Genomic DNA, 57,671 nt, shown 5'->3' on the forward strand with positions numbered 1-57,671 from the left:
CATCTGTAATGACGTATTTATGAAGGCACTCTCCAAATAGTTCTGTTGTGGTGCGTTTTCCTAATTCGTTCTTAACGGCATTATCTGCAAATATTGGTGTACCTGTAAAACCAAATAGTTGATGATTATTGAAAAAGGCTTTGATGCGGTTATGTGTTTCACCAAACTGACTGCGATGGCACTCATCAAAAATAAAGACGATACGCTCATCTTTAAGTTGTTCCATCTTCGCTAAATAGTTCTTTTTACTAATGGCTGTATTTAGCTTCTGTATGGTAGTTACAATAATCTTAGTATCATCGCTAAACTGCTTGACTAAAGCTTTTGTATTGTCTGTGCCATCTATACTGCCTTTTGAGAAACTATTGAACTCTTTGGTAGTTTGGTAATCTAAATCTTTTCTATCTACTACAAATACCACTTTTTTTACCTGTGGCATCTTCATTATGATTTGACTTGCCTTAAAAGATGTTAGTGTTTTACCAGAGCCTGTAGTATGCCATATATAGCCGTTTTTGGTTGAGTTCTTTACTCTATCAATTAAGGATTCTACCGCATAAAACTGATACGGTCTCAGTACCATTAATATCTTATGCGTTTCGTTTAATACGATGTATTTACATATCATTTTAGAGATATGGCAAGGCTCTAAAAACTCTGATGTGAACCCATTAAGAATATTGGTTTGGCGTTTGTTTTCTTTGTTTGTCCAGTAAAAAGTTTGTTTATAGGATTGATGCCTGTTATTAGCATAGTATTTGGTATTGACACCGTTACTAATGACGAATATTTGCACGTATTGAAATAAGGCAGATTTAGCACCAAAAGAATGTCTTTGATAGCGGTTTATTTGATTAAAGGCTTCTTTCATTTCTAAGCCTCTGCGCTTTAGTTCTATTTGTACTAATGGTAAACCATTAACTAACAAGGTAACATCATAGCGGTTTTTATATGAACCTTCAATAGTTACTTGATGAGTCACTTGGTATTGATTTTGACACCAATGCTCGGTATTTAAAAACTCGAAATAGAGGTTATCGCCATTGTCTCTAACAATATGTTGTTTTTCACGTAAGGTTTTTGCTTTTTCAAAAACTGAACCTTTGCTTAGAATATTAAGTACACGTTCAAATTCTTTAGCGGTAAATGTAATGTTGTTATGCTTTTCTAACTGTGTCTTTAGATTAACTAATAAAGCCGCTTCATCTAGAATACTTACTTTAGTATAGCCAATAGTTGAAAGTTGTTCTACTAACTGATTCTCTAATACTTGTTCTGGTTGTGTACTCATTAATATTGTTGATAATTTCTAATAACTGGTATAAAATTTGTTTGTATTTATATAAATATCATATATTTGCATCGAGTTCATTTCTCATTCGAGAAAAGGAAATCGAGAAACGCAAGCCACAGAAGCTCTGCGTTTTTTGCTTTTAAATGGTTTCTGCCAATCTTCTTTTATACTTTTTTAATATCTTATTTCTCTTTGCATCTTTACCACGTAAATGATAAGCTGTAAGTAAATAATATATGGTATTGTTATGCTTTGGCTCTAAAACAATCACATACTTTTCATCTTTATCATAAATATAGGTTCTTATACCTTCTGGTTCTTTCACTGAAAAATATAGCATATTATCTACTTTCTTTTCGGTAATATGATACTTTACCCAATGTAATCTTTGAGAACGATATATATCAAACTCTCTCTTTTTTGTTTTATAATCTACCACGACTGTTGTTAAATGAGCAAACAAGGTTTCCATAGGTATTTGCCCATCTTTTGGTGTAGGTGTAATTTGTTTTGCTCTAAACTTAAAATTCTGATTAGTGGTAATATCTCTATCGAATACACCTTTTAAAGATGTGTTGCGTTGCTGTGGTGACATTCCATTAATATCTAACAGAGCGTTGTATGTTTTTAATAAATTTAACGGCATACTATCGTAGTTCTATGAAAAAAAGGTTCATCTTTTTTGAATAATTGGTTTTAGATAAATCTTCTTGACAATGTTGCTGAATTTTTTTAATGATTTGAACTTTAGCTTTATTTTGCTGATGCTCGTCATTGTGTAAATAGGATATTGCACCCATTAAAAAATCTGCCATTTGCATTATTACACTTTCGTGTGAACGTATGTTTTGCACATTTCTAAATACACCAAACTTGGTATTTAAAATATCTTTTAACTTATTGACTTTATATGCACTTAGGGTATCCTTTATATCTAAATATACATTATAGGCGTATAAACTGTTTAAATTATGATTTAGTAGATAGTAATACATTTTATAGTAGAAATCGTCGTAATCTTGATTAAAGGCTTCGTTGTTTATTTTAGACTTTTCTACACCCACGGTTCTAAATTGTAAATCGGTAGCAAAAAAATAATCGACTAAATCTAAGTAGAAACGTAGTTTAGATTTTGAAACTTTACTCCATTTAATTTCTGCATAAAAATGATGCTTCTTTTTCAGCTCGTTAATATGCTCAGTATGTAACTTTACTTGATTATATGCCGAACTTACCGAACCTAAAAACATAAACTTTTTATGGTCGTGTTCTATATGGCAACTTTCGTCACAGTATATATTGAATGTTTTACTCATACTTTATTTTTTATGTTCTGGTGGTGTGCTCATTTATTTATATTTTCTAAAGGCTTGAATTGTTTGATAAATACCATAACCAATAAATATTCTTCCTAAGACATCCCAAATGTAAAAGCCAGATTCTAAAGTATGGCCTTTCATAATATCATTTAAATATGTAAACCTGTGAGTAGGAATTAAAAACTGAACATAGCCCGATATATTTTCTTTAACGATTGCCCAATCAAAAGCATAAGTTATTTCGTATTTAGAAGTGCTTGTTACTGAAAGACAATAGAACAAAGCCCCAACTATTAAAGTAAAAATTATACCAAAAACGTAAGATGTACCATGTCTATTTGATAACCTATTAAGTGATAATAAAATGTAATTTGCGATTGCTGATAACCAATTATATATAGCTTTTAAGATATGTATTGTACCATTTTTTAATACTCCTGTAAATTTTGATTTGTTTTTCGTTTCTTGATACCACTCACCAATTCTATTAAAGCTCTTTTTATTTGGAAAACTGAAAATTTTTGAGAAAACCTCTTTTCTTAATGTACTGCTCTCTAAATAAGAAAATTTAGTTGCATCAATTGTATTTTTTTGTGAAATAAGTTGATTCTTAATTATTCGATAAGTTTCTCTTTTATTTTTAATTGGGATTTTACCAATGGTAGAAACATCATTATCATAATCTTGCTGACTTACGTAGCTTTTTGTATCACTCTTAAAGTTAGATAAGTTAAAGTCAAATAGTAATAGTTCCCCTGCGATAATTGCTAAAGACAAATCGAACCCCTTTAATGGTTTAGTTCCCTTTAAAATTAAATTTTTATCAATTAATGAGTACGTAAATAGAACATTTTCATTAAAAGTAACACCTGAAAAAACAGTTGTGCCATAAAAGTCAGTTTTAAAGAAGATAGTTCTTTTGTTAAACGTTGAGCACCAAAAATCTGCTAATTCTTTAAATTTGGTGTTTCGAAAGTCTGTTTTTTCTGTGAAATAACAATTATGTAAACGAATTTTGTTGTCGAAGGTTACATCTTTTGCCTTCAACTCCTTTTCAAAAGTACATTCTTTAAAATATAGTTTTGCATTGTTTGATTTAAAAACAACTTTTTCTTTAAAAACAGTATCGTTTTTAAATTCATAAAGCCCGTTAACTTTTAAATATTGAAAGGTGATTTCACTATCAAAAGTGCAGTTTAAAAATGAAAACTCTATACTTTTTTTAAACGACAATCCACTTTTAAATACGCAATTTTCAAAGTAGATTCTGTTTAAAGGAATCTTGGGTTCTTTCGATTCAATAAATAATTTTAAAAAATGAAAAATATCTTGGTCAATAATTTGAGAAAAGTCACCTACGAAGCCTTTATAATCAAACTCTAAATCATAAATGATAACTCCATTTTTATTTGGTTGATCATAGTTCAAAAGAGTACCTAATATATGACGTCCATAATTTTTGTTTTCCGAAATTGGATTAGTTTCAATTATTGTTCTAAAACTTTCCTTATTTGAAACAATTATTCTTTCCATAGCTACACAAACATTTGACGTTAGAAGTTTTTTTTAGGTTTTGATAACTTCTGTATTGACTCTAATTCTTTTTCAAACATCATATTTGTTTTCATAGTTTTTTCTTTAGATCTATTGCTTCTAGTTCTGCTTCTAATAGCCTTTGCTTTTTGACGTAGCTTTCAATAACATTTTTTCTATGGTTTTCTTCTAAATCATGAAACTCAAATTTATATGCCCATATAGTATTTATTACACCATCTAGCTCCTTTAGGATCTTCTTTTTATCTGCTATTTCTTGAAGTGCCTTGTTATATAAATCTTCTTTCTCCGAAAGTTCTTTTAATTGTTCTTGAATCTTGAATGAGTCTAACGCCATCTTTATAATATTAATTTAAACAAACATTTGCTGTAACGAGCCTTTTTTACGGATTTTTGAGTATCTAATTATTTCTTGATTGTAACCAAACCTTGATTTGTTTCTTTAATTCTTTAATACTGTATTCAATATTTTTATAAATCTCTATTATTTCAGGTTCAGAACCTCTTATTTTAGAATACTCATATATCATTGAACCATCTTTATTTCTTGGATATTTTAAAGCTATATAAAAGTCATTTACCGTAATATTATTTTTTTTGAAGAAAGGATGAAAACCATTTGAATTGCAAATAAGATTTTTCAATAACAACAATAAATTTGGTTGAAATTGTTTCTCATTGGCTTTCATTAATTTATATAAATCTTGTAAGTTATGATTGCTATTAAATGTAATTTCAGCGATTTGAAATATCCCTTTCATATACAACTCTACACCGTGATAAAAATTAAACATGATGGGGATGCCTATACTATCTGCGTTTCTTTCAAAAATCTCTTGAAGATGTTTTTCTTCTTCCTCTTCGCTTTTGAAATTATCAGCTTTTGAAATCACCATATTTTTGTTGCCAGTTTTCACCATCTCGTTAATCAAGATACTTGCAGCACTCCAAAAGTTGTAAGCATGATTTATGAATGGTATTTCATATATTATTTTTGTGTTTTCTTCATTACGTTTCATAACTAAACAAACATTTGCTGTAACAAGCCTGTTTTATAGGTTTTGGTGGCTTCGAGAGTCTCAGCCACCGTGTTTATTTGCGTATCTATTGCCATTAAAAATTGGGCGATTTTTTGTTGTTCTTCTATACAAGGAAATGGAATTGGCATATTCTCAAAATCTGTCGTTGTAACATTCATTCTATCGTGTCTCGCGCCATAATTGGCTATTGACTTCATATACCTGTGCCAATGAGAAGACTTAAAATATATTTCAAGAAAATCAATATTACCTCTTAAATGGTTCAAAACTGTATATAGAGGGGACATTACACCAGTTGATAGTTTGTTCCGATTTAATGGTCCTACAGGTGCAGATTGCGAGATGCGAGGATTGTAGATAAAATCATCCGTTTTTACTATGTAATATCCACTTAAATTTGAAGAATTTGCTATATCCTTATCAAAATAAGCATTTTGACTTACTATACCTTGGGTGGCAGAATTGGTAAGAACTAAACTAATTTTGTCATTTTTATTTTTGTCCTTACTTCTGCTAAACACCTTTTTTAGCGGTAACGTTTCCCACTCAGGAAAGGCATTCCCATCTTCATCTTTAAATCTTATTTCTTGTTTAAAGATTTGTTGCATTACCCCTTTTTTGTATTGCTCTAAAAGGGCTTTCTTTTTGTCTAAGGTTTGTGTTCGGGTGTCTATTGCTGAGAGGAAATTGGCTATTTTTTGTTGCTCCTCTAATGAAGGAAGAATAATCCTATATTTTCTCAAACTACCAACTAAAACATTTGGTTGTGCACCAGAAGCATTAAAACGATAAACTTCTTTCAATCCATAATCACTAATAAGGAATTGTACTAAATAATACGGATATACATTTTCTCTACAGGTAATCTTAGCTATGTTTTGTTGGATATGATATTTGTCGTTTTCCTCTATAACAACAGCGTTACCGATACTCCCTACACAAGGATACACAATGTCTCCGATTGATAATCTAGAACGCTTTAGTTGTAAGGAAAGTGAATTTGAAATATAACTAAGTTTATTTAGTTCCAATTTCCCTTTACCTATATTATAACCTCTTAAAGCGATGATTTCTTTTTTGTCATCTTCAACCCAATATTTTGAATATTCATAGCCAGCTAGTCTTGTTATATCGGATATTTCATCGAATAATTTCAATTCAAACTCTTCATTAAAATCAGAAAATCTTAATTTAGGCACTAATAGTTTTTCTTTCTGCATCCTAAAACGGTGTTTTAATGTTTAGTTCGTTACAGAAAGATGCTATTAGCGTTTCATTGGCTTCGAGAGCAACATTTAAATCTTCAATTTCTGTGGCAACGGCATCAATATCTATTGGTGCTTCTTCTTCAAAGGTATCTACATAGCGTGGTATGTTAAGGTTGTAATCGTTTTCGGCAACTTCGCTTAATGGTGCTACATAGCTATATTTGTCTAAGGTGTTGCGTTCTCGGTACGTGCTTACAATTTTATCAATGTGTTTCTGAGTTAGGATATTTTGTGTTTTTACTTTCTCGTAATGTTGGCTGGCATCAATAAATAAAATATCGTTGGGGTGTTCCTTACATTTTTTAAATACCATAATACAAGTAGGGATGCTTGTGCCATAAAATATATTGGCGGGCAAACCAATTACAGCATCGAGATAGTTTTTTTCTTTTATGATGTACTCTCTAATATGTCCTTCCGCAGAACCTCTAAATAATGCACCGTGAGGTAAAACCACAGCCATTTGTCCATTTTCGGCTAAATGGTGTATCATATGCTGTACAAAGGCAAAATCGGCTTTACTGCCTGGGGCCAACTTGCCATATTGGCTAAACCTATCATCACTCATAAAAAGTTGGTTGGCACTCCACTTTGCAGAAAATGGTGGATTGGCTACAATAGCTTCAAAGCGGTGTTCTAGGTGTTGAGGATGCTCTAAGGTATCTTCTTGTTTAATATCAAACTTACGGTAATGCACACCATGCAATATCATATTCATTCGTGCTAAGTTGTACGTCGTACGGTTTAATTCTTGTCCGTAAAAATTGTTTACTTCGTCTACTTCTTTTGCCACACGTAATAACAATGAGCCACTACCACAGGTTGGGTCGTAAACCGATTTTAGTTTATTTTTACCTGTAGTTACTAACTTAGCCAATACCATACTTACCTCTTGCGGTGTGTAAAACTCACCTGCTTTTTTACCTGCTCCACTTGCAAACTTTCCAATTAAATATTCGTAGGCATCACCTAATACATCCAATTCGGTTTGATCTAACTGAAAGTCGATTTTATTAAGGTGTGCAAGTACTTTTGCGATTACTTCATTACGTGATTCTGGTGATTTACCTAATTTGGTAGAGTTCAAATCCATATCCTCAAAGAGGTTATCAAAGTCTTCTTCGCTCTCTGTGCCCATTGTACTGTTCTGTACGTTGTTTAGGATTTTTTGAAGGTCTTCTAATATAAAGTTGGTTTTGGTATTGTATGCCGTTTCTTCTTCCTTTACTAAGGGTTCGCCATCATCATTAAAATTACCTCGTTTAGCCAATGATGTAAATAGTTCAGATGGCTTTAAGAAGTAGCCTAATTCCATTAATGCTTCTTCTCTTATGGCTTCTATGTATTCTTTTCCTTCTTGTGTATTTTCATCTATATCTGTAAATAGGATGCCATCGGGTTGCAGAATGGTATTGGCATAGATTTCCATTTTCTCTGCGAGGTACTTATAGAAAATAAAGCCTAAGATATAGTCTCTAAATTCATCTGCATTCATTTTACCTCTCAAGGTGTTGGCTATATTCCAGAGTTGTTGTTCAAGTTGTTTTTTATGGTCTTCTGACATTAAGTATAGATTAATATTTAGAGCCTTAAAAATATAAAATAGAAAAGGTTTTTACCTTATGGTTTCCCATAATTTCTATTAAATTTTCTCTTAAGGAATTGTAGAAAAGTCTGAGGTTGCAACTTTTAATTTAGTTTGAATGTGGTGCGTAAGACTTTTGTGGTTAAAATAGTAGATAAAGCAAGTTTTAAAAATTATTTAAAAAAGTAATAATTATTTAAGCTAAAGTATGTTTTGCTACGCTTTGCAATCTCTTGCGACTATTTGCGCCTGTTTGTGACCGTTAGCGACTCTTTACGATCTTTTGCGACCGTCGGCGACTTTTGTATAGCTTTGTGTCGCTATGCGAGATTTTGCGACTTTTTGCGATCAGTTAGGACCGTTAGCGACTCTTTGCGATCTTTTGCGACCGTCGGCGACTTTTGTATAGCTTTGTGTCGCTATGCGAGATTTAGCGACTTTTTGTGATTGTTCGCGACTTTTTATAGAACATATTTTATAACTAATACCAAAAAATCTATTGAAAAGGCGTTGCTAAAACTCAATTTCCGTTTCAACAACCGTTGCTTCTATATATTTTCCGTTGCAAAAGTCGTTGCTACTATTTTTTTTCGTTGCAAAAGCCGTTGTTTGTATATATTTTCCGTTGCAACAACCGTTGCAACAACCGTTGCAAAACTCGTTGCTAATATTCGCTTTTCGTTGCTTATGTCAGCTAATAACAGACGGCAAGGCAATTTTGAAATCGATTTTGCTACAAATTAAAGCAACAACAAAGACGATTGGTTTCTATTTTTACTCCATGGAATTTAGTAAGTACTACAGAACCGTTTTAGAAGTCAATGGTGTACCCAATTTAAGTACAGAACAGCACAAAAGATTGTTTAATATTATTCATATTGAAGGGCAATTAAAACGTATTGAAGAAGAACTTAGTCAATTTGGTTATAACAGTGCCACATTTAAAGCTAAGGAAAAACTAGAATCCAAAAAGTCTGAACTTTATCATGGATTATCCCATCCTGCAAGTGTATTTGGCGATATGCTAGATCGGTCTAAATAGATTATTTATTTAATAGCAATGGTGTATAATAGAACTATGACTACTAACAGTAAAAATAAAATAAATTCGTACTTGTCATTGTTATGGTTATTTGAATGGTACATGGTTTTATAATTGAATGTTATTTTAAGTGTTGAATTGTTGAATGTGTAATTTGAAGTTCAACAATTCAACGATTCAACACTATATCAGTTTATAATATCTTTTGTAAATGTGTAATATCTGCCTTTGCAATTATCGAAAGCTACATTCTGTTTACCCGTCAAAGGATCGGTAGATAAATAGTATTTCTTATAGCAAGAGTTAACTGCACTAAGCTTTAAGTAATGTTGCAAAAGAAAGCTTATTCTACTTGAAGTAACTCTTAGGTTTGTTTCCTTTAGCATATTCACCAATTCAGAGTTTGTATAGTATAGCTCATCTACATCATATTTCTCGAAGTTTTCTTCAAGAAGCTGCATTAACTCCCTTATGATGACATTTTCATTTCCTTTACGTAAATTTTCTAGTGCTTGGGTATGAATCTCTTCTGGACAAAACCACATACGAGTTTTTTTCTGTGTTTTGATTTTTCTGTTTTTAAGGAAAAACATAAAATGAGGCAGTTCTTCCTTCATTTTACCAATGAGATTTGGTATTTCCTCTTTAAACGTAGGGACTTTAACCACCCAATATCTTATCTCCTTTTCATCAATGTAAACAAAAGAGCTCTCATTATTTGTGCAAAGTATGAATTTGCCATAAAAAGGTACTTCCACTTTATCGACGCCTTTAGCTTCTGCCTTATATGTTTTGGCAGTAGACAAATGTTTTAACCTTTCACTATCCTCTTTTCTTTGAAGTAAGACTTCGTCAATACAAATTAAAGTTTTGTACGCCCAGTCAGAATTAAATCGACCTCTAAAGTCATCATTTGTATTAATGGTAAGGTTGTCTTGAAAGATGAGATGTAGAAATTCTAGAAAAGTTGACTTACCAGTATTCCTTTCGTTACTAACCAAACATAATATAGGCAGTACTTGTGTTGGGTATTTCCAAAGAATGGATAAATAATCTAATCCAAGATCATATTGATCACCAAAAATATGTCTTAAAAACGATGTAATCACTGGGTATTCACCAGGTTTAAACTGATGAAAAACTTTAGCATACCTATTATAAAACTCACCAATAGATTCTTGATAGTTGTTATGGGAAGGAAGGTTTGTGAACCCATCATACTTTTTAATAGCATTTAAGTAATCTTTGCCTTCGTCGGTTATGATCTCCGATTTCTTCCATTTGATTAACGCCTCTTTGGTTAGTGCATCATCTACTGGTTTCCGTACAATTTTGTAATATTCTGTAGCTACTCTTAAATACTTCATAATTATATCGCTTTTTTTAAGTTGAGAACTTCTACTTTTATGGGATCTGGATTCGTGGTGCTTTTTATGAATAGATAAAAGCCCTCGATTTTATTGGTAGTTTTTACCAGTTCGTTTATACTTTTAAAAAGTTCATTACAGGACTCGGTTATTTTAGATAATTTTTTATTCATCTTCACTATGATTTAAAGGTTTTAAACTCTCTAATAGCTCAGATTTTTTGTAGTATCTTCTAGATCCAACGGCATAAGCCTTCACTTTACCTTTATTTGTCCAATGATAAAGTGTGCTAAGGTCAATTTTTAAAAATTTACTGGTTTCCTCTCTGGTCAGAATTTCATCTTCAGTAAGGGCAGTTGAAGTTTTTAATTTGAAGTTTGAAAATGCTCTCTTAATAGATTCAGAGATTAATTTGTCAATTTCCTCTTCTGTTGCTGTGATAATCTTTAATTCACTCATATTTTTTGTTTTTAATTAATGAGTGCAATTAAGACTTAAGATTGTATCATTTTATAACATTAATGGTATCATAAAATGATACTATTGGTTTCATAGATTGATATTCATTGACCTAACTGATATCATTATTTTTTTTAAGATTTCTGAATACATCGTATGCTGTTTCAAAAATTTCTAGCCTAAGTTTATTTTTTCCGATACTTGAAGTTCTACCAACTTCAATTTTGTAGGTTTCCAATATCCATTCCAACAGTCTACTGTAGCTAATCTTTTTATGGATTAAGCCATGTATTTTGAATTTATCAAACAAAAATTTTACGTCTGCTCTTGAATTGGCAACAACTTTTAGATCCTGAAGTAGTTGGTCAAATAAATGAAAATAATTTTCTACAAAGATCTCATTATATAGTTTTGGCGACTGTTCTTTATCTTTAATTAATCCTCCAACGCCATCAACTTGACTACTGCATTTAGTGTTGTTATTTAGTTTTTTTGACGAAAACCCCTGTTTAGCTTGGAATATAAGTGATGATATCGTTTCAAAATCCTTAAGATATAAATAATTAGCTGTAAGTCCTTGTGGATTATTCGGATCCATGTTGTAGAACACTCTTCCTGCCAGCCTTCCATTTAATTTCTTTTGCTCTTGTTCTAATTCACTTATAAAATCATCAACTAATCCCAATGCTTTACCAAAAAATTCAACTTCATCATAATGTTCTTCCTGGGCATTTTTAAATTGTCTTTTTATATAAGGAACGTAGTAATTTTTGTTTTTAATATAACCTCTAATAATTATGTCAGTAAAGTCTAGTTCTTTCATTTAAAATAATTTAAAATTTCTATAGCTAAATCTTTGTTACTTTTTCCTATGTAACCTAAAAATGTGTTTTCTGAACTATGTCCAGTGATATATATTAAGAATGTAGTAGGGATGGTGCCGTAGTAATTTGTTGCGAATGATCTTCTCCCAATATGACTAGTAACAAGTTCGTATTTAGGATAAGAGCCAGAAACATTGCGCATAATAATTTTTTCCTTTTCCTTACTTATGTTTAGTTGTTTTTTACCTTCTGTTATTTCAAGTATTCCCGCAAGTTTACAAACTTCCTTTATATAATCATTATACCTTTGATGTGATATCTTTCTAGGGAAATCTCCATTCCGTTTATCTAATATTTCCTTCACTTTTGGTAAAATTGGAATGGTCATTAATTTGTTTGTTTTACGCTGTTTAAATTCAATAAGTAATTTGCCATTTTCTTCCCTTATCATAGATTTATTGAATCTCATAAAGTCTGATATCCTTTGTCCAGTGAAACAACTAATAATTAGCCAATCTTTTGCATTTTCTAGGTAATCGTGGATACAATGAGTAGCTTCAATTTTTTCCAATTCATCGAAGCTTAGATATATTTTTGGAACTTCTTTTTTTTGGAGTTTGATGAAGTCTGCTTCAGTATGCACAAGTATCCCTTTACGCTTTGCATACTTGCAGAAGGTTTTAACTATGTTTAACTCTCTTTGTGCTGTATTTTTAGAATACTTTTCTGCAGTGTAAAATCTTGCAAAGTCATTTTTAAAATCATCATTTATATCTTTAAAGAAAATAGTATAACCTTGATGAAGTTCCATCCTATGTAGTTTACGTTGTATTGTTCTATACTTTGAAACTGTTTGTGGTGCTACTCGGTCTTTATGTTGTTCAATGTAATAATCAATAAATGACACAAGATTATCAGGTATTAATGCGGTAGTTTGATTAGGATTATAATAATGATGGAGTTGATCGTTTAACCATTGTTTATTTAAATTACTTTTATTTTTTACTAGCTCAAAATTTTTAAGGATAAATAATTCTAGTTTATTAAGTTCATCGTTAATTTCGTTTTGCTGGTTTTTTAGTTCGATATCTCGTAGTCGTTTTTTATGTTGTTTATTCCAGTAATCTTTACTTACCGCAATATTCGTTTTACCACTTAGCACAAAGTCTCTGTTAGTATATCTGTATAACAGTCTTATTGTTAATGATGCAATCTCCTTTTTTGATCTGTATAAATAATTTACAGTTGCCATATAAACGTAATATTTATTTGTACGGTAAATGTACGGCAAAACTCAATTTAGTCCAATCTGATTCAATAACATGAAATTAACATCTTATCAACAAATAGTTTAAAACATTGTAAAACAGAAAGATATCGTGTAATTATAGGGGTTGTCTGTATTGTTGTTATTTTATGTTTGCGTTCCCTCTTTCTCCGCAAAATGCTTTAACAAAAATGTTAAAGCCTTTTTTATTACCAACTAATCAGATTGATTTTAATTAAGCATTTCATTCATTACCTTTGCACAAAAAAGCAAAGATGATTATAGAAAAATTACAATGGCGTTATGCGACTAAAAAGTTTAACGCTGATAAAATACTACCTCAAGAGAAATTACAAGTTTTAAAGGAAGCTTTTAATCTTACAGCCTTGTCCTACGGTCTACAAACTCTAAAAATGGTTGTTGTATCTGACAAAAATTTAAGAGAAATATTGGTGTCGTTATCCTACGGGCAGAGACAAGTTGCAGATGCTTCTCATTTGTTGGTACTATGTATTCAAGATACCATAAACGAAAAAGATGTAGATCAACATTTTAAAACTGTGGCTTCCATCAGAAATACGCCAGATGACATATTGAAGCCGTTTAAAGATCAGCTGACATCAACCATTACTGAAATGCCTTCCCAGAAAAAAATAGATTGGGCTTCTAAGCAAGCATATATTGCCTTGGGGAACTTAATGACGGTTTGTGCTATTGAAGACATTGATAGTTGTCCTATGGAAGGTTTTATTCCTGAGGAAATAGATAAGGCTTTAAAATTAGACGAATTAGGTCTGAAATCTGTATTGCTTTTACCAGTTGGTTATCGTGCAGAAGACGATATGTTTGCTTCTTTAAAAAAGGTGCGAAAACCTTTATCAGAAACTATTGTAGATTTATAAAATAGATGTAAATTATTCTCCGGAAAATTTTATATTTGTTTACATAATTTCAACTACAATTTTATGCCTGGATTTGAATTATTCGGTGATCTTGAACGCAAAGAAGTTAATGATGTTTTAGATAATGGTGTTTTAATGCGTTATGGCTTTGATGCCATGAGAAAAGGGCATTGGAAAGCCAAAGAGCTTGAGTCTGAACTTTCAAAAGTATTTAATTCAAAACATGTACAACTTGTATCGAGTGGAACAGCGGCAGTTTCTGTTGCTTTGGCCTCTGCTGGCATTGGAGCTGGAGATGAAGTCATAATGCCGACATTTACGTTTGTTGCTAGTTTTGAAGCAATAATGATGTTAGGTGCTATCCCAGTACTTGTAGATATTGACGACACATTGACTTTAGATCCTGAGGCTGTTAAAAACGCAATCACCTCTAAAACTAAAGCTGTTATGGTTGTCCAAATGTGCGGAAGCATGGGGAATATGGATGCTTTAAGAAGTATTTGCGACAAACACAATTTGGTATTTGTTGAAGACGCTTGCCAAGCTATTGGTGGCTCTTACAAAGGCAAAGCACTTGGCAGTATTGCCGATGTTGGGTGTTTTTCTTTCGATTTTGTTAAAACTATCACTTGTGGAGAAGGAGGAGCTGTAGTGACTAACAATGAAAATTACTATACCAACGCAGATCATTATTCAGATCATGGGCATGACCATATTGGTAAAGATAGAGGTGCCGAAACACATCCTAATTTAGGTTATAATTTTAGAATTTCTGAATTAAATGCAGCGGTAGGTTTGGCTCAGGTGAAACGATTGCCAGAATTTATAGAAATACAGAAAAAGAATTATTCAATTATTAGAGAATCTTTATCAGAGATACAAGATGTGACCTTTAGAACTGTGCCAGATGGTGGAGTAGAAAGTTATGCTTTTCTAAATTTCTTTTTACCAGATTTAGAAAAAGCACGTAAAGTCTCTGAAGCATTTAAAACTAATGGTATTGATGCCTGTTTTCATTACTACGATAATAATTGGCATTACATAAGAAAATGGGATCATCTTAAAGATCTCAAATCATTATATCCTATTTCAAAAGAGGTTAAGGAAGGGATTGAGTATCTCAAAACAAAATCTTTTGAACAATCTGACTATCATATTGCCAGAAATATTTCTTGTCTCATTAAATTATCTTGGACAGAAGATGAAGTCAAAGAGCGAGCAAATAAAATGGCAGAATTAATTAAATCAATTATATAATATTAACATCTTAATTTATGAAAAAGGTAATTTTTATAATTACAGCTTTCATGGCATTAACAGTATGTCATGCCCAAAAGGATTATTCCAAATTTTGGGATCAACTTTTATCAAACAATAGATTAAAAGCCACCAAGACTTTAAACGGAATAAAATCTGCCGATATTGAATGGTTGTTGGCCAATGAAATTCTTAAGAATGAAAAAGGAAAGATTAATCCTGATAAAAGATTCTTAAAAGAGTTCTTATCAAAACCAGATTTTGAGAATTACCTCTATGCATTTTGGAATAAATCTTTTTTATTTCAAGATTATATAGATGAAGGTTTTAATAATGATATTCGTCATGCCATTGATGCTATCACGAAGCAAGGTGTGAAACATCCAGACTTGATTGATGCAATATTATACATTAACGCTGTTTCTGCGAGAAACAATAACGATTGGGATACTTATTACGAGCTAAATACTAAAATTAATGCCATTAGAGATTGGCAATATTGTGGCAGCTTCGAAAACTTAAATGAAAGTGGTTTAGACAAAATTTACGAACCAGAGAGTGTTGCAGACGATACAGTTTTATTTGATGCAAGAAGTAATGGTTCTATAGGCTGGTATGAAGGTGTAAATAAAAATGAAGCTTATCAATTTTACTCACATCACAATGAATATGGTTCTGGAGTTAATTATGCTCAAACGTTTGTGACATCACCAGTAGATCAGCGTGTTATTGTACGTGTAGGATGTGGTTCAGCATTTAAGTTGTTTTTAAATGATGTAGAAGTGTATGTAAATGATGACGATGTTACAACAGAACTCAATGCTTATGAAGTTTTGGTCAACCTGCCAAAAGGGACTAACCGATTACTAATTAAAACTGCAGAGAGTAATTCAACCTCATATTTTTTATTGTCATTAACCGATGAAAATAAAAAAGCTCTAAGTAATTTAACAATTTCTGAAAAACCTGTTAGCTATAACCAATCTTCGCTAGAGGCATTAGATCCTATTGAAAAAGAAAATGATTTTGTAGCATTCTTTAAATCTAAAATTAAGGAAGATTCGAAGAACTTTTTATACCATTACGCTTTATATCACAGTTATATCAGAAATTCAAAGTATGAAGAGGCACGAAATGTAATTATGCCTTTTTATAAGGACTATCCTAAAAGTTCGTTTCTAAGAGGTGCTTTAATAACCACTTACAATTTAGAGAAAGATTACACATCTTCTAAAGAACTTAGAGAGAATATTGAGCGAGACGATTCTGAGTACTACTTACCTATATTAAATAAACTTGACGATTATTCAGAACTTTCTAGAATGAGTATGGACGAGTTTGATGAATATATAGTAAAATTAAAAAATGCCTTCGATTCGCAAACAATTAAGGTGGCGGCAGATTTTATCTCTTATGCAAGAAAAGAAGATATAAATGGTATAAAGAACACCTTAGAGAAGTTAAATGCAATATCTGAGAAAAATGGTAGTCTTAATATTAGATTGAAGTATGTGCCATTATTTGATCAAATTTTTCAAGATCAAGATAGAACCATCCGTTTATTAGAGGAAATTGTTGATAATAACTTTAGTATCAATGCTGAAAACAAATTAATTAGATATTACGAGGATAAGAATCAGAAAAACAAGGTTTTAAAGATGATCGTTAAGGATTATGAAGATCTTGAGTATGATAACTATTACATAGAGCGTATTGTAGATAAATATGTTGAGTATCAGAAATATGCAAAGGCACTACCATATGTAGACAGAATGTTGCAAAACTATCCATATAGTTTTACAACTATGGAACTTAAAGGTGATATCCTAAAGCAATTAGGTAGAACCGATGAAGCATTAAAATTTTACCAATCTTCTTTAAATCATAATAGTGGTGATTCAAAACTTAGAAAAAAGATTAATGATATCACTAAAAAAGCAAACCTTATAAATGAATTAGTTGAAGAGGAAGCTTATGATTATATAGAAGCTAATAGAAATAAAATTACCACTAATAATTATGGATTTAATATTCTTTTAGATGATAGTAACATAGAGATTTTTGAAGAAGGTGGCTTTAAGTACAGGTATGTATATATATACGAAGTAACTTCTAATAACGGTATTGAAACATTTAAGGAATATAATTTAGGGCTAAGTGGATCTTATAATTTTTTAAAGTCTGAACTTGTAAAACCAGACGGAAGTATTGTTCCTGCAGATAGAAGTGGATCTAATTTGGTGTTTAACGATATAAGCATTGGTGACGTTGTTTATATAGATTACGAAGGAATTGTATCAACGACCGGAAGATTTTACAAAGATATTTCAGATAATATTCAAGTTGGTTCATTCCATCCAACTGTACTTACAAACGTTGATATTTTAGTACCAAAAGCGAATAAGTTATTTTACAAATTTGTAAATGGTGATGTGGCGCCTAAAATTGAAGATAAAGGCGAATATGAGCTTTATACTTGGAATATTGAAAACGCAAAAACTTTAGAGTATGCTGAAGATTATATGCCTAACTCAGTAGACCATGTTGCATACTTACACTTTAATACTATAAAAGAGTGGAATGATATAGCAATTTGGTACTCTGATTTAGTGAGATCAAGAATTGAGATTAATACTAAAGTAGAGGAGGAGTTCAATAAATTGTTTCCAAACGGTTATAAAGGTTTAAGTGATGATGAGAAAGCGAAAACTATATATAACTACGTTACCTCCGAATTTAATTACAGCTATGTGAGTTTTAGACAAAGTGGTTTTATTCCTCAAAAGCCAGCTAAAACAATTAATACAGGACTTGGAGACTGTAAAGATTTTTCAACACTGTTTGTAACCTTAGCTAAAATGGCAGAATTAGAGTCTAATTTGGTATTAATTTTAACTTCAGACTATGGAAGAAATAGTCTAGTTCTTCCTAGTACAGACTTTAATCATTGTATTGTAAAAGTAATGATAGATGGCAAGCCTCAATTCATGGAGCTTACGAGTAAGTATCTACCATATAAGACTCTACCAACTAGTTTAAGAGGTGCTACAGCTTTAGAAATTCCTTTTGATTCCGAAAAAATATCAACTAAATACCAGTTAAAACACCTTGATAATGTGTCAAGAAAAAAATCATTAATAGATAATGATGTTGTTATCAATGTTACAAAAGATAATTTAAACTTAGATATTACAACGCATGTAAAGGGTCATAATGTGTCTTACTATAATGAGGTGTTTAGTGAGCCAAATGAGGAAGTTATAAAAACTTCTATGACTGATGATTATAAAGGTAAACTTATAGACGATTTTACATTAAATGAGATTTCGGACTTTAAGAAATTAAATGACAGTTCAGAAGTATCATTTAAGTCTGATCTTACAATTAATAAGAAATTGAATGGTATTGGATCAATTAAAATTTTACAATTACCAATTTTAACGCATCCATATGAAAATTCTATTATTCAGTTAGAAGAAAGACAGTATCCTATTAATTACATTCAATATGAGAATGTAGATGCGTATAAGACGAAGTATACAATTGAACTTAAAGAAGGCGAATCTTTTGTAGAAGTACCAGAAAGTAAGAACTTTAAATTTAAGAATCATTCATATTCCATCAATTATGATTTAGCAAAGCCTAATAAACTAATGGTAAGTATTGAAGCAAATACACCAAGTGATGATGTTATGCCAGAAGATTATATAGACTACAAAACCTACGTAAAAAGTATTTTGGACTCAGAATTAGAGTATATAGGTTTTAAATAGATCTCAGTATTCATAGAATTAAAAACACCAATATTCTAATTTGAATATTGGTGTTTTTTTTATTGTTAATGATTGTCTACTGACTAATAATTAATATAGTCTACAATTTCTAAACCATAGCCTATCATACCAACACGTTTGGTTTGTAATGAGTTGGAGATTAGCTTTAGCTTACTAATTTTAAGGTCGTGTAAAATTTGAGCACCTATACCGAAGTCCTTAGAATCCATTGAGATTCTAGGTGCTTTAATTAGCTCACCATCTTTTTGGTTTTCCTTTAAAACCTCTAGACGCGATAGTAAATTCATAGACTGTGCTTGTTGGTTAATAAAGATGATGGCACCTTTGCCTTCATCATTTATAACCTTAAACATATCATCTAATTTTTGGTCGGCGTTGTTAGTAAGTGTGCCAAGTATGTCGTTATTAACAAGTGTGGCATTAACACGAGTAAGTACCGTTTCGTCAGATTTCCAATTACCCTTAGTTAATGCAATATGTACTTGATTATTTGTGGTTTGTAAATAGGCCCTAAGTCTAAATTTACCGAATCTTGTTTCTATATCAAAGTCTTCTTTCTTTTCAATAAGTGAGTCGTATTCCATACGGTAAGCCACTAGGTCTTCAATAGAAACAATTTTTAGATCAAATTTCTTAGCAACTTCCATAAGTTGAGGAAGACGAGCCATTGTGCCATCTTCATTCATGATTTCTACAATAACACCAGCAGGTTCAAAACCAGCCAAACGTGCAAAATCAATAGCCGCTTCTGTATGTCCAGTACGTCTTAGTACGCCACCTTCTTTTGCAATCAATGGAAATATATGACCTGGTCTACCCAACTCAAAAGGTCTAGTGTCCTTCGCAACTAGTGCTTTTATAGTTTTTGCTCTATCACTAGCTGAAATACCGGTACTGACACCATTTCCGCGCAAATCAACTGACACAGTAAATGCTGTTTCCATAGGATCAGTGTTGTTTCTTACCATCATGTTGAGTTCTAGTTCTTCACAACGATGCTCAGTGAGTGGTGCACAGATAAGTCCTCGACCATGAGTAGCCATAAAGTTTATCATTTCTGGTGTCACCATCTCTGCTGCGGCCAAAAAATCACCTTCATTTTCACGGTTTTCATCATCAACAACAATAATAACTTTGCCTTGGCGAATATCTTCTATAGCTTCTTCAATAGTATGAAGCTTTGTTTCAGAAGAAACAGAATTTGTAGTCATGGTCCTAAATTTTAGTTCCGCAAAGATACGCTTATTTTATGTTCTGAATGCAACTTTGGTAGAAGTCGTCTTGTATCTTATTTCTAAATACAATGTATTTAAAAGGATATAAAGGAAGTGTAAGAATTAAAATAATAGGATTGATTCTTTTATTCTTCTGTCCGATGGTAATATAAAACTTAGAATAAATGAAAGCATCTACAATAACATATATAGTAAAAAATATAAAAGCTATTATACTTAAGCTTAATGAGGCATCAGCTAATTCGGGAAGTTTATTGTTTTTAAAAACAAAGTGTAAAACAAGCAATACAACCGCAATACAATAACTCACTAAGCTCGTTTTAGAATAGTCCTTATAGTCCTTTAAAAGTTTTTTTCCCTTTATAAGATTGTCAGGCACCTCTAATCCTTCGTTCTTTAATGTTTCTAAAGTGATATTTTGACTGAGTAAAGTGTGTAATGCAACTTTTTTAGGCTTTTTATCTAAATCAAATTCACCTTGACGCTTTACGACATTAACAAGTTCTTCTATTGAATAGCGTTTGTAATAATTATACGATTTAGTTTCGCTCTCAGATAAACGTAATTTGTTTTTTGAAGCAAATAAACGCTTAATTGGCACAGTAATCGCATCAAAATTAAAAACACCTTTATCATTGGTGGCTCTGGTTGTTAAATAAATACTTAAAGGAAACATTACCGCAGTAGATAACCAAGACCCAATTATTGGGCTGAAGCTGCCTTTTTCGGCACTATTCTTTGAAAAAATTCCAAAAAAATGATAAGTTAAAAATAAGACTATCGCAATTACAATTGGAAGACCTAACCCACCTTTTCGTATTAAGGCACCAAGTGGTGCCCCAACAAAAAATAAAATGATACAAGCAAATGCTAAAACAAATTTGTCATGCATTGCTATGATATGTTTATTTAATCTAATAGCTTTCTTTTCGAAGTTCTTCTTATTTGAATTTATGATCTGATCTGTACTGTTCACTGAATTCAGTGCCAAGCTTAATATTTGAATTTTTTGACGCAAATTGAATAATTCCAAGACTTCACCGTCAAAAACAGAATCCTTCGTTTTTTTAGGTTCAATATTTTTATTTAATGAAGGAAATGTACTTCTATTAAACAAGGTTGTGCCGAACGAAGTGTAGTCTTGTGTACGTTCAGTTTTTAAACTATCAATAGTATATGCTAATCGATCTACAGACAGCATACTATGTCGATCTTTATAATTTTTCTCTTCAAGATCTTCTGTACTTAAAATTTCTAAATCAACATTAAAGGTATAGTTGTCAAAATAACTTTTAGCATGAGGTCTGTTTTTATTCTTTCTTACATCTTGACTTAGAATTTCTTCGTAATAATTTCCATTACTCAGTTTTAGCTGCAATATGTTAGAATCCTCGCTACTTTTTAATTCACCCTTCTCAGCAACAATTACCTTATAATTACCTCTTCTGGTAGAATTCTTATCATGTATGATTACACCTTCAAGATATTGGCCTCTGTCACCAGATTTTTTATTTACTTTAATGTTGATGTTACCAATTTCGTTGAACTGACCTTCAGCAATAGCTAACGCAGGCTTTACTTTAGCGATATTACGTCTTAAATTGTAAAAATTATATTCGCCCCAAGGAATAACATTATTGGCAAAGAAAAAACAAGCGATACCTAGTCCAACAATAAAAACACTCAGACTACGCATGGCACGTTGTAATGAAATACCTGTGGATTTCATGGCGGCGAACTCATAGTTCTCGGCAAAATTTCCGAACACCATTATCGAAGATAAAAGCACTGTAAGCGGCACAACCAAAGGAATAAGCTTTGGCATGTAGTAGATGATAAACTTTGCCGTTACTGTAATGTCTAAATCTTTCCCTGCAAGCTCAGATATGTAAAGCCATACACCTTGTAACACAAAGATGAACATGAATATAATAAAGACGCTAAAAAACGTCCTTAAGAATGTGATAAGAATGTACCTATCTAATATTTTCACTAACCTTAATCTAATTTATTGATATAGTAATCACTGTATTTACTCTCGTCAAATGTAAATAAGGTTTTTGAAATAGGCTCGTCTGTTTTAAAAGAATTAACTGTTAATGTGGTTTTAGTCCCATTACTACCAACTTCAATAAGGTTATAGATGTGCTTAGTTGTAGCGTCTATGCCTAATAAGATATATTTTATTTCAGAATTGGTGTCAATAGGATTGAGTTTAACATATTGAATTTTTCTTCCTTTTACATTCTGAACAATATCCATTTTATAGGTGTATCCATCCTCATAAAAAGATAACATATCATTTGGTGTAATAGTGTTTTCATCTTCTGTATTTTCTGATGAAATGGTAACTTCCTCATCTTCTGGACTAATCGTATACAATGTTTTACCATCATAAATACGAGTAACCCCAAGAATATTCAATTTGTATTTTTCACCTTCTAAAACGACATCACCACGAGTAACTTGATTAATATTTTCACTAGCATTATTCAGTTCATATTTAAAATCGATGCTTATATTTTTATAACTTTTAATCTTAGTGCTTACCTCATTCAGTAACTTTTCAGCTTTAACATCATTTTGTGCAAATACTGTTAATCCAAGTGCAATAAATGTAATTACAAGTAATTTTTTCATTTTCTTTATTCTGTACTATTATTGTTTTTCATTTTCTAGTAATTGGTCTAGCGCTATAAAATCTGGAACCAATACTTGTCTCGCTTTACTACCTTCAAAAGGACCTACAATTCCTGCAGCTTCCAGTTGATCTATAATTCTTCCAGCTCTATTGTATCCCAATTTTAGCTTTCGTTGTAATAGTGAAGCTGAACCTTGTTGGGCCGTCACAATAATTTCAGCAGCTTCTCTAAACAACTTATCTCTATCCGCAATATCTATATCAAGATTTGTGCCATCGTCGCTACCTACATATTCTGGCAGTAAATGTGCATCTGGATAGGCTTTTTGCGATCCAATAAATTCTGTTATTTTTTCTACTTCTGGGGTATCTACAAAGGCACACTGTATACGGATAAGGTCATTACCTTGAGTATAAAGCATATCACCGCGACCAATTAATTGATCTGCACCTGCACCATCTAAAATGGTACGAGAATCTATTTTACTAGTTACCCTAAACGCTATTCTTGCTGGGAAATTGGCTTTTATAATCCCTGTAATAACATTAACTGAAGGTCTTTGTGTCGCAATAATTAAGTGAATCCCAATAGCTCTGGCTAATTGTGCTAAACGAGCAATTGGTGTTTCTACCTCTTTACCAGCAGTCATGATTAGATCCGCAAACTCGTCAACCACAAGCACGATGTACGGTAAAAAGGCATGTCCATCATTAGGGTTAAGTTTACGAGCTTTAAACTTGGCATTGTATTCTGAAATATTTCTACAAAATGCATTTTTAAGCATTTCATATCTATTATCCATTTCAATACAAAGAGAGTTTAGCGTATTAATAACCTTGGTGTTATCTGTAATGATAGCTTCTTCACTGTCTGGAAGTTTGGCCAAGTAATGACGTTCTATTTTGTTAAAAAGTGTCAATTCAACCTTTTTAGGATCTACAAGGACAAACTTTACTTCAGCAGGATGTTTTTTATAAAGTAATGACGTCAATACTGCATTTAAACCTACCGATTTACCTTGACCTGTGGCACCAGCCATAAGTAAGTGTGGCATTTTGGCTAAATCTACAACTAAGGTTTCGTTGCTAATGGTTTTACCAAGTGCCACTGGTAATTGCATTTTTGACTGTTGAAACTTTTGCGAAGCAATTACTGAGCGCATTGATACAACCGTTGATTTCTTGTTTGGTACTTCAATACCAATAGTCCCTTTACCAGGAATTGGTGCAATAATTCTAATACCTAAAGCAGAAAGTGATAAAGCGATATCATCTTCAAGATTCTTAATCTTTGAAATTCTGATTCCGGCTTCTGGTACAATTTCGTACAAGGTTACTGTTGGACCTATGGTAGCCTTTATACTACTTATACCAATTTTATAATTACTAAGGGTTTCAACAATTTTATTTTTATTCTCCTCTAACTCATCTTGATTTATAGAAATACCTTCATTATCATATTTCTTCAATAAATCTAATGGTGGAAACTGATATTTACTTAATTCTAAAGTAGGGTCAAATTGTCCGAAGTCTTCAACAAGTTTATCAGATAAATTATCAGTCTCGGACTTTTCTTCTTTAGTAGTTTCTACTTCAACCTTTAACTCTGGCTCAGGGATTTCAACCGTTTCTTCTTTTGGCTTTTCAGTAACCTCAATTTTTAAATCTTCAGTATCTTTTTTAGGCTTTGAATAGTTACTTATGGTTGGTTCCGGATTTTCAAGCGGAATTTCAAATGCTGACTTTATAGCTTCTGCTTCTTCCGTAAAACTATTGTCCACAGTTGCAGTTTGAAATTCTTCGTTGTTGTCAGTTTCGAATTCTTTACTGTTGTCTTTTATGTTTTGCTTTGCACTATTGAATAGATTTAAAAATGTATCTCCAGTGACTTTAAAACGTATCGCTAAATATGTTATGAGTCCAAAGAGTAGAAGTAAAGCTGTTCCAATTTTACCGATGTAATCTTGAAAGAAATGATTCATTTCAAACCCAACTGTTCCACCAAGTATATCGTAGGTGTGTGTAAAGAATCCTAATAAAATTGAAAGCCAAATGACAATGAGCGTACCCCAAATCCAATGTTTGGCAAGTTTTTGTTTGTTGAGGTTTAGAGTGACATAGACCCCAGAAAGAAAAATTAATCCTGAAAATATAAATGAAGGAATCCCAAAACCTTTACGAATAAACAAATCACTGATCCAAGCACCCAATTGGCTCGCCCAATTTTTATAGGTTTCAGATCGTTCCGGGAAATTTGTAAGCACACTTTGATCTTCTTTACCAGTAACAATAAATGATAGAAACGAAATAAAAAGCAGTACGCCAAGTATAATTAACAAACTTCCAAAAACCAGTTTTTGTTGATTACTTAGTTTTAGTGAAGGCTTTTTGAAAGTAGTTTTCGGCTTTGCCTTAGCTTTGGATGTACTCTTCTTTTTAGTTGTTCGTTTTGCCATAGAGGTCTTGAAGAAGGACTTCAGTTTAAAGTCAATTGATAAACATTTAGTTGTAATCTCAAAAATACAAATAACTAACGTTTATCCTAGTGGTTTTGGTATTAAACCATTTTAGGTAAGTAAATAATTCCACCTATAATTACAGCCGTTATTGCTGCGATAAATACGGCGCCAGCAGCTACATCTTTAATAAGTCCTATTTTAGGGTGATGGTCTGGGTGAATGAAGTCAGAGATGTATTCAACAGCAGTATTCATACCTTCAATACTCATGATAAGACCAATCATGGCTATTTGAGCAATCCATTCGGTTTTAGAAATCTCGAAGTAAAATCCTGCGATAGTCATTACTACTGCAATAAAAACCTGAATTTTTATACTAGACTCAGTCTTTATAAGTAGGACCATGCCTTTAAAGGCATAGCCCACACTTTTAAGTCTATTGATAAGAAAAGATTCTTTTTTTTGTTGCATTAAATAGGATTAGGATAAGCTATTAATAGCTGCATCATAATTCGGTTCATCAACGATTTCTCCTACCTGTTCTGTGTGCAATACAGACCCATCAGCATCTAAGACAATAACGCACCTAGAATGCAAGGTTTCTAAAGGTCCGTTTTTAAAAGCTAACCCGTAATTGGTTCCAAAATTACCGTTTTTATAATCAGAAAGTGTTTCAACATTTTCAATACCTTCTGCGCCACAAAAACGCGACATTGCAAATGGTAAATCTTTAGAAATACATAATACCTTGGTGTTTTCTAATTCACTTGCTTTTTTATTAAAAGTTCTTACAGATTGTGCGCAAGTACCAGTATCTATACTTGGGAAAACATTTAACACCAATCTAGTACCCGAATAGTTCTCTAAAGTTTTATCTGCTAAGTCTGGAGCAGTTAACGTAAAATCTGGTGCTTTGCTACCGACTTCTGGTAAGTTGCCTATAGTTTCGACAGGATTTCCTCCTAATGTAATATTTGCCATGTTTTAGGTTTTTAGTCTTACAAATTTAATGATATTCTATCTGTCAACTCCTAAAGAAATTATAATGTTTTGACGGGAAAATTACCCTTTAATGGGGATGTTTATGAATTACAAACATAGGTAGTTTTACACATCTAATAATTTAAAACTATCAATTATGAAGAAGTATTTAATCTTATTGTTTTCGTTATGCATGTTTACATGTGATAAAAAAGACGAGTCCCTAGATCAAGAATTAATAGATCAGTTTAATACAGTGGTCTATGATAATGTGAGAATTGTGCAGCAAAATACTGAGTTATTAAGCTCTACGGAAGACATAATAAATGGAACCTTGGTTATTGAACCAGCGGATCAATTTGAAAATGTTGTAGCTGGTGATGTATTAATAGGCGAAGACAATGGAGGTTACTTAGTAAAGGTAATTGATAAAAATATAGAAGGTACTGTGGTTACTTTTGATGTCGAGCAAGCTAACTTAGAAGATGTTTTTGAACATGCAGAATTTAGTTTTTCCGCAAATCTTTCAGATGATGCTGGAAGAAATGGAGGTAATGGTTCTTCTAGGAATCAATCAATGAATGGGGAAGGTTTTAATTATGATTTTTCGAATACCGTGATTTATCAAGACGGGCCAATTGTTTTTAAGGTGGCTGATGGAAATGCTTCTTTTAATCCCGAATTTACTATTGATTTTGAATTTGAAGATGGAATTCTTCAATTTTTTGAATTTAAGGCTGAAAATGCAGATTTAATAATTGATTGTGGTTTGTTTTTTGGACTTGAAGCTGGGGCTGCATTTAATACTTCTACAACAATTGCTGAGTTCGATAAAACATTTACAACATTTGTAGGACTGGTGCCCGTTGTAGTTACAATTTCTACAGAATTAGTTGCAGAATTATCAATACAAGCAGATGGTCAGTTTGGTTTTACCGGCGGATTCGTTTCAAATAACTCTACAACATTTGGTGCAACTTATAACGATGGGGTTTGGAGTCATATAGGAGACACAAACTCAACAATCACAGGTAAGCCAGTTGAAAATCCAGCTGTGGCTCAAATAAATCAAAATTTAACAATTACACCTAAGATGGATATAAAGTTCTATAATATTGTAGGACCATATTGTACTCCAGTAATGACTGAAGATTTAGAGCTTGGTGTGAGCTTTGATAATACAAACCCAGATTGGAATGCAAAGGTAGATGCAGGACTAGATATTATTGTAGGTGCAGATGCTGAAATATTAGGAACAACCTTAGTCGATTTTAATACAAGTATATATTCTACAAGTACTACAGTATGGCAAGCGCCTACAACATTAGAAATTGTTTCGGGAAACGATCAAGAAGGAAGTCAAGGTGGTCTACTAGATGATCCTCTTAAGGTGAAAGTTACTGATAATATGGGAGATCCGGTATCGAATGTTCAAGTTTATTTTGATGTTACACCAGGTGATGGTGAGTTGAATGAAAGTAATGTTATGACAGATGATGAGGGCTTTGCTGAGGTACAGTGGACATTAGGTACATTTACTACAGAACAAACAGTTAATGTTGAAATAAAGAATTCTCAAGGTAATTCTATTGGTAGTGTATTGCAATTTACAGCTAGTGCTGAAGAAGCTGAAATATCTATAACTGGCGATTTGAACTTTGGTGAAGTTTCTATAGGTTCTACAGAAGATCGAATTTTTACAATAGAAAATGAGTCATTGACAGATGTAAATGTATCTTCAATAGATGTACCAAACGGATTTACAATTAATTGGAATAATGGACTTATTCCATCCGAATCTGTTCAAGAGATAACCGTTACATTTTCACCAACTGAATTGCAAGAATATACTGGGGATATCATAATAAATAATAATGTTGATGATATTAATAATCTTATTTCTGTGAGTGGAACAGGAGTAGTAGAAGATGCAATAAGTTTAACAGGTGATTTAGACTTTGGTGATGTAGAAATCAATTCAACAGCAACTAGAGTATTGACGATTCAAAATAATACAATCATACCAATTATGGTAAATTCAATAACATTACCAAATGGATTTACTGCAAATTGGACTAATGGAATGATAGACGGACAATCATCACAGTTGGTTGATATTATATTCCAACCCACTAACATACAATCATACTCAGGAATAGTAATTGTAAATAATGATTTGGATTCAGAAAATAATACAATTTCAATAGTTGGTGACGGCGTTGAGGTGTCTGAAGGTATAGAAGGCCCTTGGTTGACCTCATATGACAATCCTTGTTCTTCAGGAAATTTTTATAATAACAGAGAGTTAATATTTGAAGCTATTAATGATAACTCGGGGATTATTAATATCGATGAATTTATTCATACCTGGGATACGATTTCAGAAAGCACATATGATTTTGACACTGATACTGGGGTTTTAACAGTTATTATCAATACAAGTGTTACCAATTTCGCAGGAGATTCTGGTTACAGAAATTTCTCTTTTACCGGTACATTAGATCCAAGTACAGATGTCTATTCAGGAAGTTTTAATTATCAATTATTCATTGATAATGGACCCGGATTTACCAATACAAACACCATATGTAATGGCACCATGACCCTTTCAAGACCTGAATAAATAAAAAAGCCCTCTGAAAATTTTTAGAGGGCTTTTTCTATATTGTGTACTTTTTACCTCAACTCAGCACCTAATTTACTTTCAAAATTAGACTGTAGTTTAGACATAATTTTATCAATTTGCTTATCGTTTAGTGTTTTGTTCTCATCTTGAAGCGTAAAACTCACCGCATAACTCTTTTTGCCTTCAGGAAGGTTTTTACCTTCATAGACATCAAAGAGATTTACACTTTTTAGCAATTGCTTTTCAGTTTGTTTTGCAATTGTGTGAATGTCTTCAAATGTTACCTTGTTATCTAACAATAAGGCGAAGTCTCGTCGTACTTCAGGATATTTTGGGATGGCTTTAAACTTAATTTTATTGTGCTTAGCCATTTCTAAAACATTATCCCAATTAAAGTCAGCAAATAATACATTTTGAGATATACCAAAATGCTTCAATATAGATTTTTTAACCAATCCGAAATCTACCAATGTTTTCTTTCCGATAGATAATGATACACCTTCGCTAAGGTTTTTAGATTTTGTCGGAGATGATTTAAATCTTCCCAAGCCTAAACGTTCTAAAACAGCTTCTACTGTTCCTTTTAAATAGAAAAAGTCACTTGGTGTTGCAGAGGTGTTCCAACGTTCTTCTGTTTTATTACCAGATACAAACACAGATAGATGTTTATGTTCTTCGCGTTCCTCAGAATATTGGTGATAAGTTTTGCCGAATTCAAAAAGCTTAAGATCACTTCTCTTTCTATTTATGTTGTGAGCTACAGCTTCTAAACCTGAGAATAATAAAGATTGTCTCATCACTTCTAGATCATTACTCAACGGATTAAGCATTGCGATGTTGTGATCTGCGTTATAAGCTTCACTTAACTCCGCGTATTTAGGTGATGTCAATGAATTAGACATAATCTCAAAGAAGCCTTGCGATGCTAATTGATTACCAATAATGTTTTGAAGTTTGTAATCTTCAAACTTAGAAGAATTAGAAATTGAGGCGTTCAGTTTTTCTGTTGTTCCAACATTATTATAACCGTAAACTCTTAAGATTTCCTCAATAATATCTGCTTCACGTTGCACATCGTTTCTATACGCTGGTACTGTAAGTCCTAAACCAGCTTCTGTAACGTTATTCACTTTTATTTCTAAAGAGGTCAAAATACTTTTTATGGTTTCTCTTGGTATTTCCTCGCCAATTAAACGCTTTGCATTGTCAAAGCTTAGACGTACCTCAAAATCCTTTATTTTATTAGGGTAGGCATCAGAAACATCGCTTGTGATTTCACCACCTGCAATTTCTGTAATCAATAAAGCGGCACGCTTTAACGCATATTCTGTAATATTAGGGTCAATACCTCTTTCGAATCTAAATGACGCATCTGTGTTTAATCCATGACGCTTAGCCGTTTTTCTTACGCTAACAGGATCAAAATATGCACTCTCTAAAAAGACGTTAATTGTGCCATCTGTAACACCAGAATCTATTCCACCAAAAACACCTGCAATACACAATGGTTTTTCGGCATCACAAATCATTAAATCATCTTCATGCAATTCTCTTACAACACCATCTAAAGTAGTAAATTTAGTACCTGCTTTACAGGTTTTTACTTCAACTTTGTTGTTTGCAATTTTGTTAGCGTCAAAGGCATGGAGTGGTTGCCCCAACTCATGTAAAACATAATTGGTAATATCTACAATATTGTTTATAGGTGATAACCCGATAGCCTTAAGTCTATTTTGTAACCATAGCGGTGATGCAGCCACTTTAATCCCAGAAATTGTAACACCACAATAGCGCGGACATTTTTCTTTATCTTGAACGTCAACATCAATCTTAAGAGATCTTGCGTCTACGTGATAAGACATTACTGAAGGTGTAATTAACTCAAGGTTAATTTCCTTTTGTAATAAACCGGCTTTTAAATCTCTTGCAACACCAAAATGACTCATTGCATCAGCACGATTAGGTGTTAAACCAATCTCAAATACCTCATCGTTTTCTATTTCGAAAACTTCAGAAGCTGGCGTACCAACAATTAAGTCTTCATCTAGAACCTTTATACCATCATGAGACTCACCAAGACCTAACTCGTCTTCCGCACAAATCATCCCGAAGCTTTCTTCACCACGAATCTTTCCTTTTTTTATTTTCCAAGCTTCACCTTCTGCTGTATACAATGTCGTACCTATTGTAGCTACGGGTACTTTTTGTCCAGCGGCTACATTTGGCGCACCACATACAATTTGAACAGGGTCTTCTTCACCAATATTAACTGTAGTTACTTTTAGTCGGTCTGCATTTGGGTGTTGCTTACATGTTAAAACTTCACCTACAACAATACCTTTTAATCCACCTTTTACTGATTCGAATTGTTCAATGCCTTCTATTTCTAATCCAAGATCCGTAAGTAATTCGCCAGTTGACTCTGCGTCCCAGTCTGTTTTTATAAACTGCTTAAGCCAGTTATATGATATCTTCATAATTTCAGTTCAATGAAGCCACAAAGATAAAAATACTTGTATGTTAATGAAACTTGAATATGCTTTTTTATGTAAGGTATTTGTTGTTATTTCGATTAATGAAAAAACCTTTAATTATGTCTAGATATATTCTTTTATTAACCGTATTGTCTATCTTTTCGTGTAAACAAGAAGTTTCACAACAAACAAAAGAAACTAAAGCTCTTAAAGTTGGCACTTACAGGGCTCTTTTAGAAGTTCAGGACGATGAATTATTACCTTTTATTTTTGAGGTAGTGTCTAAAGATGAATTGAAGATTTATAATGCAGAAGAAATTATAGAGGTTGATGAGATTCTTTATAAAAACGATTCAGTATTTATCACTACACCAGTATTTGAAGGTTATATAGCTGCTGCTTTTAAAGGTGATAATTTGCAAGGAAGTTTTATAAAGGAAAGTTTAAATAGGGTAGTACCATTTGCAGCTGAATATGGTGAGTTGGGTTCGATAAAACGATTTGAAACGTCAAAGAATGCGACTTCAGATGTCACCGGAATTTGGGAAACCACTTTTAGTCCCGGAATTGAAGGTGATGCATACATCGCGAAAGGTATTTTTAAACAAACTGGTAATTCGGTTACAGGTACATTTAGAACAACAACAGGTGATTATCGCTATCTTGAAGGAACTGTAGATGGAGAAACGATGAAACTTTCCACTTTTGATGGTGCACATGCTTTTTTATTCACCGCTAAAGTGACAGACACAACTTTAGAAGGTACTTTTTATTCTGGGAACCACTGGAAAGAACCATTTATAGCCAAGCGAAATGCTGATTACGAATTGCCAAGTGCTAATGAGCTTACTTTTTTGAAGGAAGGATATGATAGTATTGACTTTACGTTTCCAAATACTTCAGATGAATTGGTAGGTTTGAAAGATGATCGATTTAAAGATAAAGTTGTGGTAGTTCAAATTATGGGTACTTGGTGCCCGAACTGTCTTGATGAAAGTAAATATTATGCTGACTATTACAAAAAGAATAAAGACAAAGATATAGAGTTTATTGCCTTAGCTTTTGAGTATGCAAAAGATAAAGAAAGTGCTTTTAGTCGCATTGATCGATTGGCATCTCGTATTAATATTGAATATCCTATATTATTAGCACAATATGGTTCATCTAGCAAAGTGAAAGCTAATGAGAAGTTACCCATGTTGAATCACGTATTGTCATATCCAACCTCTATTTTTATAGATAAAAAAGGAATAGTGCGCAAAATTCATACTGGTTTTAATGGCCCAGCTACCGGTGAAAAATATGTTGAATTTAAAGCGGAATTTGAGAGTTTTTTAGACCTATTATTGTCTGAATAAATAGAGAAGTCTACGCTATTTATTATCTTTTAAATAAATTATATCAGTGCTAGTGAAGCCAAAAGTAGGCGTACAATGCTATGGCTATAATACAACTTATGAGATTAGTTTTAGATGTTTCAAACTCAGTTTTATAGGCCATTTTCAATGATCTTATAATTAATGGTAGCGATATTACGATTAAAGGAAGATAAAATATAAGGTTAGTAGCTAGCTTATTGGTTTTTTCAGGTGAACTTCCTAATCCTTTGTCTAGAATAAAGTAATAGGTCAAAAATATTAGAATAGAAGAGGAAATATAAATTATTGCAAAAACTATTGCATGTAAGCAAATAGAAAGGACATTTGTTCTTGCTGATAAAATTTTCTTCAGCATAGGTTACGTATATTTTATTAAAATCTTACTTAGTAGAAAATCTAATTATCCCTATTTAATACTAGCTCTATTGCTTTGTCTGCAGTATTAAGTTCTCGATATAGTGTTTTAAAGAATTCTTCCTCATCTTTTGGGTATTTTATATTGATATCTGCAGGTATTCCGGTAACTTCATAGAGTTTACCATCCATAGATTCATAAACTTCATTAGACATTTCATAAGTCCATCCATTTGGTAATTCTTTCGATAAGACATCTGATAAAGCGCCATTACTATTAGAACCAACTCTTTTAAAATTAGGAAAATTTAATGTCGCAACGATCGTAGTCTCTGCAGCACTCACAGTATAATGACTAGTTAGTATATAAACAGGTTTTAGATAAGCATCATTTGAAGGCTTAATTTTAATGGTTTGCTCGCCAGCAAACCCGTTTTTAAATCGTCTTCGTTTTTTGAAAATATCATATTCTTTATCAATAAAATGACTTATAAACGCTAATCCTACCATATCGTATCCGCCACCATTAAATCTTAAGTCTATAATACATTGCTCTGTATTTGTAATTTCTTTGGTTATTAATCCTGAGATATAATGAGCGCCTTCAATAACATCTTTAAAATAATCGTCACTTTCTTCCGCAATTTCCCAATATTGATTTATACTTTTTGGATTGTAATTTGCTAGTCCATCCATACCATTTAGCTGAATGTATGCTGTAGAGTTGTCAATGAAACCCCATGATACTTGCCCTAAGTTGTATGTGCTGTAATTAGAAACATATTTATTTAGTATTTTTTTTGAAGCAAGCTTATCATATTGTAAAGTGTCTGTGCTTGCGTTTAATTCATCCCATTGCTCTTCAAATTCTTCAGGTACTTCAATATCTGAATGCTCGTCCTTGAGCTCAGAAATCATTTTTTCTAGCAGTAAATAGAACTCAAATGTTGGTGTTTCTTCAGTAAATTGAACTTCATATTTATGTTTTATGGTCTTCCAATTGATATTACGTTCTTTAAAAAAAGCATATTGCTCATTAAAGGTATGCCAGAGCGTTTCAAAATTGTAACGATTACTTTGTATTTGGCCTTCGGTAAGTTCTTTACATAACTCGGGTTTCTTTTTCAACTTTTTGTATGTAAAGATTGTATAGCCTTCCTCTATAACAAAAGTACTATCATCAATTACTGTTAAAGTTGGTGTTTTTGTATTAAAGTAGTTTCTAGAAACCTTCCAAGCGGGAAAACAATTAAAGGTACTGCTATAATATGAAGTCACTATTGAGTCATTAATTTCAATTATTTCGCCTTCACCTTGCTGTTCATAATAACCCTTTAAATCTTCTTTTTTAATTGATGAAATTGATGGATGCGTTTTTTTGCAGCTTAAAATAATTAAAAGAGTAATTAAGGCTAGAATTAATTTATTCATAAATGGAATGATATGAGCACAAATGTTTGAATTAATAAGTAGTCGTCATATTTTCATCTACACAAATAATAAAATCTGCTTTACCTAAATTTTCTTCTAATAATTTGTCTACAGATTCTTGTGTAACTGTTGAGATAGTGGTATAGTTTAGATCGTCTCGCTCTTGTTTGAGATACCATAAAATACCTTCATAAAAATCGGAATGAAACGCACCATTGTAATGCATAAATAAATGGTCCTCTTTATAATTCTTTAATATAAAGTGTGCCATCGTCGCATCTTTGATGGCTTGTGCTTTAACTAAAAGAGGTGATGCATGATCACCCATCATTTTAAGAATGCTCTGATAGGTTGGTAATTCTATATCAAAAGCTATTGGTAAAGGTGCAATCCACGATTTTTCTTTAGTTGTCAATGAGTCTAAAACTGCAAAATCTTTTTTATAGACCATATTTGCATATCGCCTAGGAATATTTGTGGCAACAAATTCTAAATTATGATCCTTTGCAAAATCAACTAAAGGTGCATAATCTGTTTTATAATTAGGCCATAGTCGTGCTAAGGAATCTAATTCTTTGTACTCAATACTTTCTTTAATATATTTAGTCAGAGCTATTTGGTTGTCTGCTTCAAACATCTCAGCACCTAAAATAAGGTCTCTTTCTTCATTTAAATCTGATGTAACTTCATATTGTAGCCAATGTGAAATGGGATTGTTATGTAGTTCGCCAAATAAAACAATATCAGTCTTTTTAAGGGTTTTTAGCATTTTCTTGTAGCTTACTTTTTTGCCTTTTGAGTTATAAATGACATAAGCTTGTTTTTGAGCTAACGAGGTATTGCATAACACTAATAGCGGAAGCAATAAAAAAAGTATTTTTTTCATTAATCGGTGATGTTGACTGAGCTGTTTTTTCTCTATTTAAATTATCTTATTCATTGTAAATTAAGAAATATCATACTTTATAAAAGTAGAATTTTTATAAAAAAACGTTAAGATTAATTTACTTAATTTATCAACTAAATAGGAACTGCTTTTCATCTAAACTTTGATGAGTTTTGATATTTGATTATTAATCGAAATAAAGTAAAGACCTTGTTCTAAATCTTCAATATTAATTTGGTTGTCTTGAGATTCAAGTATTACAGCTTTTATTAAGACTCCTGCGCTGTTATAGATATTTACATGAAGTGGTGTTGTTTTTGAGTGGTTTATGAATACTAACTTTGAGCAAGGATTCGGATAAATATTGAAACCAGGGGATTGCATTTCATTTAAGCTCATTGTTTGCGAGCAGTTTGCAATATTCCCAAGGTTTTCAATAGCATTAAACACGTCTTGTTCTACAGTATAAAAAACTGAGTTATTATTTGTTTGATAACCCGCACCTATTCCGTTATTCATAAATATAAAACCGAAATTTCTGTCCAAATCAAAATAGGCATTACTTACTAAGCCATAAGCTTCACCTGAATGTCCATATAAGGATTGGCTTCCTGGTAATGCGATATCATTTGCTGGCGTAGATGTAATACGATGGATTCCTAAACCCCAACTTAAAAACAAGCCATAATAGTTATTCCCATTACTGCCATTATAAGTCCATGCATTAGATAGCATTAAACTACAACTTGAAGTTGATAATAGATTTACACCATCATAGGTACCTTCATTCATTAGAACAAGAAATATTTTTGCAAGATCTTGAGCTGAACATCTAAATCCACCTTGTGGGTTAAATAGACCACCATTAGTTCCTGGTATATAGTTATCTAGGTTATTAAATAATGGCTGAACACCTTGGTAATTATCTACTTGAGCAGTCCAAATATTATTGATTTTTCGGTATATAACTGCAAGTTGATCTATGTTGTTAAGGTCGTTTACATTAAACGAGGCATCTATACCTAGCGGATCGCTAATATTTTGCTTACAATAAATATCGAATCTTAAATTGGTTAACTTTTCTACTATAGTACCAAGAATAATATAATTAATATTAGAATAATTGAAATACGTCCCTGGTAATGTGTTGTTAAATTGAGAGATACTATAATAATTGCCACCAGACACTAAAATTTCGCTAAGATTTGGGGTAGGAATAGTATTGTTTGTATCATTTAAAAAACTATTATAAGTCGGTCCATCAATAATTGTAGAGGTATGAGATAATAACATTCTTGTGGTGATTGGGCTTGATGTGAAATATGGATTCTCAACAGTATAACCTAATATAGTACTTATATCAGCATCAATGTCAAGCAAGTTTTGTTCAACAAGCTGCATTATTGCTATTGCAGTAATTGTTTTAGAAATACTGGCGATTCTATATTTAGTATCAATACTCATATTGATATTTCTGTCATAATCAGACATACCAATAGCTAAGTTTTCTTCAATACCATCACTACAAAAGGTAACAAGAGAGCCACCCATTAAATCATTATTTGAAGAAATAAGGTTAAATTCGGTACCAAGGTTCTGAGCTTGAATATTAGCAAAGCAAATAATCAGTAAATGAACAACGTTAAGAACTGTATTGATACTTTTCATTAAGTTTTATGTTGTGACAGATGTACAAGTTAAAACTAAGATTATGAAAACTAAATGTTATATAATCTTTTTCATAAACAATAACCCATAAATTTCTTACATCTTAATTAAATAGTTGTAGATTAACCTATTATGAAACTAATGGAATACCAACAGTAAAACGAGTACCTTTTTTTAGTTTATCGACAGAAATGAAACCGTTATGTTTTTCAACGGTACGCTTTATAAATTCCATACCTAAGCCAAAACCATTATCTGAATGCTGGTGATTATTATCTTCTGTTTTACCAGTAATCCAGTTTATGAGATCATTGCTCATGCCTATACCAGAATCTTTAACTGAGAGTAATGCGAATCCTTCTACATCAGTTACTTCGACTAAAACACCTTCTTTAGAATATTTAAGTGCATTATCAATAATATTCTGTATCATTCTACTTATTTCGTGTATACTTACATGAATATCAGTATTTTGACTAAGTTGTTGAATGATGAGTCTATTTTTAAAAGCGTGATTAGAAGATATTATACTAACTTGTGCTTTCGCAAGAGCACTTAATTTTATTTTCTTTTTTTCGTTATGTTTAATTGAATCACCCTGATCTATTACTAACATACTAGATGCTGTTGCAATAGCATTTTCAGCAGCTAATCCAATGGTGTCAAACAGTTCTTTGGCTTTTATATTATCAAATTTCACCTTATCTTTTAAGATGTGATGAATAGAAGCAATAGAGCCAATTGGAGAACGTAAATAGTGTGCAACAGTTCTTGACATTTGTTTTTGCACTCTCAGTAATTTTTTAAGTTCATGCCTTTTATGAGCATTTGCTTTATCCATTGGTATAAAAATTAGGTATACCTCTAGTAAAATGATTAAGATGGTTACTATGGCAAGTATAACCTCTATTCTTGTGAGTGCGGTTAGTTTGTTTTCATAGTTTTTTTGAATAAGTTCTACAAACTTGTTCTGAGCATTGATGTAACTCGATTCAATTTTCTCAAGTTTTACGAGCGCTTTACTATTAGTTTTTTTACTAATGCATATTATTTTACCTGCGCTCACTATTTCTTGAGCAATTTTTGTCGTTTTATCAAAGTGTTCTCTTTCAATTTCATACAACTCTGGGTCTAGACCGTATTTTACTTTTATAATATGATTTTGAAAAAGATCTACAGTTTCACATAGCATACTTTGAGGTAAATTGTTATTATTTACTCTAAAACTTTGCTGAACAATTCTTTGACTTAGCATTCGCATTCGCCCAGCATCATTAATTAATTCACCGTCTGATTCTAGTTTATGCAGTTTATAATGTACCATTACTTGTGATGATACAAGCAAAAAAATAATCGAAGTAACAAAGAAAACGTAAAGGGTTTTTCTTTTTTTAAAGGATAACATGTTTAGTTAAGTTTTTGGGGTTAACTCGTCTAAAAGTTTGTTACAGAGAGACGTGCGCAAGATCTTAAATAATTGACAGGCAAAAATTGATGTATGTTAATGAATAAGGATAAAACGTTAAAAATAATCGATAAAGTGCGTGTTTTTGATCAGGTCAGTCTGTAATTATAAAGTGATTTTCTGTTTTTAAAATCATAAATTGTACGTTGTTTTTAAATACAATTATATTATTTAGAGTATTATCTTTTTGGATATGAAAAACTCAAGCACTTTGTCATCACGTTTAATAACAATTTCTGTCTTATCAAGTTCTTTGTAACCCCAACCAGATTGTTTGAACATTTCACAGATGTTATTAGTTGAAAGATGTTCAAATCTACTTTCATTTATCCTTAAAATTTGATCACCTATTTTAAGCTTGTTTGTATTATTTGAATCATTGTAAATGGATCCAACATATAACCCATCTGCTCGCCAATCTATGCCAAAACCAAAGTTTTCAATTGTGTTGTATTTATATTCAATTAATTGAAGCATGTAAATTTTTTGGTTTTGCCAATCAAGAATTACATCATAATTTTCAAAGTAATTGTTACCTATATTATCATCATGGGTGCTAAATTCTAATATTTTATCATCTAAGGTAGCATTACCAATTTTTAAATGATCAATAATTCCAAAGTAAAGTGTGTCAGTTTTTGCTTTTCCTCCTACACCATAAGAAGTAGAACCTATGGCATATGTAGATTTTACTTCTTTTTGTTTTTGAAGTACTTTCAGTGCTTTTGTAGGAAGTGAAATATCGCCATTTGATCCTGTGTCGAAAGTAAGATTACTTACTTCAACGTTATCTAAATTTAAATCTATAAGTGGTGTGCCTTGGGTTTTTTCTTTGAAGCTAATGGTGTTGTACTCTTTGGTGATATTGAGATTGTCAAGTTCATCTGTAATTGTAATTTGTTTGTTTTGATAATCTATTTTCCAAATAGCTTTTCTCATTAAGTTAGATCCAATAATACCATCTAAATTTAGACATTTCATGACTTCTGAATTTCCTAAATCTTGAATAACTGCACCTGTGTTTTTGAAGACGACATTACCCAAAACAATCTTGTCTAAATTTACATAAGATTGATTACTTAAAGAATGTCCACCTGAATCATTGATAGCACCATAAGCCAAAGTTTTTATTTTTTGCTTTTCAGCAAATTCTTGAGAAATAACATTAGGAGCACCGGTATCAAAAAGAAAACGACCTAGTTGACCATTAATTTCTGCTTCTATAATAGGAAGTTGTGCTTCGTAACTAAAAGAAATAATCTCAAAAAAGTTCTCGTTTTCAACACTCCCTGACGTCATGAGCTGGTATGTTTTTGAAGAATTACATGATGTCAATAGAATTAAAATTAGGAGATAACTTTTTTTCATTTTAATCTATTTAAATTTTACAACTTATTAGAAGTTTCATTAAGGAATTTTAGTACACAAACTAATATAAGGATAAAAATAATAAGCTATGCTTTTTGTTCTGAATTAGATTAAAATATAAAGCTTTCTTTATAGCTAATTTAAATTAATTCATTATTGACTATAAGGTTAAACTTTTATGTTTAGCATATACCTACAGGAAAAGTCTTACTTTTATAGAATATATTAAACAAAGTTTTATGCACAATTAAAGTATATTTAGTGTAAAATATTCTCAATTGTATTTTTCTTTTTTAGAGTTTATTGAATTTACTGATTTATAAATTTCACCAATATTGTTAGAGCTTCTTTTTTTATAATAATTTGATGTATGATATTTTCTTTCGTTTTTTGAAAGGCTAGAGATGTAAATCATAATTTTTAGGAATTCTTTTTGTTATATTTAAACTGTAAACCCTAAATATGAAATCATTAGTATCAGAAATCGCAAAAAAAGCTTTTGAAAATTCTGATTCTCCATCAATTTTTACTGATGAATACGGATTTATTGTATGGTGTAATCAAGCTTTCGAAAGAATATCAGAATATACTTTATCTGAGGTAAAGGGAAAAAGGCCAGGTCAAATACTACAAGGTTCAGAATCTGACCCCAAAAAAGTCCAAGTCATGAAAGAGGCTGTAGCGAATGCTCGTGCCTTTGAGCTTGAAATTGATAATTATACAAAATCAGGAAAAAAATATCGCACGCAAATTAGCTGCGAACCTGTTTTTGATGATTCTAATCTCCATATTGGTTTTTTTTCCATTCAGCCAACAGTCACAAGAAAAAAGCTTATTGACCAGAGGAAGCTTGTTGAGGCAACTAAATTATTAGAAGCAATCTTTAATAATGCTCAAGTTGCAGTGATTATTGCTGATGATGATATGATTGTAAGACGCGCAAATCCTTATGCTTGCAATATGTTAGGTTATAAGCGAGACGAGCTTTTAGGGATGACTGTATTAGATTATACTCGTAAAGTTGCTTTATCTGAAAATTTGTGGAATGAGTTTATGGATAAAGAAATGCAGATTGGTGAAATAGAACTATTACATAAATCTGGCCGGGTAATCTATGGTGAATATAAAGCTGTCTCTGATGTTTTACCAGGAAAACATCTTTCTGTGATAACTGATATAACCGAAAAGAAGGAAAAAGAAAGAGAAATTCTGATGAAGAATAAGCAACTGGCTTTAGCAAATGAGTCCATGAAAACATTGTTTTCAATAATTGGGCATGACTTGCGCGAACCTTTAGCAAACCTGCAACAGGCTTTAGAATTATTGGATAGACCTGAAGTAAAACCTGAAGAATATAAAGTTTTTTTTGAAGGTATTTCGAAGAATTTAGATGCCAATAAATGGATGCTGAATAACCTTTTGAGTTGGGCCAAACAGCAACAAGATGGTTTTAAGTTAGATATTAAAAAAATCGATTTAGTAGAGCTCATTAATAATATTTTCATCCTTCATCAAGAAAGAGCTAAAAGAAAAGGTATTGAGTTAAAATTAGAGGTCTCTTCTAAATCTATTTTTTTAAATTCTGATAAAGAAGCGTTAAGTTTAGTGTTACGTAATCTTTGTTCAAATGCCATTAAATTTACATCAAATGGTGATGTCATAAAACTAAGATTAGCTGATGATGTAAAGTCAATAAGATTTGAAGTATCAGATACAGGAAATAGAATATCTTCAGAAAATATAGATAAGATTTTTTCAACAGGATATACAACTCGCGGCAGTAAACTGGAAAAAGGAACTGGACTTGGTCTAACTTTGTGCAATGAGTTTTTGGCCTCGCTTGATTCTAAATTAGAGGTGGAATCTACACTGGGTAAAGGAACGACTTTTTATTTCGATTTGGCTAAATAATTTCGGGTTTTTACTTACCAATTGCATTAATGGAAGCAATAAACTTTAGTGATGCATTGTAAATTATGCGCTTGGGTTGTCTGAACTAAGAATTTTTTGTGGTAATACTAGAGTTACCTTAGTCCCAACATTAACTTCGGATTTAAATTGAATTTTACCTTTGTGCTCTTGAATAATTGATTGAGAAATTGATAATCCTAAACCTGTTCCTTTTCCAGGAGATTTTGTTGTAAAAAAAGGATCTAGTATTCGGTCTAAATCTTCTTTAGATATGCCATGTCCGTTATCTTCGATATTAATCATAACCTGATTATCTTTCATTATTGATGAAATATTAATAAATCCTTCATCTTCTATCGAATCTATTGCGTTGACTAGTAGGTTAAGTATCACTTGATGTAATTTACCGTTGTTACCTTCAACTACACCTAAATTTTCATCTAATCTTTGTTTTATTTTAATACGACCTTTAGTTCTGTGGTCAAGTATAGCAATGCAATCTTCGATTATAGAATTTAAATCGCAGTCTTCTGTATTATCATCGTTAGATCTACTGTAAATATTAAGACTCTTTACGATTTTATTTGCACGATCTGTACCAGATTTAATCCATTGTAGATATTCTCTGATATCTTCCTTTTTAATGTCTTTGTTTTTAGATTTTAACTCTTCGCTTATTGCGGTATAACCACCATGAATATAATTTAATGGATTGTTAATCTCGTGAGCAATCCCAGCGGTTAAAACGCCTAATGAGGCCATTTTCTCTGATTGCGCAAGCTTAGTGTGCGTTGCATTGAGATTCTCTAGAGTTACTTTAAGCTCCATGTTGGTTTCTTGTAGCTCTTGGGTACGTAATTTTACTTGTTCTTCTAGGATTATGTTCTGTTCTTGGATTATTATTTCATTTTCCTGTGCCATCCTTAATGCCTGTGCTTGAGAAGCTTCTTTTTCTTGTCTTAGTATATTAATTCTGTCAGCTAGAGCTACTGAGAGTAATATGGCTTCAATACTAGAGCCTATCAACATTGAGCCGTGTAAATATTTATTGTATGGAATTACACCTAAATTTATTAATGCAAAAATGATTACACTACACAAAAAAATAGACCATGCCGTAAGAAAAAATTTGGCAGGTTTATAACCAACTATAGATAATTTAATACCTGCAATTAATCCAATTATTGATCCATAAAGAGATACAAAGTTTACCCAGTGAAAAGCGACTACAGACCAGTTCATAAGAATTAGAAACACACCAAATAGATCTAAAATAACTACTATGAAAAAAAGTCTGTAAAGGGGTAATGATTTGGTTCTTAAGTTTAAAAATTTAGAAACAAAAAAAACTGATGTAATAGCTACTAATGCGCCAGAAAGCGTTGCAAATTTTTGATTAAAATTTGGAAATTCTTGAAATAGAAATCGGTCTGTGTAACCAAATAATGCTGTTTGTGTAAAAAGCAAGGTAAAAAGATAAACTACATAATATGAATATACTTTATCTCTTGTAAATATTTGAATTACAAGGTTGTATAGAAGCATTACTAGAATAATGCCAATAAAAACACCAATTAAAAGATCTTTATGAGTTAGTGTTTGAAATAAGGATTGGGATGAATGAATTTCAAAAGGTAAGACTATAGGTTTAGAACTGTAAATTTTAAAATAGTAGGTCTTAACACCATCTAAAATAGGAAAAATAAAATCTGAACTAGGATATGGTCTTGTGTTAAAATTAAAAGATTGTCCTGTTCTGTGAATTCTGTTAAAACTACCACTAATGTCATAAGTCCAAAGTTCAACATGGTCTATAAGCGAATAGGCTAGGTAAATGTAATTATCCTTAGTAGCCATTTCAACTGGAATTTCCAGTTGAACAGCAATCCACTTCCCATTGTCATAGTTAGCAACATTATTTTCTACAAATTCAAAATTCTGGGTTGGTAGACTTTCGCCACTAAATTCATCATCTAAGTCAACTGTATATAATGATAGATTTTGAGCCGTTAGTGAATTAATTAAAAGGCCAGAAGCGAATAGAAGTATTTTTATGATGTGGGGTAATTTCATCCCATTCTCGGTAAATATATTTCAAGTTACTTAAAAAAATGGATTAGTAGAAGTATAACAATGATTATTTGATGTAGGTTAAAATAAAGACTCTGAGTGTTAGTGGTCTATAAGGAAAGTCCCACAGCTTAATTTAAATTATAAAACTTTGGTTGCATTGTGCTGGATCATTCCTCTGTCTATTCTGTTCTTTATAATGGTGTATAAGTTACTAAAATTGCTTGCAGTATAAACAATACCACGAAAGGTATAAATAAGTAACCAACAACGTCTCTAGCTTGTATTTTGATACCTTTTCCCATTACCGGAAACACAATGAGTAAAAAGAAAGGCTGTAATAAGTTGCTTAAGCTTTCTCCGTAAGCCACAGACATTGACGCTCTTGCTGTCATTGCAGTAACCTCAGTAGAGGACATGTTTACATCTAATTCTTGAACCATTGAAATAATGCTTGGACCAATTACTGCAAATTCACCACCAGCCGAAGGAATTGCAAAATTGATGATTCCACCTGTAAGATAAGAGATAAACGCATAATTGTCTTTAGAGGCAATAGAAACCAAAGCATGACTAATTAATTCGCCTAAACCCGAAGCCATCATTATACCCATAATACCAGCGTAAAATGGATATTGAAATAATATACCAGAAATATTACTACTTGCACGTTTCATAGCAATACTATATCTCATTGGTGTAAAATGTAAAAACATACCAATGATAAGAAAGATGAAGATCATGATGTTAAAATTAAGATCAAAACCTTGCGTATAGAAATGATAAATGATATAAGCTAATCCTAAAGTAGCAACAGTGATTTGAAGCCAGCTTGCATTATTTAATGCGTCTGACATGGCTCTGTAAGGCAGTTTGTATGATAGTGCTTCATCCTTAATAGAGTTATCCTCGCTTTTGTCTTCAATTTGTAGGTCTTTAAGTTCTTTCCCTTCAAATGATTTAGGTATGAGCACCCAAATTAATAAGGGTGAAAAAATAACAAACAAACCAATCATCATAAGGTTTAGTGTTGATCCTAAGCTATATGCTGTTGAAATTGTTTCATGAAGTACTCCGTTTTCAATTAGAAAGTTGTTTTCTGTATTCAAAAGTAATGCGATTGAGCTCGATAAACCACAAACCCAACCATTAAAAGAGAAATATACACATGCAACCAAAAAAGGATAGTGGATGCCTTTTATTCTTAAAGCTAATTCCCTTGCTAAAATGGCAGTTATTACAACCATTCCAAAACTTACTAAGGATAGTAATGCACCAAGAGCAATAACAATAAGGTAAACTTGTGTTGGTGTTTTTATAAATTTTGTTAAATGGTCAATCCCATTCTTTATAAGTGGTGATTGAGCAATGCAATAAGCAGTAATTATGATAAGAACAATCTGCATACCGAATGATAGCAAGTTCCAAAAACCATTATACCAACCTTCTAATATTAAAATAGGCTTTGTATCAGTATAAACTAAAGCCAATACTATTGTAATTAAAGTAAGAAGCAAAGCGAAAACATAGGCACTAGGCATGTATTTTGTAAAGCTCTCAGTGAATTTTTGACCAAGTTTAGTAATCATCTTTCATTAGTTATTGATACAAGATAAATGAAAAATCTAAAATCCTATTTGGTGAGGTTGTTATTCTTAAGAATTCGTTAATTAACACTATTATAAGTTTCTTTAACATGATGCTAACAAGCACTACCGTAAATCATTGTAACTTGCTGTTAAATCAATCAATATTAATAAGTTATTCTTAAGAAAACGCTTAGTTATGTTTTGAAAAGGTCTGGTTGTAGTTGGTGCCAGACCTTTTCTTATTTCCATCTAAGGATTACAAAAATTGCAATACATTGGATCTTCTGTTTGCTTGTTGTTTGGGTATAATTTTTCTTCGGAAAAATCACAGTGTTTACAACTGTAAGTAACACTGAGTGTTGAGTTGGTTGGTGAACCGCATAAATCACAAGGTAATCCTTTTGTGTAATCCATTATACCAAATCCAGGTTTCTGGCAATTGGGGCAAATTGAATTAATTTTTTCTGCGATCTTATTTGTAGTAGTTTCTATCACCTTCATGCGAGTAGGATTGTACATGGCACGCATATCAGTTTCAACAAAAACAGACTTATATTTAGAATGTAAATATTGAAAACCTCTTTTTAAATCTTCAATAGTTGTTATCCCTTTAATCATATCTGAAGTTTCAGATTTTGATTTCTTCAAAATTAACCCATGAGATGGAAATTTTGCACTCTCGGCAAATTCTAATAATTCAATTTCTGAGAGAACTTCCTTTCCGTTAAAGTTAGTGTCTGTACTCAATACTTTTGCAACAATTTCTAATTTATTCTTTTTGTCAATGAAAATTAATAGCTCTTCATCTGCACTTGCAAAAAATAAGGTTGGGTGTTGACCAAAAGAACCTTCACTGGCAATGCCTAAGTCGCAATTATTCGATTCCATTGCTTTAAGACATTTTTGACGTGCAGTATCTAATGGGTTGTTTTTTCGTTCTATTTCACCAGAAAATGTACCTAATTCATCCGTATCAAATTCTGGGTCGATAAAACACTTTACTCCAAGCTTACCTTCAAGAATTGGTGCAATGACAGCTTCCTTTTTGTGTTTGGTAGCTATAATGAGTCTCCTGTCCTTGAATAAATCCATAGCTTAACTGATATAATTCCAGATGTTTCTATATTTTCCCATTTGACGATAGGTATTCAAAATAACCTGATGCTCAGGTAGAGCAAGACTTGGGTCTAATTTTAAAACCATTTTTGCATAATACCTAGCTTGTTCTAAAATATCTTTATCTTTTACGATATCTGCAATACGTAGATTTAACACACCACTTTGTTGTGTCCCCATAATATCTCCAGGTCCACGAAGTTTTAAGTCTACTTCGGCAATTTCAAAACCATCACTAGAGCGTACCATGGTTTCAAGTCGAGTTTTACTGTCATTACTAAGCTTATGACTTGTCATTAAGATGCAATAACTTTGTTCTGCACCTCGACCAACACGTCCACGTAATTGGTGTAATTGTGATAAACCAAAGCGTTCTGCACTTTCAATTACCATAACTGACGCATTGGGGACGTTAACTCCAACCTCAATTACTGTGGTAGCAACCATGATGTTAGTTTTACCTTCAGCAAAACGTTGCATCTCATAATCTTTATCAGCAGCCTTCATTTTACCATGAACAATCGATATTTGATAGTTAGGCATTGGGAATTCTCTAGATATACTCTCATAGCCATCCATTAAATCCTTGTAATCCATTTTTTCGCTTTCTTGAATCAACGGATATACCACATAAATTTGTCTGCCTTTTGCAATCTCATCTTTCATAAACTTGAAAACATTTAAACGATTGTTGTCATATCTATGAACTGTTTTAATTGGTTTTCTCCCGGCTGGTAATTCATCAATAACAGAAATGTCTAAATCACCATAAACAGACATGGCCAAAGTTCTCGGAATTGGTGTTGCAGACATCACTAAAACATGAGGTGGATAGGATTCAGTTTTCATCTCGTTTTTATCCGCAGAATGAGATGGGGTTTCCTTTTTATTTTTCTCCCATAATTTTGAACGTTGCTTGACTCCAAATCGATGTTGCTCGTCAATAATTGCGAGTCCTAAATTTTTGAATTTAACCTTATCTTCCAGTAGCGCATGAGTGCCAACTAAGATCTGTAAATTGCCATTTTCAAGATTTTCTAAGATTTCTTTTCGTTCTGAAGTTTTACTTGAACCAGTAAGTAATGAAACACTGATATTCAATTTATTAAACCATTCTAATAGTCCGTTATAGTGTTGGACTGACAAAATTTCAGTTGGTGCCATTAGGCAACATTGAAAACCGTTGTCAAGTCCCATGAGCATTGACATGAAGGCAACTATAGTCTTTCCAGAACCTACATCTCCTTGTAAAAGGCGATTCATTTGGGCATTGCTACCTAAATCTTGTCTAATTTCTTTTAAAACACGCTTCTGTGCATTGGTTAAATCGAAGGGTAAATGCGAGTTGTAAAACGTGTTAAAATAATCTCCTACTTTATCAAAAATGAATCCTTTAATCTTTGATTTATGAATTAAATTTTTGATAATTAATTGTAATTGAATGTAGAATAATTCTTCAAATTTTAATCGAAATTGAGACCTTGAAAGTAGCTCTGGTGACTTCGGGAAATGCACATTAAAAAGCGCATCAGATTTTGATAATAATTTTAATTCACCTCTAATGGTTTCAGAAAGAGTTTCGGAAAATCTTCCCTTTGTTTCTAAAAATAATTGTTGCATTATTTTGGTTACAACTCGGTTGCTGATGCCTTTGTTTGCTAATTTTTCTGTGGATGGGTAAATGGCTTGCATTGAGGTGCGCAAGTTCTTTTTGTGTTCAGGGAGTAACTCAAGCTCTGGATGTGGCATATTAAACTTGCCGTTAAACCAGTTGGTTTTTCCGAAAATCACATAAGTCTGACCTGTTTTAAGGCTTTCTCTTATCCATTTTTGTCCTCTAAACCATACGAGTTCCATAACACCTGTGTCATCTCTAAAATCAGCGACAAGACGTTTGCCTCGTTTTTGAGCAACTTCCCTAAACCCAGTTATTTTACCAACAACCTGTACTTCAGCATTATTGCGTTGCAGTTGGTTGATTTTATAGTACTTGGTGCGATCTATGTAGCGATTTGGAAATAAATTTATAAGGTCTTGGTATGTGTGAATACCTAGTTCTGAGCGTAGTAAATTAGCTCTATTAGGTCCAACACCTTTAAGGTAATCAATGGGAGTTTGTAAATTCACACTCATAAAGCGAATTTACAAATTCCCAAGTATATTTTAGTTGATATTTATTGTTCTCCTTTAAGCACTAAAAGTGGTACGCGACTTTCAAAATCTGCTTTCTTTACGGTGTGATCTAATGTAACATCACTCCATAATTTTTCGAAGAATCCACGTTTACGTCTAAAAACGCAAATTAAATCTGGATTCACAACATGAATATATTCTAATACTCCTTGAAATAAGGTGGCATTTTCAGATGAGTAGTATTTAGAAGTTAAAATCGCTAAATCCTTGTCAAACATCAAATCTTCTGGCAAGTAAGATGGTGTTTTAACTTGAAGTAATGTCATTTGGGCTTTTGTTTCTAGAAGCGTCTCGGTTAATGGAACAAGAGCATTACTCTTATGAACGATTCCAGACTTTACTGCAGTTAAAATAGTATCAATGCTTTTGTATTCATAGTTTTCTGGAATTAAAAGCACTGGCATATCTGTTCTTTTAACTATGCTTCCTGATAAGTTGTCTAAATACTCATTGTCCCTTGTTTTTGGTGTATTTGCTGAAGCAACAACAAGATCAACATTGTAATCTTCGCAAAATTCTCTAATATACTCTATGGTTTCACCTTCAAAAAACCTGAAATTAATATCAATATCTTGTTTTTTAGCATGTGCTATAATTTCCTCTAAGTGGTCTTCTTCTTTAATTTCGTTAAGTTGAATGCCATAAATCATTTCAGCATCGACTTCTTTCGCGAAATCAATAGCGTAGATTAATGTGGCTTTCTTTTCTCTTAAAGAGCTAATTGGTACCAGAAAGGTCTTCATTTTGGTAGATTTTAAATTTGGTGCAAAAGTAGTTTTAATGATGAATAGAAATGTAGAATGTTTTGTTAAATCGTTAAAATGGGTTGATTTTAAGATGATTGCATTTTTGTAAGCGTAATGATGTGCTAAAAATTGTACTTTGGCGTTATCCTTGTGTATTTTTATGGTATGAAAAAGATTTTACTGATTTCTATATTGTTTTTGTCATGTATTTGCTTTGCGCAGCAAACGGATTATGTGGATTTTAAGAGTGTAGAGGCGGATGTCAAAATAAGGTATTTTGATGATAAAGTATCTGGTTTTTTAAAGGTTGAATTTGATATTATAAAGGATATTGATTCAATTTTTGTTGATGCGAAGGATATGCGTCTAAGATTTGAGAGTTTATGGAAAGAGAAAAAGGAACGAGTCTTTCCTAAATTTGAGTATAGTGAAGAACAGAACAAAAATTTTATTGTTCATGATTTTAAAAAAGGCGAAACCTTTCTTTTATTTTTCTATTATGCCGCCAACCCCAAAAAAGCACTCTATTTTGTGCAGAAAAACGGTGAAAAACAAATCTGGACACAAGGTCAAGGGAAATATACAAGCAATTGGTTACCGAGTTTAGATGATACAAATGATAAGATTGAATTTGATCTAAAGATTACTTACCATAAAGATTATGAAGTTGTTTCTAATGGAAAGTTGGTAAATAAAATAGAAAAAGATTCAACCATTACTTGGCATTACAATATGCAGAACCCAATGCCAAGTTATCTTGTAGCATTGGCGATCGGCAAATACGATAAAATCACTGACACTTCAAAAAGTGGTATTCCGCTAGAGTACTATTACTATCCTGAAGATTCTTTAAAAGTAGAACCAACATATCGCTACAGTAATCAAATGTTCGATTTTCTTGAAGAAGAAATCGGTTTTCCCTATCCGTGGCAAAACTATAAACAAGTGCCAGTTCACGATTTTTTATATGCTGGTATGGAAAATACAAGTTGTACCATTTTTTCTGATGCTTACATGGTTGATGAGATAGGTTTTAATGATAAAAACTACGTCAACGTGAATGCGCATGAACTAGCGCACCAATGGTTTGGTAATTTGGTAACCGCGACTTCTGGCGAGCACCATTGGTTGCAAGAAGGATTTGCAACGTATTATGCATTATTGGCTGAGCGCGATATTTTCGGGGATGATTATTACTATTTCGATTTGTACGAAAACGCGGTAAATCTAGGGCGACAAGATTTAGCAGGTGATGGCACATCGCTTTTAAATCCTAAATCTAGCAGTTTGACCTTTTATCAGCGTGGTGCTTGGGTTTTGCATGCACTAAGGTCTAAAGTCGGTGATGAGGTATTTAAAAAAGCAGTTAAGAGTTATTTAGAAAAACATCAATATGCTAATGTAGAAACTTCAGACTTTATTTCTGAGGTTGAACGGTTCTATGGTAGGTCACTTTCAAGTTTTGTAAATCTTTGGATAAAAGCAGAGCGTTTTCCTGTGGAAGAAGCAATTACAATGCTACAAAACCAATCGACTCGTATTAATGAGTATTTGATGGTAGACTGTGAGGCAAATTCTTCAAAATGTGCGAATTATTTAAAGTATTATGTTTCAGATGAAGCTAAAATTAAAGTGATTTCACAACGTCCAGAATTAGTGACTAATGATACTTTTAAGCACGGTCTTAAAGTGAGGCAGGCTATTTCACAGTACATTACTAATGTTCCTGAACGTTTAAAAGAAGATTATGAGTCGCTTTTGGATGATCCTTCGTACATCACTATTGAAAATGCGCTGTATAATTTATGGTCGAGTTTTCCGACTGATAGAGCAAAATATTTATCTAAAACTAGAAACATTATCGGTTTTAATGATATGAATGTGAAGTTGCTTTGGATTGTACTTAATTTAAATACACCATTTTATCAAGCCGATAATAAACAAGCATTATTTGAAGAATTAGTGAGTTATACCGATGAAGCTTATAATGCAGACCTAAGGATGAATGCATTTAGATATTTAAACTTAATGAGTGCATGTAACGAAAAATGTAAGTCTAATTTAGAAAATGCGAAAACACATCATAATTGGCGTATGGTTAAGTATGCCAAAGGGCTTTCAGAAAAATTAAAAGAAAAAAAGGATTAATGCGGGCATTAGTAATATCAGGTGGTGGAAGTAAAGGCGCGTTTGCTGGTGGAGTTGCTCAGTACTTAATGGAGCACGAAAAACGCGAGTATGATATGTTTTTAGGTACATCTACTGGTAGTTTGTTGGTGCCACATTTGGCAGTAAATAATATTCCGAAACTTCACAAGATTTTTACTAATGTACAACAACAAGACATCTTTAGTGTTAGTCCATTTGTGCAACGTAAAAAAGGCGATAGAGAATATGTGTCTATTGACTTTGTAAATTCGTTGTGGCAGTTTATTAAGATGAAGCGCACCTTTGGTGAGAGTAAGTCTTTAAAACGCAATATTCGAAAGAATTTTACTTTAGAAGAATACCAAAAGATCAAGGAAACCAAACACGATGTTGTGGTAACGGTTTCTAACTTGTCCATGAATAGTGTAGAGTACAAGTCCATAAATGATTGTACCTATGAAGAGTTTTGTAATTGGATATGGATTTCATGTAACTATATTCCATTTATGTCTTTAGCAAAGGTTGATGGTTACGAATATGCTGATGGTGGATTGGGTTGCGTAATACCAATACGTGAAGCGATTTTGAGAGGTGCAACAGAAGTTGATGCTGTGGTTTTAGAGGCTGAAAATATGGGAAAGCAGCGTGTGCTAGGTAAAAATCCGTTTTCGTTAATGATGAACTTATTTGGGCATTTATTAGACCAAGTGGAGCGCAATGATATTGTCATTGGGCAACTAGCAGCAAAGAATAATAATGTGAAGCTTAATTTATATTACACACCAACAAGTCTTACAGAAAATTCTTTGATTTTTAGTAAGCGATTAATGGAGAAATGGTGGAAGCAAGGTTATGCATACGCAGCCGAGAAGCATTCTAGCTATTAAGTTAGTGTAAAGTTTTAAGTGTAAAGTGTTTCGTTTTTATCTCTTTCTACTAGATACTAGACGCTAGACACTAATTATTCCACAACTTAGAAACTTCGGTTTTTATAAATGACAACGCAGCGTTGCTAGGTGCAGGATTATCAATAAGTTCAGTTAAAATAACCTCTCTCAGTTTGTCCGCTGAGTCAGTTTTGTCACTCATGTTTGATTTTCTGATCAACTGAATTGTGGCATTTTTGGCAGCCATAATAATGCTCCAGCATTGGTCTGTAACATAGATTTGTTGCGATAAATTATGTTCAAATTCTTGCTCAATTGTAGCTACAAGTAAGCTTTCGTAATCGTCTTTATTTGAAGAAGTTGGATTGACTCTAGTTAATAATTGTGAAGGTTTAATGCGTTCTAAAAATAGAGACATGCGCTCATAAGCTTGAAGACGAATTGGGAAGGCTTCTTTTTGCAAGTCTTTTTTAATTAAAAAGTTTCGTCTATTATTTTCGTTATCAACGTGTTCTCTAAAAAATAAAAAAGCAATGGCACCTGTAACTAATGCAGGAATAATATACATTAAAAGATCTACGAGTTGTTGTTCCATATTGTATTTATATACGAGATTTAATTTTTGTAAAATTCGTTAATTCAAGTGAAATTCGTGAATAAATTAAATATATTTTATAATCGAAATTAAAACTTTTATATTCTTATTTCTATAAACGAATATTAATCTGATTTATTTGCTTTTACACCTCCAAGAAACTTGCATATTTTTAAATCTTGCATCCCGCTAAAAGCTACAGGTGTTTTTTGGTATCTAAATGTCTGATCAAAGTTCTTAGTTAGATTGTGGTCATCAACATTCATTTCAATATCATTCATATTAAACTGGCAAGGATGTTCGTAACCGGCAGCATGTGTAATTTCCATCACTTCTTTTTTGAATGTTTTAAAATACTGGGCTAGCCGCTCAGATTTCAGCGGCACATTAATACCATTTTGTAACCATTTGCTTTGTGTTGCAACACCAGCAGGACAGCGATTGGTATGACAAATTTGAGCTTGTATACAACCAATACTCATCATAGCTTCTCTCGCTACATTTATACAATCAACTCCCATGGCAAAAGCCATTGCGGCTTTAGCAGGGAAACCAAGTTTTCCACTTCCAATAAAAACAACACGCTCTGTTAGATCGTGCTTTTGAAAAAGTTTGTAAACATCACTAAAACCATAAATCCAGGGTAATGACACATGGTCGGCAAAGCTTGGTGGTGCAGCACCTGTTCCACCTTCACCGCCATCAATTGCTATAAAATCTGGTCCGCGATTTTCTTTTGCCATAATCTGGGCTAATTCTTCCCATTGGTCAAGTTTACCAATAGCTGCTTTTATACCCACAGGTAAACCAGTTTCTTTAGCGATATCTTCAATAAAATCAACCAATTCTGGTACGCTAGAAAACGCTTTGTGGTTTGGTGGCGACAAAACGGTTTTGCCCACTACAACACCTCTTATTTCTGCAATCTCTTTGGTGATCTTTTTTCCTGGTAACACTCCGCCTTTTCCTGGTTTAGCACCTTGAGAGAGTTTAACTTCTATAGCTCTAATAAACGGATTGTCCTCAACCAGTTTTTTCATTTTTTCCATTGAAAAACCGCCATCTTTTGCTCTCACACCAAAATAACCAGTTCCAAAATGAAATACAACATCGCCACCATTGCTGTGGTAAGGCGATAATCCACCTTCGCCAGTATTGTGGTACGCATCGGCAATTTTCACACCTTTATTTAAGGATTCTATGGCTTTTGCGGAAAGCGAACCAAAGCTCATCGCAGAAACATTAATAATAGAAGCTGGTCTGTATGGTCGTTTCCGTTTATTAAAGGCACCCATAACTTTTGCACATGGCACAAAGCTTTTGTCTTTTGCACTAGGATTATTGTCTTCAACCTTATAAGGCATCATGGCGTTGTTTATAAAAATATGCTGATGTGCATAGATATCTCTATCGGTTCCAAATCCTTCATAATTATTTTCTTTTTTTGCCGAAGCATAAATCCAGCCACGTTCTATGCGATTAAAAGGTAGTTCTTCTCTGTTATTAGCTACAAAATATTGACGCATTTCAGGTCCAATACTTTCTAATAAATACCTTAAATGACCAACAACAGGAAAGTTGTGACTTATGGTGTGTCTTCGTTGAAAAAATATATCTCTAATGGCTACTATGATAATACCGATAATGATCCATTGCCACCATTGTATATTGCTTAAGAACTCTAAGATTGAATCCATAAATTAGTGTCAAATTTTCTCACTAATATATTTAAAATTATATAAATATTACTCTTAATAGTTTGTTCATAATTATTGGGCATTAGACATTGTAAAACCTACAACTATACGTATTTTCACAGTTCGAAAAAATTACACTTTGGAAAAGTATCTTAGTCAACTTAACGACGCACAATTAGCACCGACAATACAGAAAGAAGGACCAATGATTGTCATTGCTGGTGCAGGTTCTGGTAAAACAAGAGTATTAACTTATCGCATCGCTTATTTAATGAGTCAAGGTGTGGATGCTTTTAATATTTTGGCGTTAACCTTTACCAATAAAGCTGCTCGTGAGATGAAAGAAAGAATAGCGAGCATTGTTGGTGATAGCGAGGCTAAAAACCTATGGATGGGAACATTTCACTCGGTTTTTGCGAAGATTCTTCGTTTTGAAGGTCATCACCTTGGTTTTCCTCGCAATTTTACGATTTACGATACTCAAGACGCACAGAAATTGATAGGCTCTATTATCAAAGAAATGGGCTTGGATAAGGACATCTACAAAACGAAGCAGGTTTATGGTAGAATATCATCTTACAAAAACAGCTTAATAACAGTAAAGGCATATTTTAAGAATCCTGAATTGATGGAAGCCGATGCTATGGCACGTCGACCAAAAATGGGAGATATCTACAGAGAATATGTAGATCGCTGTTTTAAAGCTGGTGCAATGGATTTTGATGATCTTTTGTTGCGAACAAATGAATTACTGACGAGATTTCCAAGTGTTTTAGCACAATATCAAGATAGGTTTAGATACATCTTAGTAGATGAGTATCAAGATACCAATCATTCGCAATACCTTATTGTTAGAGCTTTAGCAGATAGGTTTCAGAATATTTGTGTAGTTGGAGATGATGCGCAAAGTATTTATGCATTTCGTGGCGCTAATATTAATAATATCCTGAACTTTCAACGCGATTATGATGATGTAAAAATGTATCGTTTAGAACAGAATTACCGGTCTACTAAAATGATTGTTGGTGCTGCTAATTCTGTGATTGAGCATAATAAAACGAAACTAGATAAAGTGGTATGGACAGCCAATGATGAGGGTGAAAAGGTCATTGTGCATCGCTCCATGACAGATGCAGATGAAGGTCGTTATGTAGCAAGTACCGTTTGGGAAACCAAAATGAATCAGCAATTACAGAATAGTGATTTTGCTGTGTTGTATAGAACTAATGCGCAGTCTCGAGCTATTGAAGATGCATTGCGTAAACGAGATATTCCTTATCGTATTTATGGTGGTTTGTCATTCTATCAACGTAAGGAAATTAAAGACGTAACTGCTTACTTAAGACTAATTCTCAACTCTTCTGATGAAGAGGCTTTAAAACGTGTGATAAATTATCCAGCAAGGGGTATTGGTCAAACTACAGTAGATCGCTTGGTCGTTGCTGCTAATGCTTTAGGTAAGAGTATCTATGATGTGATGTTGAATATTGATAATGAAACTATCAATATTAATAACGGTACTAAAAATAAGTTGAGAGACTTTGTAACTCTGATTGAAAGTTATAAAGTGATGAACCAGAATGCCAATGCTTTTGAATTAGCTGAACATGTTGCCAAAACTAGTGGTTTAATTAGAGAGCTTGGTAAAGATGGTACACCAGAAGGTGTGACAAAAATGGATAATGTACAAGAACTTCTTAATGGTATTAGAGATTTTGTTGAAGGGCAAATAGAAGTGGCGGATAGCACAGGGTCATTAGCTGAATTTTTAGAAGATATTGCTTTAGCCACAGATTTAGATGGTGATAAAGGTGATCCTAATCATGTAGCCTTAATGACCATTCACTTAGCAAAAGGTTTAGAATTTCCTCATGTCTTTATTGTTGGTATGGAAGAAGACTTGTTCCCTAGTGCTATGAGTATGAATACAAGAAGTGAACTTGAAGAAGAACGACGTTTATTCTATGTAGCACTAACAAGAGCAGAGAAACAAGCCTATTTAACATATACAGTGTCTAGGTATCGTTGGGGAAAATTGATTGATGCAGAACCAAGTCGTTTTATTGAAGAGATTGATGAAGAGTTTGTAAATATTACAACACCATTAAAGGAGCAACGATTTAATCCAATGTTAGATCCTTCAATATTTGAAGATATTGAGCCAAACAAGGTTAGATTCGCAAAACCAAAGTCACCAAAATTTCAAAAGAAAGAACCAAGAAAAAAAACCGAAAGTTTTAAAATTAGTACACCTAAAAAGTTGAAAAAGGTAACTAAATCTGATAGTAATGGGGCTTCAAACTTGTTTGATACGAATCTTACTGTCGGCAATATTGTAAATCATCAGCGCTTCGGTAGGGGTGAAGTGCTTAAGATTGAAGGTGCTGGTGGTGACTTAAAGGCCGAGATTAAGTTCGAAAATGGTGATACCAAGAAATTGTTATTAAGATTTGCAAAACTTCAGATTATAAGTTAGACTATTTCACCATGCAAACTGAATTAATATTGCCTTCATAATCATATTCTTTTACTGAATTTTCTGGGTCTGTAATCCATTTGCCATCTACTATAAATTTATATTGATGCTTTCCGCCAGATAGCTTTTTGTTGTAAATCCAACAGTTATTAATTTTAGTCATTTGGAGTTCGTTTTCTGACCAATTGTTAAAACTACCGCTAAGAATTACAACTTCTGCCTCTGGAAAATCACATAATTTAAATTCAACGTTTTTTTGCACATCGATTATTGAGTTATAACCACCAAATTCATTTTCAACTTTT

Annotated in this window: 43 protein-coding genes (1 of these 43 running past the window's edge); 10 read left to right on the plus strand and 33 right to left on the minus strand. The window is 32.4% G+C overall.

The window, feature by feature from the left end:
* From HRU50_RS10260 to HRU50_RS10295, 8 genes are all read right to left on the minus strand, one after another.
* Window positions 1-1,291: HsdR family type I site-specific deoxyribonuclease (locus HRU50_RS10260; RefSeq protein ID WP_296350907.1), on the minus strand; the 1,291-nt coding region annotated here is incomplete at its 3' end.
* 142 nt (window positions 1,292-1,433) lie between these two features.
* A complete protein-coding gene (locus HRU50_RS10265) occupies window positions 1,434-1,940 on the minus strand; it encodes a hypothetical protein (RefSeq protein WP_296350909.1) in 507 nt (168 codons plus the stop codon).
* A gap of 1 nt (window position 1,941) precedes the next feature.
* Entirely contained in the window at window positions 1,942-2,610 is a 669-nt protein-coding gene (locus HRU50_RS10270; protein WP_296350911.1) for a DUF3800 domain-containing protein, read from the minus strand.
* Between the two features lie 33 nt (window positions 2,611-2,643).
* Complete coding sequence (locus HRU50_RS10275) at window positions 2,644-4,146, minus strand: hypothetical protein (protein WP_296350914.1); 1,503 nt, start codon at window positions 4,144-4,146, stop codon at window positions 2,644-2,646.
* Between the two features lie 91 nt (window positions 4,147-4,237).
* Complete coding sequence (locus tag HRU50_RS10280; RefSeq protein ID WP_296350915.1) at window positions 4,238-4,504, minus strand: hypothetical protein; 267 nt, start codon at window positions 4,502-4,504, stop codon at window positions 4,238-4,240.
* 64 nt (window positions 4,505-4,568) lie between these two features.
* Window positions 4,569-5,186, minus strand: coding sequence for a hypothetical protein (locus tag HRU50_RS10285; RefSeq protein ID WP_296350917.1), 618 nt, complete (start codon window positions 5,184-5,186; stop codon window positions 4,569-4,571).
* 2 nt (window positions 5,187-5,188) lie between these two features.
* Window positions 5,189-6,427, minus strand: coding sequence for a restriction endonuclease subunit S (locus HRU50_RS10290; protein ID WP_296350920.1), 1,239 nt, complete (start codon window positions 6,425-6,427; stop codon window positions 5,189-5,191).
* Between the two features lies 1 nt (window position 6,428).
* Complete coding sequence (locus tag HRU50_RS10295; protein WP_296350923.1) at window positions 6,429-8,039, minus strand: type I restriction-modification system subunit M; 1,611 nt, start codon at window positions 8,037-8,039, stop codon at window positions 6,429-6,431.
* Between the two features lie 802 nt (window positions 8,040-8,841).
* Between HRU50_RS10295 and HRU50_RS10300 the strand changes: the two genes are divergently transcribed.
* Entirely contained in the window at window positions 8,842-9,102 is a 261-nt protein-coding gene (locus tag HRU50_RS10300; protein WP_296350925.1) for a hypothetical protein, read from the plus strand.
* Window positions 9,103-9,290: 188 nt separating this feature from the next.
* On the opposite strand, the gene HRU50_RS10305 is transcribed toward HRU50_RS10300, so the two are convergent.
* The 4 genes from HRU50_RS10305 to HRU50_RS10320 form a co-directional block, all read right to left on the minus strand.
* Window positions 9,291-10,469 carry a DUF5906 domain-containing protein gene (locus HRU50_RS10305; RefSeq protein WP_296350927.1) on the minus strand — a complete coding sequence of 393 codons (1,179 nt, stop codon included), beginning with the start codon at window positions 10,467-10,469 and terminating at the stop codon, window positions 9,291-9,293.
* Between the two features lie 165 nt (window positions 10,470-10,634).
* The gene (locus HRU50_RS10310) at window positions 10,635-10,928 is read right to left on the minus strand and encodes a helix-turn-helix domain-containing protein (protein WP_296350928.1); all 294 of its coding nucleotides are present in this window, start codon (window positions 10,926-10,928) and stop codon (window positions 10,635-10,637) included.
* Between the two features lie 112 nt (window positions 10,929-11,040).
* Window positions 11,041-11,751, minus strand: coding sequence for a hypothetical protein (locus HRU50_RS10315; protein WP_296350930.1), 711 nt, complete (start codon window positions 11,749-11,751; stop codon window positions 11,041-11,043).
* Window positions 11,748-13,004, minus strand: coding sequence for a site-specific integrase (locus tag HRU50_RS10320; protein WP_296350931.1), 1,257 nt, complete (start codon window positions 13,002-13,004; stop codon window positions 11,748-11,750). Before HRU50_RS10320 ends, HRU50_RS10315 begins: the two co-directional genes overlap by 4 nt.
* A 290-nt stretch (window positions 13,005-13,294) precedes the next feature.
* Here HRU50_RS10320 and HRU50_RS10325 point away from each other — a divergent pair, with 290 nt between their 5' ends.
* The 3 genes from HRU50_RS10325 (at window position 13,295) to HRU50_RS10335 (ending at window position 18,951) form a co-directional block, all read left to right on the plus strand.
* Window positions 13,295-13,921 (plus strand): NAD(P)H-dependent oxidoreductase, encoded by a 627-nt coding sequence (locus tag HRU50_RS10325; RefSeq protein WP_296350933.1) that lies wholly within the window; start codon window positions 13,295-13,297, stop codon window positions 13,919-13,921.
* Window positions 13,922-13,984: 63 nt separating this feature from the next.
* Entirely contained in the window at window positions 13,985-15,178 is a 1,194-nt protein-coding gene (locus HRU50_RS10330) for a DegT/DnrJ/EryC1/StrS aminotransferase family protein (RefSeq protein ID WP_296350935.1), read from the plus strand.
* A 17-nt stretch (window positions 15,179-15,195) separates the two neighbouring features.
* Window positions 15,196-18,951: a transglutaminase domain-containing protein gene (locus tag HRU50_RS10335; RefSeq protein WP_296350937.1), complete on the plus strand. Its 3,756-nt coding sequence runs from the start codon at window positions 15,196-15,198 to the stop codon at window positions 18,949-18,951.
* Window positions 18,952-19,034: 83 nt separating this feature from the next.
* Here the strand turns inward: HRU50_RS10335 and ribB are convergent, their stop codons facing one another.
* From ribB to tpx, 6 genes are all read right to left on the minus strand, one after another.
* Window positions 19,035-20,183, minus strand: coding sequence for a 3,4-dihydroxy-2-butanone-4-phosphate synthase (gene ribB / locus HRU50_RS10340; RefSeq protein WP_296350939.1), 1,149 nt, complete (start codon window positions 20,181-20,183; stop codon window positions 19,035-19,037).
* A 31-nt stretch (window positions 20,184-20,214) separates the two neighbouring features.
* Window positions 20,215-22,200: an LptF/LptG family permease gene (locus HRU50_RS10345; RefSeq protein WP_296350941.1), complete on the minus strand. Its 1,986-nt coding sequence runs from the start codon at window positions 22,198-22,200 to the stop codon at window positions 20,215-20,217.
* Between the two features lie 5 nt (window positions 22,201-22,205).
* Window positions 22,206-22,847 carry an outer membrane lipoprotein carrier protein LolA gene (locus tag HRU50_RS10350; RefSeq protein ID WP_296350943.1) on the minus strand — a complete coding sequence of 214 codons (642 nt, stop codon included), beginning with the start codon at window positions 22,845-22,847 and terminating at the stop codon, window positions 22,206-22,208.
* An 18-nt stretch (window positions 22,848-22,865) separates the two neighbouring features.
* Window positions 22,866-25,304, minus strand: a complete 2,439-nt coding sequence (locus tag HRU50_RS10355) for a DNA translocase FtsK (protein WP_296350945.1) — start codon at window positions 25,302-25,304, stop codon at window positions 22,866-22,868.
* 101 nt (window positions 25,305-25,405) lie between these two features.
* Window positions 25,406-25,777 carry a diacylglycerol kinase family protein gene (locus HRU50_RS10360; protein WP_296350947.1) on the minus strand — a complete coding sequence of 124 codons (372 nt, stop codon included), beginning with the start codon at window positions 25,775-25,777 and terminating at the stop codon, window positions 25,406-25,408.
* A 9-nt stretch (window positions 25,778-25,786) separates the two neighbouring features.
* The gene (gene tpx / locus HRU50_RS10365) at window positions 25,787-26,287 is read right to left on the minus strand and encodes a thiol peroxidase (protein WP_296350949.1); all 501 of its coding nucleotides are present in this window, start codon (window positions 26,285-26,287) and stop codon (window positions 25,787-25,789) included.
* Between the two features lie 157 nt (window positions 26,288-26,444).
* Here tpx and HRU50_RS10370 point away from each other — a divergent pair, with 157 nt between their 5' ends.
* Window positions 26,445-28,910: a choice-of-anchor D domain-containing protein gene (locus tag HRU50_RS10370; RefSeq protein ID WP_296350951.1), complete on the plus strand. Its 2,466-nt coding sequence runs from the start codon at window positions 26,445-26,447 to the stop codon at window positions 28,908-28,910.
* A 53-nt stretch (window positions 28,911-28,963) separates the two neighbouring features.
* Here the strand turns inward: HRU50_RS10370 and pheT are convergent, their stop codons facing one another.
* On the minus strand, window positions 28,964-31,390 hold the full coding sequence (gene pheT / locus HRU50_RS10375) for a phenylalanine--tRNA ligase subunit beta (protein ID WP_296350953.1): 2,427 nt from the start codon (window positions 31,388-31,390) through the stop codon (window positions 28,964-28,966).
* Between the two features lie 116 nt (window positions 31,391-31,506).
* Here pheT and HRU50_RS10380 point away from each other — a divergent pair, with 116 nt between their 5' ends.
* Window positions 31,507-32,745, plus strand: a complete 1,239-nt coding sequence (locus HRU50_RS10380; RefSeq protein ID WP_296350955.1) for a peroxiredoxin — start codon at window positions 31,507-31,509, stop codon at window positions 32,743-32,745.
* A gap of 49 nt (window positions 32,746-32,794) precedes the next feature.
* On the opposite strand, the gene HRU50_RS10385 is transcribed toward HRU50_RS10380, so the two are convergent.
* The 6 genes from HRU50_RS10385 to HRU50_RS10410 form a co-directional block, all read right to left on the minus strand.
* Window positions 32,795-33,121: a hypothetical protein gene (locus HRU50_RS10385; protein WP_296350957.1), complete on the minus strand. Its 327-nt coding sequence runs from the start codon at window positions 33,119-33,121 to the stop codon at window positions 32,795-32,797.
* Between the two features lie 41 nt (window positions 33,122-33,162).
* On the minus strand, window positions 33,163-34,551 hold the full coding sequence (locus tag HRU50_RS10390) for a S41 family peptidase (RefSeq protein WP_296350959.1): 1,389 nt from the start codon (window positions 34,549-34,551) through the stop codon (window positions 33,163-33,165).
* Window positions 34,552-34,582: 31 nt separating this feature from the next.
* Window positions 34,583-35,437 carry a ChaN family lipoprotein gene (locus HRU50_RS10395; protein WP_296350961.1) on the minus strand — a complete coding sequence of 285 codons (855 nt, stop codon included), beginning with the start codon at window positions 35,435-35,437 and terminating at the stop codon, window positions 34,583-34,585.
* Between the two features lie 156 nt (window positions 35,438-35,593).
* On the minus strand, window positions 35,594-37,105 hold the full coding sequence (locus HRU50_RS10400) for a serine hydrolase (protein ID WP_296350963.1): 1,512 nt from the start codon (window positions 37,103-37,105) through the stop codon (window positions 35,594-35,596).
* Between the two features lie 130 nt (window positions 37,106-37,235).
* Complete coding sequence (locus HRU50_RS10405; protein WP_296350966.1) at window positions 37,236-38,429, minus strand: ATP-binding protein; 1,194 nt, start codon at window positions 38,427-38,429, stop codon at window positions 37,236-37,238.
* A 312-nt stretch (window positions 38,430-38,741) separates the two neighbouring features.
* A complete protein-coding gene (locus HRU50_RS10410; protein WP_296350967.1) occupies window positions 38,742-39,869 on the minus strand; it encodes an aspartyl protease family protein in 1,128 nt (375 codons plus the stop codon).
* Window positions 39,870-40,400: 531 nt separating this feature from the next.
* Here HRU50_RS10410 and HRU50_RS10415 point away from each other — a divergent pair.
* Complete coding sequence (locus tag HRU50_RS10415; RefSeq protein WP_296350969.1) at window positions 40,401-41,849, plus strand: PAS domain-containing sensor histidine kinase; 1,449 nt, start codon at window positions 40,401-40,403, stop codon at window positions 41,847-41,849.
* A 63-nt stretch (window positions 41,850-41,912) separates the two neighbouring features.
* Here HRU50_RS10415 and HRU50_RS10420 read toward each other — a convergent pair whose 3' ends face one another.
* The 5 genes from HRU50_RS10420 to HRU50_RS10440 all read right to left on the minus strand — a co-directional run bounded on the left by HRU50_RS10420 (window position 41,913) and on the right by HRU50_RS10440 (window position 49,560).
* Window positions 41,913-43,922: a 7TM diverse intracellular signaling domain-containing protein gene (locus tag HRU50_RS10420; RefSeq protein ID WP_296350972.1), complete on the minus strand. Its 2,010-nt coding sequence runs from the start codon at window positions 43,920-43,922 to the stop codon at window positions 41,913-41,915.
* A gap of 191 nt (window positions 43,923-44,113) precedes the next feature.
* Complete coding sequence (locus tag HRU50_RS10425; RefSeq protein WP_296350974.1) at window positions 44,114-45,508, minus strand: TIGR00366 family protein; 1,395 nt, start codon at window positions 45,506-45,508, stop codon at window positions 44,114-44,116.
* Window positions 45,509-45,757: 249 nt separating this feature from the next.
* Complete coding sequence (locus HRU50_RS10430) at window positions 45,758-46,600, minus strand: DUF6671 family protein (protein WP_296350976.1); 843 nt, start codon at window positions 46,598-46,600, stop codon at window positions 45,758-45,760.
* 3 nt (window positions 46,601-46,603) lie between these two features.
* Window positions 46,604-48,757, minus strand: coding sequence for an ATP-dependent DNA helicase RecG (recG, locus tag HRU50_RS10435; RefSeq protein ID WP_296350978.1), 2,154 nt, complete (start codon window positions 48,755-48,757; stop codon window positions 46,604-46,606).
* A gap of 41 nt (window positions 48,758-48,798) precedes the next feature.
* Complete coding sequence (locus HRU50_RS10440; RefSeq protein ID WP_296350980.1) at window positions 48,799-49,560, minus strand: universal stress protein; 762 nt, start codon at window positions 49,558-49,560, stop codon at window positions 48,799-48,801.
* Between the two features lie 168 nt (window positions 49,561-49,728).
* On the opposite strand from HRU50_RS10440, the gene HRU50_RS10445 reads away from it, so the two are divergent.
* Window positions 49,729-51,711 (plus strand): M1 family metallopeptidase, encoded by a 1,983-nt coding sequence (locus tag HRU50_RS10445; protein ID WP_296350982.1) that lies wholly within the window; start codon window positions 49,729-49,731, stop codon window positions 51,709-51,711.
* The gene (locus HRU50_RS10450) at window positions 51,711-52,598 is read left to right on the plus strand and encodes a patatin-like phospholipase family protein (protein ID WP_296350984.1); all 888 of its coding nucleotides are present in this window, start codon (window positions 51,711-51,713) and stop codon (window positions 52,596-52,598) included. The genes HRU50_RS10445 and HRU50_RS10450 overlap by 1 nt, the downstream gene beginning before the upstream one ends.
* A gap of 70 nt (window positions 52,599-52,668) precedes the next feature.
* Here the strand turns inward: HRU50_RS10450 and HRU50_RS10455 are convergent, their stop codons facing one another.
* Together HRU50_RS10455 and HRU50_RS10460 are read right to left on the minus strand one after the other, a co-directional pair.
* Entirely contained in the window at window positions 52,669-53,193 is a 525-nt protein-coding gene (locus tag HRU50_RS10455; RefSeq protein WP_296350986.1) for a hypothetical protein, read from the minus strand.
* A 125-nt stretch (window positions 53,194-53,318) separates the two neighbouring features.
* A complete protein-coding gene (locus tag HRU50_RS10460; protein ID WP_296350987.1) occupies window positions 53,319-54,890 on the minus strand; it encodes an FMN-binding glutamate synthase family protein in 1,572 nt (523 codons plus the stop codon).
* 139 nt (window positions 54,891-55,029) lie between these two features.
* Here HRU50_RS10460 and HRU50_RS10465 point away from each other — a divergent pair, with 139 nt between their 5' ends.
* Window positions 55,030-57,366, plus strand: a complete 2,337-nt coding sequence (locus HRU50_RS10465; protein ID WP_296350990.1) for an ATP-dependent helicase — start codon at window positions 55,030-55,032, stop codon at window positions 57,364-57,366.
* Between the two features lies 1 nt (window position 57,367).
* Here HRU50_RS10465 and HRU50_RS10470 read toward each other — a convergent pair whose 3' ends face one another.
* A protein-coding gene (locus HRU50_RS10470) for a hypothetical protein (RefSeq protein WP_296350992.1) crosses the window boundary here: on the minus strand, window positions 57,368-57,671 show its end. It continues 596 nt past the right edge of the window; only the last 304 of its 900 coding nucleotides appear in the window; its start codon lies off the right edge, out of view; the stop codon is at window positions 57,368-57,370.

Origin of the sequence: Winogradskyella sp. (assembly GCF_013213835.1) — a bacterium.
In the GTDB taxonomy this organism is placed as follows: Bacteria; Bacteroidota; Bacteroidia; order Flavobacteriales; family Flavobacteriaceae; genus Winogradskyella.

Coding starts and splice junctions, on each gene's coding strand:
- HRU50_RS10360 (WP_296350947.1), bottom strand. CDS start 25,777: ATGCAACAAAAAAAAGAATCTTTTCTTATCAATAGACTTAAAAGTGTG.
- HRU50_RS10270 (WP_296350911.1), bottom strand. CDS start 2,610: ATGAGTAAAACATTCAATATATACTGTGACGAAAGTTGCCATATAGAA.
- HRU50_RS10320 (WP_296350931.1), bottom strand. CDS start 13,004: ATGGCAACTGTAAATTATTTATACAGATCAAAAAAGGAGATTGCATCA.
- HRU50_RS10310 (WP_296350928.1), bottom strand. CDS start 10,928: ATGAGTGAATTAAAGATTATCACAGCAACAGAAGAGGAAATTGACAAA.
- ribB (WP_296350939.1), bottom strand. CDS start 20,183: ATGACTACAAATTCTGTTTCTTCTGAAACAAAGCTTCATACTATTGAA.
- HRU50_RS10315 (WP_296350930.1), bottom strand. CDS start 11,751: ATGAAAGAACTAGACTTTACTGACATAATTATTAGAGGTTATATTAAA.
- HRU50_RS10325 (WP_296350933.1), top strand. CDS start 13,295: ATGATTATAGAAAAATTACAATGGCGTTATGCGACTAAAAAGTTTAAC.
- HRU50_RS10295 (WP_296350923.1), bottom strand. CDS start 8,039: ATGTCAGAAGACCATAAAAAACAACTTGAACAACAACTCTGGAATATA.
- HRU50_RS10390 (WP_296350959.1), bottom strand. CDS start 34,551: ATGAATAAATTAATTCTAGCCTTAATTACTCTTTTAATTATTTTAAGC.
- HRU50_RS10290 (WP_296350920.1), bottom strand. CDS start 6,427: ATGCAGAAAGAAAAACTATTAGTGCCTAAATTAAGATTTTCTGATTTT.
- HRU50_RS10425 (WP_296350974.1), bottom strand. CDS start 45,508: ATGATTACTAAACTTGGTCAAAAATTCACTGAGAGCTTTACAAAATAC.
- HRU50_RS10445 (WP_296350982.1), top strand. CDS start 49,729: ATGAAAAAGATTTTACTGATTTCTATATTGTTTTTGTCATGTATTTGC.
- HRU50_RS10420 (WP_296350972.1), bottom strand. CDS start 43,922: ATGAAATTACCCCACATCATAAAAATACTTCTATTCGCTTCTGGCCTT.
- HRU50_RS10355 (WP_296350945.1), bottom strand. CDS start 25,304: ATGGCAAAACGAACAACTAAAAAGAAGAGTACATCCAAAGCTAAGGCA.
- pheT (WP_296350953.1), bottom strand. CDS start 31,390: ATGAAGATATCATATAACTGGCTTAAGCAGTTTATAAAAACAGACTGG.
- recG (WP_296350978.1), bottom strand. CDS start 48,757: ATGAGTGTGAATTTACAAACTCCCATTGATTACCTTAAAGGTGTTGGA.
- HRU50_RS10410 (WP_296350967.1), bottom strand. CDS start 39,869: ATGACGTCAGGGAGTGTTGAAAACGAGAACTTTTTTGAGATTATTTCT.
- HRU50_RS10265 (WP_296350909.1), bottom strand. CDS start 1,940: ATGCCGTTAAATTTATTAAAAACATACAACGCTCTGTTAGATATTAAT.
- HRU50_RS10455 (WP_296350986.1), bottom strand. CDS start 53,193: ATGGAACAACAACTCGTAGATCTTTTAATGTATATTATTCCTGCATTA.
- HRU50_RS10380 (WP_296350955.1), top strand. CDS start 31,507: ATGTCTAGATATATTCTTTTATTAACCGTATTGTCTATCTTTTCGTGT.
- HRU50_RS10280 (WP_296350915.1), bottom strand. CDS start 4,504: ATGGCGTTAGACTCATTCAAGATTCAAGAACAATTAAAAGAACTTTCG.
- HRU50_RS10400 (WP_296350963.1), bottom strand. CDS start 37,105: ATGAAAAGTATCAATACAGTTCTTAACGTTGTTCATTTACTGATTATT.
- HRU50_RS10430 (WP_296350976.1), bottom strand. CDS start 46,600: ATGGATTTATTCAAGGACAGGAGACTCATTATAGCTACCAAACACAAA.
- tpx (WP_296350949.1), bottom strand. CDS start 26,287: ATGGCAAATATTACATTAGGAGGAAATCCTGTCGAAACTATAGGCAAC.
- HRU50_RS10300 (WP_296350925.1), top strand. CDS start 8,842: ATGGAATTTAGTAAGTACTACAGAACCGTTTTAGAAGTCAATGGTGTA.
- HRU50_RS10305 (WP_296350927.1), bottom strand. CDS start 10,469: ATGAAGTATTTAAGAGTAGCTACAGAATATTACAAAATTGTACGGAAA.
- HRU50_RS10450 (WP_296350984.1), top strand. CDS start 51,711: ATGCGGGCATTAGTAATATCAGGTGGTGGAAGTAAAGGCGCGTTTGCT.
- HRU50_RS10335 (WP_296350937.1), top strand. CDS start 15,196: ATGAAAAAGGTAATTTTTATAATTACAGCTTTCATGGCATTAACAGTA.
- HRU50_RS10275 (WP_296350914.1), bottom strand. CDS start 4,146: ATGGAAAGAATAATTGTTTCAAATAAGGAAAGTTTTAGAACAATAATT.
- HRU50_RS10415 (WP_296350969.1), top strand. CDS start 40,401: ATGAAATCATTAGTATCAGAAATCGCAAAAAAAGCTTTTGAAAATTCT.
- HRU50_RS10330 (WP_296350935.1), top strand. CDS start 13,985: ATGCCTGGATTTGAATTATTCGGTGATCTTGAACGCAAAGAAGTTAAT.
- HRU50_RS10460 (WP_296350987.1), bottom strand. CDS start 54,890: ATGGATTCAATCTTAGAGTTCTTAAGCAATATACAATGGTGGCAATGG.
- HRU50_RS10395 (WP_296350961.1), bottom strand. CDS start 35,437: ATGAAAAAAATACTTTTTTTATTGCTTCCGCTATTAGTGTTATGCAAT.
- HRU50_RS10285 (WP_296350917.1), bottom strand. CDS start 5,186: ATGAAACGTAATGAAGAAAACACAAAAATAATATATGAAATACCATTC.
- HRU50_RS10370 (WP_296350951.1), top strand. CDS start 26,445: ATGAAGAAGTATTTAATCTTATTGTTTTCGTTATGCATGTTTACATGT.
- HRU50_RS10385 (WP_296350957.1), bottom strand. CDS start 33,121: ATGCTGAAGAAAATTTTATCAGCAAGAACAAATGTCCTTTCTATTTGC.
- HRU50_RS10405 (WP_296350966.1), bottom strand. CDS start 38,429: ATGGTACATTATAAACTGCATAAACTAGAATCAGACGGTGAATTAATT.
- HRU50_RS10350 (WP_296350943.1), bottom strand. CDS start 22,847: ATGAAAAAATTACTTGTAATTACATTTATTGCACTTGGATTAACAGTA.
- HRU50_RS10440 (WP_296350980.1), bottom strand. CDS start 49,560: ATGAAGACCTTTCTGGTACCAATTAGCTCTTTAAGAGAAAAGAAAGCC.